The following is a 57,671-nucleotide window of genomic DNA, read 5'->3' as shown; positions in this document are numbered from 1 at the left end:
TGCTGCAGCGAATGCTCGTCCGGGAGCAAGAATGAGTTTACAAAACGCTAAGCGTCCAGATCATATTGTCACTGTTTTTGCAGGAGTTGACAAAGAAGCTGTTGATGCAGCAAGAGCACATATGGTTCCGTTTCCTCCAAGTTCGCCAAGTATGGCTTTATTTAAAGATGGAGAATTGGTACACATGTTAGAACGTCATCATATTGAAGGTCGACCAGCAGAATTAATTGCTGAAAATCTTATGGATGCTTACAACGATCATTGCTAGAAAAAGTAAAATTGCTACAGAATTAAAACCACGATTAAGTCGTGGTTTTTTTGTGTATTATTGACATTGAATTACATTTGCTTCATGAGAAAATTACTGGCTTATCCACTAACGGTTTTGTATTTGATTGTGTTTGGAATGACCTTACTCATTTTTCATCCCATACAATGGATTTGTTTTAATCTATTTGGTTATCAAGCTCATAAAAAGAGTGTTGATTTACTTCAGTTATGCTTAGTACGATGCTTACATATATTAGGCACTCGTTTTACATGGAACAATCTGCATAACATTCCTAAAAACATACCTTTAATTATTGTTTCCAATCATCAAAGCATGTACGATATTTCACCAATTATGTGGTACATGAGGCAACACCATATTAAGTTTGTTAGTAAAAAAGAACTCGGAAAAGGGATTCCAAGTGTGTCCTATAATTTACGTCATGGTGGCTCTGTATTAATCGATCGGAAAAATCCACGTCAAGCCTTACCTGCAATGCTTGAATTTGGAAGCTATATCGAAAAGCATAATCGTGCAGCTGTTATTTTTCCTGAAGGCACTCGCAGTAAAGATGGTCATCCAAAACCGTTTAAAGTTAAAGGATTACAGTTGCTGTTTAAGAACGTACCTTCCGCATTAGTGGTTCCTATAACAGTAAATAATTCATGGAAAATGTTACGCTACGGGAAATTTCCAATGGGAATTGGCAACCACCTGACATTTACGGTTCATAAACCCATAGCATTAAGCTCAGTAGAAGATCATTCAACACTTATAAAAGATATTGAACAGACCATTACTAAGGCTATAATTTTAGATAAATGACGAAAGCGCAACTCAACCATATTCGATTAACTGAAGATTTTGTAAAACAAACTTCAGAATCTGCTGAAGGCGGTCATGACTGGTTTCACATTGAACGGGTTTATAAAAACGCATTACTCATCTCTAAAGATGAACGTGTAGATGATTATATTGTCGCTCTTGGAGCATTGTTACATGATATTGCAGATAGTAAGTTTTACAATGGTGATGATAGCATTGGTCCACGAAAAGCTCGGGAATTTTTATTAAAAATTAATGTGGATTCTGAAGTCATTGAACATGTTGCTAATATTATTGAAAACGTTTCTTTTAAAGGCGGAAATGAAGCTCAAACATTTTCTTCTATGGAGCTGAATGTTGTACAAGATGCAGATCGACTTGATGCACTTGGTGCAATTGGAATTGCTCGAACCTTTAATTATGGTGGCTATAAAAACCGTAAGTTATATGATCCTAAAATACAACCCGAATTACATATGACTAAAGACGTTTATAAAGCTTCTACTGCGCCAACAATTAATCATTTTTACGAAAAATTACTCCTCTTAAAAGATAGAATGAAAACCAAAACAGGACGACAAATAGCATTGAGCAGACATCACTATATGGAAGTATTTTTGAAACAGTTTTATGCTGAATGGAATGGAGAAAAATAAGTTAAACCTCCTATTGAACCATTAATTTTAATTCGCTTCTATATTTTGAAGCACTTTTCCCTGTAAATTCTTTGAATAACTTATTGAAGTGAGAAAAATTGTTAAAACCACACTCAAAACTCACATCAGTAATACTTAACTGACTTTCAGATAATAATTTTGTGGCATGTACAACGCGATATTCGTTTACCAGCTTTGTAAATGTTTTTCCAGTAACTTTTTTAAAATATCTACAAAATGCAGGAACTGTCATACTTACTTTATCTGCAATTTCATCTAAGGTGATGTGCTGTGTGAAATTTTCATTCACATGCTTGAAAATGATATCAATCTTAGCACTGTCCTGTGGTTCTGTTTCAAAAGCAAATCCATCGGCATTTAAAATTGTGTAGTCTTTAGATTTTGCTAAACCATGTAAGATTTCAAGTAGAATCAATATTTTCTTAAAGCCTTCCTTTTCTGAAAGTTTCTCAATTTTCTGTCCCATCTTCTTTTTAGTTTTCACACCAAAGAGGATGCCGCTTTTAGCACGTTCAAATAAATTGCTGATGCCTTCCATCTCTGGAACATCAAAAAAATGTGTTCCAAGAAATTCTGGTCTAAACTGAACAACCGTTTCACTACCATTTATGGTAAGTCGGTCTGTAAATCCATTGTGAGGTAAATTTGCTCCAATAAGCAACAACTGACTGTTATTAAAGTACGACAAATGATTTCCAATATGACGCTTCCCTTTTCCTTTGTTTACATAAACCAATTCAAGCTCTGGATGAAAATGCCAAAACGGTTTCTTCTCTCCCATATAAGCTTCATGCTTAATCACTTTGATAGAACTTCCAAATCCTGGACTTATTTTTTCTAATGTTGGTTTTCTTATAATCATCTCAACTAATTCACTTTTACAAATCTAACTGTAAATAAAAATCCAAATGTATGTATAATTACCAAAAATATATACATAATTAACCTTAAGCTAAGATAAAACAGAAATCAGTGTTAATTTAGAACACATATATGCTAAAATGATTGTTTTCTAAACATTAAAACTGCCATAAATTTGTACTGTAAATCATTAAACCCAATTATGATGAAAACAATAAACAAAATCACACTAGTAGTATTAATGTTAAGTACAACATTAAGTTACGCAGGAAAAAAAGAAAAGGATAATGCAAAGGCATTTGCTAAATCTATTTTAGTTGAATTTGTTAATGCCAAAAAAGGACAAAAACTATTGGTAAAAAATGAGCATGGATTAATTCTTCACTCAGAAACTTTAAAAAATAGTGGAGACTTATCGAAAGCATTCAACTTAAATCAACTTGAAGATGGTAAATACACTATTGAGCTGGAAAAAGATTACGAGATTATCATTAAGCCTGTTGAGATAAAAAATAACATATTGACTTTTCTACAGAATAAAGAAATTAAAATCTTTAAACCATTAGTGAGACATAACAAAAATAAGCTCTTAATTTCTCAGTTATCTCTTTCTTCAGTGCCTGTAAAAGTAGAAATTTTCTATGAAGATGAACTTATTTATTCTGAAACTATTAATGATGAGAAAACAATAAATCGCGTTTATAAACTCCAAAATGAACAATTTGGAAATTATCATGCTATTGTTAAATCTGACAACAGATCATACATAGAATATTTTAAACTTTAAAGGATCATTTAATTCCGACAAAAAAAGGCTGCTAAAATTAGTAGCCTTTTTCATTTAAAACAGCCTAAGTTGTGTGCTCTTACATCCTTCATGCAATGTTGTATTAACCGTTGGCATCGCTTTATCTTTGAAATATTTCATGCGCGCCAATTTCACTAAATCATTAATTTGTTTTGCTATTTCGCCTTCACCACGCATTCGTGTTCCAAATCTGGAATCATTGAGGGTTCCACCATGGCAATTTTCAATTTGATGCAAAACTTTTTCAGCTCGATCTGGTAATGTCTTATAGATCCAGTCAGTGAAAATCTCTCCAATAACACCATTTAATCTCACAATAGTATGAGCGATACTCAATGCACCAGCTTCGGATACTGCTTTTGCTAAAGGCAGAATTTCGTGGCTATTGATGGACGGAATTATTGGTGCCAACATGACATTTACTGGAATACCATTTTCACTCAATACTTTAACCGTTTCCAATCTTTTTTTAATGGTCGCTGTTCTCGGTTCTAGAATACGTCTTGTTGGTTCAGAAAGGGACGTAACAGATATATTTACGCTAATCAAATTATCTTTTGCTAACGCTTTAATAATGTCTAAGTCACGAAGTATTAATGTATTTTTTGTAATGATGCCTACTGGATGTTTGTATTTTAAAAATACCTCTAAGCATTGTCTTGTTATTTCAAATGTTTTTTCAGCTGGCTGATAACAGTCAGTATTTCCCGACATCACTATTGGGAAAGCTTGCCAGCTTTTACGCTTGATAAAAGCTTCCAATAATTTCGGAGCGTCTTTTTTAATAAGAATCCTTCGTTCAAAATCTAATCCAGCACTTAAACCCCAAAACTCATGACTATTCCTAGCATAACAATACACACAACCATGTTCACAACCTTGATACATATTCATAGAATAGGCCATTCCAACATCTGGACTAGCAACTTTATTGACAATGGTCTTTGGAAAAACAGGTAAGTAAAGCGTTTTATTTTTATCGGCTTCTTCGCCTTCTTTAGCACAATATTCTAAAAAATCATCACGCTGTTCATGACTTAGTTCAAAAAAACGATTGTGAATATTTTGTTGAGCTCCACGACCTTTTGTAATTGATTTTTTAAACATATTTTATAATTTTTTGTAAAATTACAAAATTTAATATAGCATTGCATCTATTGCGTTCGGTATTATGAATAAAAAAGCGACTCAGTAAGTCGCTTTTTTTAAACGTTTATATAATTTTTAAAATGTGAGTTTTAAGACTTGTTTGTCTTTTTTCTTATTACCTTCAAATAGAATACTATTACCATCTTCAGACATGACACCATACTTTGTTTTATAGGTCATTTTAGAATCTTTGTCATCAACTATGATATCATAATTAAATGTTCCGTCAGGCTGGATTTCAATCACATAAAGATTTAATTTTTTTACCTTTTTTTGTTTGAATTGAATTCTGTCATCCTTCAATTTCTTAACATCATCGGCTCCATTTAAAAAGATGTACATATTCCCATTTACAACTGTAGAAGAAAAAGATAAATAGCTAGATAAGCCTCCCGATGTTGCTTGTCGTTTATTTATAGTTCTTATCCATTGTAATTCTCCAGAACTATCGAGCTTACATGCATATATATCATCGTAATGTAACACTGTATAAGTTCGCATTGAACCATTAGTTCCCATGGAAGTGTGCGTTGTAATATAAAACTCTTCCGCATTGAAATAAATGTCCCCATTTTGATCAACAATAAAATCTCTGTAGGTTAGAAAAGGCAATTCCTTTTCTTTTTTCTTTTTCCTTTTACCTTTTTTCTCACCATATTTATCAATCATAAATTGCTCAGTAAATTCATTGAACGTCGTATTTTCTATGTTTAAAGTTTCAGAATTTAATTTAAAATAACAAATCCCTTTATAATCATCTGAATCCTTGTCTGAATAAGACCCTAAAGTATAAAGTTTATCACCATCAAGTAAGATACTCATCGATTGTATGTAATGATTTTCAGTATTAAAAACACTACTTGAAGCACCTGATGCACTTACTTTATATACGATATAATTGTAATTAATTTCGCCTTTAACTTTATCTCTAAACGAGTCATTTTTATAGGCTTTTCCTAAATAGTATACCGAGCCATCAATATCACTGACAGAAAATGAGTTATACTGAAAATATTTATCTCTAATATCTTCCTTTATCGTTTCATCAATGACTTTTTCCCAGTTACTATTGTAAACTATGATTTGATGTGTTTCATTTTTGTCGTCTTTAATATCGAAGTTAAAGGCTATAAACTCATTATTAGTTGAGACTTGAACTTCGCCTGTTGGATCATGATCTATTTGACCCATATTAGAAATGGGAATAAAACCTATCCCAACAAAGAATGGTTTCTTGACATCTTTTCGATCTATCGAAAATAATTTTTTATCAGAGAATTGTAGTTTTGATGGATCAGCCGTCAATATATAATAATCGTTGGTCTTATCGTCTTTATTCTTTCTGTACTCGATGATGTTGACCTGATTATCTTTTATAAAAATATTCTTAATGCCACTATCGTCCATTTCCATTTCAGTGTTCGCTAAAAGATTAAGATTTTCATCATAATATTCTAAATAATACCCTTTAGGCATTCTCATAAGGCCACCAAAAAATTGTCTGACGATCAAAACTCCGCCATCATCATTGCTACAACTAAAAACAAGCTCAGAATGTTTCTTTTTATCTTTAGTAATAACACTTTTTTGAATTTTAATTTGGTCTGTTTGTCCAGAGACAAAAAATGATGTACATAGCATACTTGCTATGAATAATTTAAAAATGAATTGCATGTATTTAGTTTTTAGTTATTTCCCTGGGAAGTCTGCTTTTCGTTTTTCCAAAAAGGCTGTTGTACCTTCTTTAAAGTCTTCAGTTCCAAAACATTTTCCGAACTGTTTGATTTCTGTTTTATAACCATCAACACCATCTTTATAATTGGCATTGATTGCTTTGATAGCACCTTTTATAGCAACAGAAGAATTTCGCATGATTTTACCAGCAATTTTTTCGGCTAAAGCAATCAACTCATCTTCACTAGTAACATGATTTACTAAACCATACTCTAAAGCTTGATTAGCATCAATCATTCCAGCAGTCATTACCATTTCCATAGCGCGACCTTTACCGACTAATTGTGGTAAACGTTGTGTGCCTCCATAACCAGGTATCACTCCAAGAGACACTTCAGGCAAACCCATTTTAGCGTTTATGCTTGCTATTCTGAAATGACAAGCCATTGCTAATTCTAAACCTCCTCCTAATGCAAAACCATTAATAGCAGCAATTACAGGCGTCGATAAATGTTCAACAAAATCAAATAATAATTCCTGACCTTTAGCGGCTAATTTGCCACCTTGCTTCACATCAAAATCGGCAAATTCACTAATATCTGCACCTGCAACAAAAGCCTTTTCACCACTACCTGTGATAATAATCACTTTGGTATCACTACTGTTATTAGCGTCATCAAAGGCCTCATGTAATTCTTGAATTGTATCTCTATTTAAAGCGTTGAGTTTGTTAGGTCTGTTAATCGTTATTTTTGTAATACCGTTATTGGTGCTTGATAAAATATTTTGATAATTCATTGTATTTGGTCTTATTATAATTTTGGAAATGTCACTATAAAGGTTGTACCTATTCCCTGTTGAGATGTAAAGGTAATATTTCCTTTATAAGTTTCCACAATATTTTTTACCATGGCGAGACCTAGTCCCATTCCACTGGTTTTAGTTGTAAATTTAGGTTCAAAAATCTTGTTTTTATTGTCTTCGGAAACTCCAATACCATTATCTTCAATAGTTATTTTGACCATATTGTTTTCTGAAGATACTTTAACTTCAATCTTTGGGTTTTCTCTGTCATGAGGAATGGCCTGAATTCCATTTTTAACCAAATTTGTGACCACTCTAATTAACTGTGTTCGATCAAAATTGGCCATAATGCCTTCGTCTTCAGTAGAAAACTGAATATAATCTTCACTAAAAATATCCAGTCCTAATTTGACAATTTTTGAAACATTTAGTGTTTCATTCTTTTGTGCTGGCATTTTTGCAAAATTTGAAAATGCAGAAGCGATAGAACTCATCGTATCAATTTGCTGAATGAGCGTCTTACTGTATTCATCTACTTTTTGGTAGATATTTTCGTCTTCAGGATTGAACTTACGCTGAAAACTTTGTACACTTAATCGCATTGGTGTTAACGGGTTTTTAATTTCATGAGCAACCTGTTTCGCCATTTCCCGCCATGCTTGCTCACGCTCACTTGTTGCTAATTGCACAGCACTTTCTTCGAGTTCGTCAATCATGCTATTGTACGAATTAACAAGGGTTGATATCTCTTCACTTGAAGATTCAATATCAATCTTTTTATTACGCTTCTCCAAGCGCGTTTCATTGATCTTATCTGAAATGGTTTTGAGAGTCCTCGTGATATATTTAGAAAGTAATAATGCCAAAATTACAGCAATTAGCATCATGAATACATAAGCATAACCCAATCGTTCTAAAAACTCGTTTAGTTCTTTATTTAAAAAGTCATCATTTTCTAGATATGGTAAATTCAAAATAGCTAATGGTTTAGATTTTGAATCGTAGATATATGTATAGGAAGACTGAAAGGTTTCTCCGTTTTTACTGTTTTTGACGACATATCTGTGTTCAGCCGTATTAGAAATTGCATTTAAAATATTGACATCAATACATTGTAAAATCGAATCTCTGGTGAAACTTGCTTTAGAAGACTTTAATAAGGTGCCATCTAAATCATATAAATTAATTTTTAAGCCATGAATAGCTGCTATTCGATAAATTTCATCTTTAAAAATGAGTGGTACTTTTTCGGTTTCAACAGGATACGTAGTCTCTTTAATAACATAGTTAATATCACTAATAATAGCGGTTTCTTTTCGCTCCAGCCTTTCTTTATGATAATCAATAGCTTCTTCATTGTATTGGTAAATAGTCACCGCTGCAATTAAAATAGAGGCAATTAACACCAATAGGATCATGGCAAAAAATATACGAACACGTAAAGACAGTTTTTTTAACCTCATTTGAAAATTTGTAGTGAATTTAGGTCATTAATTGATTAAATGTAACAATAATTACACCAAAAGCACTTGAACTAAAACCCAAATTAAAAAATTCAACGTGCAATATCTGAAACAATCTTTTGACAATCAGATGTTCTCACTTTGAAACTGAATAACTTTTATGCATCAGGGTTTTTACTTCTTATATTTTTATAGACTTTAAACCCTAACATCAATACGATTCCTAGGACTAAAATCCCAACAACACCAAACACCCAGTTAATGGCGTTTTTAAGAATTACAAGAAATACAACAGCAAATAAGATAAAAGTGGCACCTTCATTCCAAAGTCGCATGAAATTTGAAGATTTCTTTACCTCATCGCGCTGCAATTGTTTGAAATATTGATGTGTTTTTAAATGATAGATAATTAATAATACTACAAATGTGAGTTTGACATGCATCCAAGGCTGTTTTAACCAAAATGGTTGTAGCATAATTAACCAGATGGCAAATCCCGTTGCTAAAATTGCTGAAGGCCAGGTAATGATTGTCCATAAACGTTTAGCCATTAGCTTCAATTGTTTTCCGAGAATTTCTTTTTCTGGTGACGGCTTATGAAACGCTTCAATTTGATATACAAATAGTCGTGGAATATAAAATAAACCCGCAAACCAAGTGACCACAAAAATGAGATGTAACGCCTTTATATAGTTGTAATATTCCATTTATTAATCTGTAACTATTTAAACCTTATAACTATTCATAGAGATTTTTCGATTGTTATCGAAATGACCTTAAAATTAATCTTCAACAAATAAATAGTTTAATTGTTTTGTGTTAAATGCTTTATTAAAAGCTCTTATTTCTTCATTTATCAAGTTGTTAAATGTATCTAATTGTACTTTAATTTGTGAAGTTAATTCATTTTTAACAGCTACATCCTGATCAGTTGGAGCAAAATCACCCATACTTACTAAGGCATTTAAATGTCCTAATTTGTTAGTTAATCTAATCGGAAAGTTTAGCGGATCCTGACCACTTCTGTTTTTAGTTTGGTATAAGGCTTCTTCAATCTTAGTAAACTCTTCTTTCAAAGTTTTTGCTTTTTCCAATAAATCTTTCAAATCTTCATTACCATTGTACTGTGTTTCAAATGCCGATAATTGTGCTGTGATGTTTCTGATTTTTTTGATTGATTTATGAGCATCATCCATTGTTTTATTAACATCTGTAATGAAATCAAATTGCTTTTGCATGTCAGCCTGAGTGCTTTCTGCCCTTTGATCTGCAATAATTTTAAAAGATTGTGATAATGCATTTCCATTGACATTAAGATTCACTTTGTATGATCCTGGAATGGCTACTGGACCATCCAAACTTGCCCACCATAAAATCATTCCATCTAATTTTTCTGCGCCTTCATAGGTCATATCCCAAATAAATTGATTCATGCCTTTTTTGACTTCGAGTTTATCCTTTGTTTTGTTTTTTGTAGAATAGGTTTTTATAGTGTCGCCTTTCTGATCAAAATAGGTTAAAGACACTTCATCATTTTCTTTGTCGAAATCCTTTAAATTAAAATACGTCATAACACCATTTGGATGATTAGTACCAGATGTTTTGCTTTCTTTAGAATAACCAGCTTGTATTCTATAAGTGTCTTTTGGTTTAAACAATTTATGCTCTTGAGAATTTGCACCTTTCAATTGATGTAAAACCGTTAAATCATCAATTATCCATAAACTACGACCCTGCGTTGCCACAATTAAATTATGGTCTTTAATTGCTAAATCGGTTATTGGAACAATTGGAAGATTCAACTGAAATGGTTGCCAGTTTGTGCCATCATTAAACGATATATACATACCAGTTTCTGTGCCAGCATATAGCAAGCCTTTTTGTTTTGGATCTTCTCTCAATACTCTGGTAAAGTGCTCTGGTTGAATTCCGTTCGTGATTTTCTTCCATGTTTTCCCGTAGTCTGTAGTTTTGTACAAGTAAGGTGCAAAATCTCCTGTTTTGTATTTTGTTCCAGCCACATAACACGTTCCAGCATCAAATGCACTAGGTTCAATGCTATTAATCATCATCCATTCTGGCATTCCGTTAGGCGTAACATTTTCCCAATTTTGACCACCATCTTTCGTGACATGAATTAAGCCGTCATCACTTCCAACCCAAAGCAAACCTTCAGTGATAGGTGATTCTTGAGCTGCAAAAATGGTACAGTAATATTCTACAGATGTATTATCCTGAGTAATTGGTCCGCCTGAAGATTTTAGTTTTTCAGGATCATTTCTTGTTAAATCCGGACTAATAATCTCCCAGGATTGTCCTTCATTTTCGGTTACATGAACATGCTGCGAAAACGTATATAATCGATTTGGATTATGTTTTGAAAAGATTATGGGAAAATTCCATTGAAAGCGATATTTCATGCCTTCTGCTCCATGACCCATTGGATTATCAGGCCAGACATTGATGGCTCTAACGGTTCCCCTCTTATGATTTAACCTTGTTAGAAATCCATCATAACTTCCGCCATAAACAATATCATTATCTTCAGGATCTACAGCAATATGAGCTGATTCGCCTCCTGCTGTCGATTCCCAATCGTCTTCAGTAATTGACCAACCATCTGTTCTATGTGGAATTCTGACCGTGGAATTATCTTGCTGTGCTGCATAAATTCGATATGGAAAATGATTATCAGTTGTTACTCGATAAAATTGTGATGTAGGCTGATTATGATACGTACTCCAGGTTTCACCTCCATCGTACGTGACTTGCGCTCCTCCATCATCGCCAATAATCATGCGGTTAGGATCTTCAGGAGCAATCCATAAATCATGATGATCGCCATGAGGCGCATTATAGGTGTCAAAAGATGTTCCACCATCTGTACTCTTATGATAGCGTACATTCAATACATAGACGACATCAATATCTTTAGTATCTGCGTAAACTCTGGTATAATACCACGCACGCTGACGCAATTTGCGTTCACTGTTGACTTGAGTCCAGGTTTCTCCTCCATCATCACTTCGATATAATCCTCCTTTATCTTTGTTTTCTACAATTGCCCAAACACGTTGGTTGTTAACTGGAGACACTGTAACTCCAATGATTCCAAGAGTGTCATTAGGAAAACCTTCTTTCTTTGAAATTTCAGTCCAAGTTTCACCTTTATCGGTACTTTTCCAAAGTGCTGAACCTTCTCCTCCTGAACTTAAACTATAAGGTGTGCGTTGCACTCTCCAAGTGGAGGCATATAATATTCTAGGATTTGTTGGATCAATTAATAAATCGACAACGCCAGCCTGATCATTAGCATATAAGGTTTTCTTCCATGTTTTTCCACCATCAGTACTTTTATAAACACCACGATCTTGTGTTGGTTTATATATGTTGCCCAAAACACCAGCATAAACCACATTATGATCTGTTGGATCCACAGCAATTCGTGGAACATGACGTGAATTTTTTAATCCAGCAGATTCCCATGTGTTCCCTGCATCAACACTCTTCCAAATCCCATAACCAGAGGATACATTTCCTCGAACCGTTTTTTCTCCTCCTCCAACATATATCACGTTAGGATCGCTTTTTGAAACTGTAATGGCTCCAATACTGCCACCAAAAAATCCGTCAGAAATATTGTCCCAACTTCGTCCTCCATCCAAAGTCTTCCAGATTCCTCCACCTGTTGATCCAAAATAGTATAAATTAGGTTTATTAGGAACTCCCGTAACAGCAGCACTACGACCACCTCTAAAAGGTCCCAGCAATCGATATTCTAAAGCATCATATTGTGATTCATTGAAAGTCTGTGCCTCTAATTGTGCAGTATTTCCAATACACAACAGGCAAAAAATAAGCGTAAATAATCTCATTATTAGCATGGGTTTGTTAGTTGGATAAAAATAAGCATAAAAAAATATTATGCAGTTGTCTTACTCAATTTTAACTTCACTTCTCGATTTAAAAATAAGGCTGTGACAATAGTTGATAATACATCTGAAATAGGAAAAGACATCCACACACCAAGTTCGCCATAGAACTTAGGAAGTATAAAAATTAACGGGATAAAGAAAAAACCTTGACGTGTTAGAGTTAATAATAATGCTGGAATAGCTTTTCCAACAGCCTGAAAATAAGCTGCTCCAATAAGCTGAATGGCAATGATTGGTGTCGCAGCAAAAACCCAACGCATTGCTGAAGGTGTTTCCTTAATAACCTCGGCATCAGTTGTAAAAAGTCTGGTAATTTCTTCAGGAAAAAGCATCAACATAATAAATACTAAAGTGGCTAAAGCTGCCGCATATTTCAGAGCAGTTGCTATGGCCTGCTTTACACGATCATACTGATTGGCGCCATAATTATATCCTGCAATAGGCAAAAATCCTTGCGTAATTCCGAAAACAGGAAATAATGCAAACATCAACATTCGTCCAACAATGGCATAAGCCGTTACAGAGGTTTCTCCTCCTAAATCGTATAAAATATTATTCATAAATAAATACGTGATGCTTACCACAGCTTGTCTTGATAGTGTTACAAATCCCAGAGATCCAATTTCTTTTACAATTGGAAGTTTTAAATGAAACTGACATTTATTGAGTTTCAATTCTGAATTTTTCGACAAGAAATACCAAAGAATAAACAAAAAACAAAGTAAATATGAAGCTGTAGAAGCCCAAGCAGCTCCTGCCATGCCTAGATCCATCATATTGATAAACACATAATCTAAAATTAAGTTCCCAACCGACGGAATCATCATAGCATACATCGCAAATTTCGGTTTTCCTTCAGCTCTAATAACCGTATTACCCATCATACACAGTGCTAAGAATGGAATTCCATAAAGCACAATGGTATAATAGATTTTAGCTGGTTCAAAAATGGCACCTTTACCTCCAAACACTGGAATAATATCATTTACAAATAAAAGTCCAGGAATAATTAATAGTACCGTAAATAGAAGTGTGAGTGTGATTTGATTCCCAAAGGTTTGTAAAGCTTTGGCTGCATTATTCGCGCCTAATGCTCTTGAAATAATTGAAGAACCTCCAACGCCAATACTCATTCCTAAAGCTGCAATAAAAAAAGACACGGGAAGTACGACATTAATGGCGGCAATGGCAGTTGAGCCAATCCATTGACCAACGAAAATAGTATCGACTAGAATGTTCAGTGACATCACTAAGATTCCAATAGACGCAGGAACTGCTTGCTTAATCAATAATTTACCGATCGGCTGCGTTCCTAAATCTTTTGAAGCTATTTTTGCCATTATACTGAAACGGTTTCAGATATAGCCCATTCATTAATCCAGTTTGATAATATGTCGACAAATTCGTTATCATCATTTAAGCAAGGGATAGTCGTAAAATCTTGTCCTCCCATTTCGTGAAAAATCTCTTCACCTTCCATAGCAATTTCTTCAAGTGTTTCTAAACAATCACTCACAAACGCTGGCGTTACAATGGCCATTTTTTTGATGCCCTCTTTTCCTAATCGTTCAATTGTTCTGTCTGTATATGGCTGTAACCATGGATCAAAACCTAAACGTGATTGGAAAGAGGTTGAAAATGTTCCGGCTTTAAGGTTTAAAGCTTCACCAACTAATCGAGTCACTTCTTTACATTGATGCTTGTAACAAAACTCATGTGCTGGCGATGGTGTTTTACAGCAAACACAATCTATTTTATCGCTGGGCTTACAATGTGATTTTGTAATATCACTTTTTCTGATATGACGTTCTGGAACACCATGATAAGAAAACAATAGATGTTCATAATCTTTCCCCTCTAAATGTTTAGCAATAGAATTTGATAAAACTTTTATATAATCCTGATTGTTATAAAATGGTTTTAAATCCTGAATAGAAATATTTGGGAAATGTTCTTTTCTTATCTCTTCAGCTAAGACCAAAATAGTTTCGGTTGTAGCCATGGCATACTGAGGATATAACGGAATTAAAAACACCTCATCAACGCCTTTATCTACCAATTCTTGAAGTCCTTTTTTAATGGTCATACTTCCATAACGCATAGCTAACGCAACAGGAAATTCTACATTTTTTTGAATCTTTTGCTGAAGTCGTTCTGAAAGTACAATTAATGGAGACCCTTCGTCCCACCATATTTTTTGATAAGCTTTAGCTGACGCTTTCGGACGAGTATTTAAAATTATCCCTTTTACAAGTAAATTTCTTGCCCAAAGTGGCACATCAATGACGCGTTCATCCATTAAAAACTCACCTAAATACTTTTTAACATCTTTAGGCTCTGGTGAATCTGGAGACCCTAAATTGACAAGTAAAACTCCTTTCATGGTTTTATATTTCTTTTTTAGCAATTTTTATAATACAAAAATACGACAGTATTTTTTAACTCAGTGACATCAAATATTTCTTTGGTGTTGTTCCGTATTTCTTCTTAAAGGCTGAAATAAAATGACTTGATGTGCTGTAACCAACTTTGAGCCCGACTTCATTTACATTGTGATCACCTGATTCTAACAACTTTCTGGCAACTTCCATTTTATAGTCAAATAAGAAACTGAAAACTGAGTCTCCATAGATTTGTTTAAAACCTTCTTTAAGTTTTTTTAGACTCAAACCAATTTCATCTGAAAGCTCTTGTAATGTTGGAGGTTCTGCCATTCGGGAAATGATAATATCTTTAGCTTTTCTAATTTTAATCACATTGGTTTCATCAACTAAAAAAGGACATTGCTCAATATCGGCATCTTCACTTCTATTGAAATATAAACTCAAGAGCTCTAAAGCTTTTCCTTTGAAATAAATACTTTTAATAATACTGTTTAAATTATAATTAATGATTTGATTCAAAGCGATAGCCATTGATGGAGAAATTTTTCCATCTTTATAATACTTTTTATCTTTATTATCATCACTTAAAAAGCTGATATAATCGGCTTCTTGTGAGAATAACCCATGAAATTTTTTGATTGAGACTAGTACTGACACCAACCAGGAGTTGGGATTAACTTCAAGATGGATTGGTAAATCACGTTGCGGATTGTAAAGCAACAATGAGTTTTCTTCCTCTATTTTTAAACGGTAATTACCATTATTAAAGATAAACTCACTCGATCCTTTAACACAAAAGTGAAACTGAATAAACCGACTATCAATCTCACGTTCAACAATTTGAATCGTATGAGATTCATTTTGATAGGTTAAAACAAAAAAGCCATCATCTAATTTAGTTTCTTTAAAAGAACCTCTAGCGATATTTTTCGAGTCATTAAAATCAGAATTATTTTTATTGTTATTTAGATTCATTCTAAACTAAAGCGTTTTAAAGCGTTGATTTCACTACAAAAATATGACATTTATCATGTTATTTTAAGAAATAACCATAAAAAACCACAAACGATACTAAAAGTTCTTCTAGCGTTGTTTTTATTCTGGTAAGCTTTTTATTTTTGTTCATGTAATTTCCAAATCAGGTATGGAGCACTACAATATGTCGAGAGGCACAACATTTTATGCGATTGGGTTGAGCTATAAAAAAGCAGATGCCGAAGTGCGTGGTCATTTTAGTTTAGATGAATCTTCCAAACGGAATGTTTTAGAACAAGCGCAACAAAATGGCATTGAAAGTCTTATTGTCACTTCAACATGCAACAGAACTGAAATTTACGGTTTTGCAGAACATCCTTTTCAATTGATACAATTGCTGTGTGATAACACCATAGGAACTGTTGAAGAATTTCAAAAAGTAGCTTACGTATATAAAAATAGAGATGCCATTTCTCATATGTTTCGCGTAGGTTCTGGCTTAGATAGCCAGATTCTTGGTGATTTCGAAATCATCAGTCAATTAAAAGTCAGTGCAAGATTATCAAAATCATATGGCTTATTCAATCCGTTTTTCGAACGTTTGGTAAATGCTGTAATACAAGCATCTAAACGTATTAAAACTGAAACTAATATTTCATCTGGAGCTACTTCAGTATCTTTTGCTTCTGTACAGTACATCATGAATGAGATTGAAAACGTATCAGATAAAAATATTTTACTCTTCGGAACTGGTAAAATAGGAAGAAACACTTGTGAAAATTTAGTAAAACATACCAAGAATGAGCACATCACATTAATAAACAGAACCAAAGATAAAGCTGAAGCTGTTGCAGGAAAATTTAATTTACTGGTTAAAGATTACGCCAATCTTCAGGAGGAAATAAATACCTCAGATATTTTAATTGTAGCTACTGGCGCTCAAAACCCGACAGTAGATAAGCATTGCATTCAAACTACAAAACCCTTATTGATTTTAGATTTATCTATTCCAAAAAACGTTAATGATAATGTTACCGATTTGGAGCATGTAACGTTAGTACATTTAGATGATTTATCACAAATCACTGATGAAACTTTAGAACGAAGAAAAGAACACATTCCAGTGGCTGAAGCTATTATTGAAGATATCAAATCTGATTTTAATGCATGGCTAGCTACTCGAAAATTTGCCCCTACAATCAAGGCATTAAAACATAAGCTTACCGATTTTGCTTCGGCAGAACTAGATACGCAACGTAAAAAAATGGCTGACTTTAATGAAGCTCAAGCCGAAGTGATTAGTAATAATATCATTCAAAAAATAACAAATCACTTTGCACATCATTTAAAAGGCGATGATGTATCTACCGACGACAGCCTTGAACTCATAAAAAAAGTGTTTCAATTAGAAGCAACCTCAGACAATGTCTAAACTTATAAGAATTGGAACTCGTGATAGCGAACTTGCGCTATGGCAAGCCAAAACCGTACAAAGTCAACTCGAACATTTAGGTTATAAAACTCAATTAATTCCGGTTAAATCCACTGGAGATTTGATGTTAGACAAACCCATTTACGAATTAGGAATCACAGGAGTATTCACAAAAACGCTCGATATCGCAATGCTTAATGGTGATATTGACATTGCTGTTCATTCTTTAAAAGATGTACCAACACTGCTTCCAAAGGGTATCGTTCAAGCAGCCGTTATCAAACGTGGAAACGTAAGAGATTGTCTGGTGTTTAAAAATAATGAAGAGTTTTTATCTCAGCGAGATGCTGTTATAGCAACTGGAAGTTTAAGACGAAGAGCGCAATGGCTCAACCGCTACCCAACACACACTATCGTTGGGTTGCGTGGTAATGTGAATTCTAGACTACAAAAGCTGGAAGATAATGACTGGAATGGTGCCATTTTTGCAGCTGCTGGTTTAGGGCGACTGAATATGAAGCCTGAAGACAGTTTTAATCTCGAATGGATGATTCCTGCACCTGCTCAAGGTGCTGTTATGATTACAGCTTTAGAAAATGACGAGGAAACACTCGCTATTTGTGCTGAAATTAATCATAAAGACACTGAAATTGCAACATCTGTAGAGCGCAAATTTTTAAATCTTTTAGAAGGTGGATGTTCTGCTCCAATTGGTGCTTTAGCCTTTGTTAAAGATGAAGAAATACACATGCAAGGTGTGCTTTTGAGTCTTGACGGAAGCAAAAAGATTGAAGTACAACGTACAATGCCTCTTGAAAAACATGATGAACTCGCACAATTCTGTGCAGATTATATTATTGAACGTGGTGGAAAGCGTTTAATGGACAATCTAAAAAAGTCATCTCAAGATGTAAATGTTTTTTCAACCAAAACTTTAACCGATGACCAGAAGCAAATGTTTCACGATAAGGTGGTCTCAGAAAGTTCAGATTTTATAAAAATTAGCTTAAACCGAATGACACCAAAGGTATTGCGCCCATTGCCTAAAAACGTTGTCATTACCAGCAAAAATGCAGTTGAAGCTTTACTAATGAATTTTGCACCACAAGAACTTCAGTTCGAAAACATCTATTGTGTTGGACGAAGAACTAAACGTCTCGTAGAACGCAAAATTGGAACAGTAAAACACACCGAAAACAATGCTAAAGCTTTAGCTGAATACTTAGTTGAATATATCGAAGGTACTGAAGTTACTTATTTTTGTAGTGATATTCGTTTGGATGAATTACCAACTATTTTAAATAAAAATAACATTGAAGTCAACGAAATTATAGCTTACGAAACCAAATACGATGCTGTAAAAATTGATGATGCCATAAAAGGTATTATGTTTTACAGTCCGTCGACAGTTCAAAGTTATAAACAAGAAAATGTAGCATCTGAAGGTATGATTGCCTTCTGTATTGGAGAAACTACAGCCAAAGAAGCGCGAAAACATTTTGACGATGTACGCATTGCTAAAATGCCAACTGTTGAAAGTGTGATTGATTTGGTGAATGAACATTTTGAATAAAAAAAGACCTCTCGACTGCACTCGAGGAGACAAAACGCTCTCTGGTCGAGCGCAGTCGAGACCTATTCAAATAAAAGTTAAATGAATAAGATTCCTGCCTTCGCAGGAATAACAAAAACATGATAAAAAACGATTTATTTTTAAGAGCATTAAAAGGAGAAACTGTTGAGCGTCCGCCAGTATGGATGATGCGCCAAGCAGGTCGTTACCTTCCTGAGTTTATGGAAATCAAAGCCAAATATGATTTCTTTACACGTTGTCAAACTCCAGAATTAGCAAGTGAAATTACAGTGCAACCTATTCGTCGTTACGGCATGGATGCTGCCATTTTGTTTAGTGACATTTTAGTAATTCCTCAAGCAATGAACATTGAGGTTCAAATGAAACCCAATTTTGGTCCGTATTTACCTAATCCTATTCGCAGTCAAAAAGATGTCGATAATGTGATTGTTCCAGATGTAAAAGACGCTTTGAATTATGTGTATGAAGCGATTAAAGCGACCAAAGAAAAATTAAATGACGACATCCCTTTAATTGGTTTTGCTGGCTCACCTTGGACCATCTTATGCTATTGTGTACAAGGGCAGGGTTCGAAAAACTTTGATAAAGCGAAAGAGTTTTGTTTTACAAATCCAATTGCCGCACATCAATTATTACAAAAAATTACAGATACTACAATTGCATATTTAAAAGAAAAAGTAAAAGCAGGTTGTAACGCTGTGCAAGTGTTCGATTCTTGGGGAGGCATGTTATCTCCTGTAGATTATCAGGAATTTTCATGGCAATACATTCAGCAAATTATAGATGCACTAAAAGATGATGCTCCTGTAATTGCGTTTGGAAAAGGCTGTTGGTTTGCACTTGGCGAAATGGCTAAATCTGGTGCTTCTGCTTTGGGAGTTGATTGGACGTGTTCTGCAAGAAATGCGCGTTATTTAACTGGTGGAAACATTACTTTACAAGGTAATTTTGATCCAACACGATTATTTTCTCCTCCTTCAGAAATCAAAAAAATGGTACACCAAATGATTAACGAATTTGGGAAAGATAAATATATTGTAAATTTAGGTCATGGAATTCTACCAAATATTCCTTTAGACAACGCCAAAGCATTTATAGATGCTGTAAAAGAATACAAAACTTAATTATTTTGGGCGTTACCACAAGGGTCGCGCTCACGCAAGTCGCTATCAAAGATGAGCTCCAACAATTGCGCCATCGCTAACGCAAAATTGCGACACTTTTATTATTTTAGTTCTATAAATTAAAACTATTACTGAATTAGTTGGAAGTATGTTATGATAAAAAATATATTAAAAGGCATACAAGCATATTCAAGTGCTTTAAAATTAATATCAAGGCTAAGGCTTTGGAATTTTTTTTTCATTCCTATCGTTATTAGTATCGTTACTGCAACACTAATTTTTCTAACGGCTTACGGCTTATCGGATAATATTAGTGAGTTGATTCTGCGCATATTACCTGATTGGGCAGATAATTCTTGGGTAAAAGGAATTTTCTCATTTATTAGTGGAATTGTCATTTTAATTATTGGTTTAATTCTGTATAAGCACATTATTTTGGCATTATCTGCACCTTTTATGAGTCCTGTTTCAGAAAAAATAGAAGACCACTTAACTGGTATTGAAAGACATAATCACAGAAACACAACCTTTAATGAACAACTTTGGCGAGGTGTTAAATTAAATATGAGAAACCTTATCAAAGAACTCCTAATAACAATTCCTATTTTATTACTGAAGTTCATTCCTATTGTAAATATTTTTTCAACAATTTTACTGTTCATAATTCAAGCCTATTATGCTGGTTTTGGTAATATGGATTACACCTTAGAGCGTCATTTAAATTATCGTGAGAGTATTCAATTTCTCAGAAAACATAAAGGTATTGCCATTGGAAACGGAATTGTATTCATCTTATTTTTATTTATTCCCATTTTAGGAGTAATTTTGGTGTTACCATTGAGTGTGACGGCATCTTCCATAAATACAGTTAAACTTCTTAAAGAAGAAAATCGCTTTTTAGATCACAAAATTCTAACACCATGATAGCGCAATTTGAGGGTTACGAAATCAATCCCATTCATGAAGGTGATGCGTGGAAAATTTGTGACTTTGTAATTACAAATACTGATCGTTTAAAACGTTATTTCCCAAAGACCTTAGAGCAAAATTTAAATCCGACACTATCTAAAATCTACGTTGATAATCGCGTAAAATCGTTTCAGAATAAAGAATTGTTCGTATTCACTTTAAAACACTCTGAAACTCGGAAGCTGGTAGGATTAATTATCTTAAAAAATATAGATTGGAATTTTAAACAAGGGGAATTTGCTTATGCCATCGATTACAACTTTAACGGTAAAAAAATCATGTCAAAAGCCATTGAAAAACTATCAACTTATGCTTTTAAAACGTTAGGATTAGAACGATTACAAATCATAGCGCATAGAAACAATCAGCCAAGTATAAACGTCGCAATCAACAACAGTTTCAATTGGCAAAAAACCTTAAAAAATGCATTTACTCCAACTGGTGAACAACCTTTAGACATGGAGTTATACGAATTATATAAAGACTAAAACGTCCTGCAAGGTTTTAAAAACCTTACAGGAGAGCATATAGGATTTGAAAAAACAATATCAAATACTGAAATGAAAGATAAATTCTTCAACTACATACATGAATTACAAGACACCATCACTTCTGGTTTAGAAAAAATTGATGGTAAAGCAACTTTTCAAGAAGACCTCTGGAAACGTCCTGAAGGAGGAGGTGGTAGAACTCGTGTTATTGAAAACGGAAACGTATTTGAAAAAGGAGGCGTCAATATTTCTGGTGTTCACGGAAAATTACCTGAAAGCATGCAAAACTATTTTGGAGTTGAAGATGCCGATTTCTTTGCCTGTGGATTAAGTCTGGTTTTACATCCTAAAAATCCAATGGTTCCAACGGTTCATGCCAATTGGCGTTATTTTGAAATGTATGATAAAGATGGTAATATTGTGGACCAATGGTTTGGAGGCGGACAAGATTTAACGCCTTACTATCTGTTTGAAGACGATGCGAAACATTTTCATCAAACGTGTAAAACAGCTTGCGACAAACACCATCCAGAATTTTATCCAAAGTACAAAGCGCGTTGCGACGAGTATTTTTACAATACGCACAGAAATGAAGGTCGTGGTATTGGTGGTTTGTTTTTTGATTATTGCAAAGCTTCAGACGAGATGAGCATGCAAAACTGGTACGAATTTGTTACCGAAGTTGGCAATAGTTTCCTTGACGCTTATGTGCCTATCGTTGAGAAACGAAAGGATTTAGAGTACACAAAAATACAACGCGACTGGCAGGAAATTCGTCGAGGTCGTTATGTCGAATTTAATTTGGTTCATGATAAAGGCACCTTATTCGGATTAAAAACCAACGGAAGAATTGAAAGTATTTTGATGAGCCTTCCTCCTCATGTGCAATGGGTTTACGATCATCATCCAGATGCAGGAAGCGAAGAAGAAAAATTAATAAACATATTGCAAAATCCTATAGACTGGGTTTAGTAAAATAAATGTCAGGTTGAGCGCAGTCGAAACCTCAATAATCAATAAAAAACATAAATAATATGTTCCCTTTAAGAAGAAACCGAAGATTAAGAACCAACGAAGCGATTAGAAGTTTAGTTCGAGAAACCATAATTTCTCCTAATGATTTCCTTGTCCCTCTTTTTGTAGTGGAAGGAAAAGGTGTTAAGCAGGAGATTCCGTCTATGCCAAATTATTATCGCTTTAGTTTAGATTTGTTAGAACACGAAGTGAAAGAACTCTGGAAACTCGGTTTAAAATCGGTTTTACTTTTTGTTAAAGTGCCCGACAACCTTAAAGACAACAAAGGCACTGAAGCTTTAAACCCTAACGGACTCATGCAACGTGCTATAAAAACCGTTAAGAATGTGTGTCCTGGCATGTTAGTGATGACAGATGTTGCACTCGATCCCTATTCATCTTATGGTCATGATGGGATTATTGCTGATGGAAAAATCATCAATGATGATACTGTTGATGTATTAGCAGAAATGAGTTTGTCTCATGCACAGGCTGGAGCCGATTTTGTTGCACCAAGTGATATGATGGATGGTCGCATTTTAGCCATTCGTGAAGCTCTGGAAGACGATGGTTTTACAGATACCGGAATTATGAGCTACTCTGCAAAATACGCCTCTGCTTTTTATGGACCATTTCGTGATGCTTTAGATTCGGCTCCTGCTGATGTTAAAGACATTCCTAAGGATAAAAAAACCTACCAAATGGATTTTGCTAATCGTTTTGAAGCGCTTAAAGAAACCGAAATGGATATTGATGAAGGTGCAGATATCGTTATGGTAAAACCTGGCTTATGCTATTTAGATATCGTTCGTGAAATTAAAAATGAAGTCGATGTTCCTGTTGCAGTGTATCAGGTTTCTGGAGAATATGCAATGCTTAAAGCAGCTGCCGAAAAAGGATGGTTAGACCATGATGCAGTAATGCTTGAACAAATCACTGCTATCAAGCGTGCTGGAGCAGATATAATTGCAAGTTATTTTGCTAAGGATGTTGTTAAATTATTGGGCTAAACATCTTATAAACAGAATTTAGTATGAAAAGACGTAAATTGAACTAAAGATTCATAAACTACATTTTTTAGTTACCAAAAGGGTTTCCCGCTAAGCTTTTTAATTCTTCATTGGTAATTAAATCACCTTCCATTGGTTCATATATCTCTTCAAACTCTTGATAATCTAACTCAATATCTTGGACAATATAACTGAATTTGTTGTCGTAAAATTCTAAAATCATTCCTGGTAAACCGTTTACTCCTCTAGGACCATGCTTCACAAATATTTCTTTAGTAAACCATGCTACGCGCTTTTCGTTAGAGCTGTCAATTGCTTTTTGACATAAATACCCTTTAATTTCTTTTTTTTCTTCAGTAATCGTCCAATGTATCGTTTTAGATATTAACCGCTTTTTCTCTCCCATTAAATCAAATGTGCTGATATTGTAATCTCGGCTCCAATCTGTATAAAAATAGCGTTCTCCACCAGCTCTTATCCATGTTAAATGAACTACTGTTGGATTAATTGAAATAGCGCCATCAACATGTTCGAATTTAGGCGTGTCTTTATCCTCCACATAATATCCTGAAACGCTATCATTAAAAATCAAATAGCTTTCAACGTTTTGAGCGTTGTGCAGTAATTCTAAAGCATCATTTTGTTCCTGAGTATTTTCAGGATTTTCATAAGGCGCTTCAAACGTGCTTTTTTCTAAAGAAACGAGGTAAGTTATCTTTCCTTTTCCTTGAGACCATAGATTTAAATATCCAAAAAGCAAGACCAATAAAAATAAATTTTTCATAATCTAATTTAAGAAATAAATTTCAATCATGTTTTAAGTATTCATTTTGTAACTTCGCATTAACTAAATAAAAGACATTAATGGGATTACTTATATTCTACGCGCTTATATCTATTTTCTTTTCCTTTTTATGTTCCATTTTAGAAGCTGTTCTTCTAAGTGTTACTCCAACCTTTATTAATTTAAAAAAGAGTGAAGGAAAAACCTATGCTGAAGATTTAGAGACATTAAAGAAAGATGTCGATCGTCCTCTCATTGCCATACTTACTTTAAATACTATTGCACATACAGTTGGCGCAATTTTAGTTGGTGTACAAGCAAAAGTGGCTTATGCTGAACTTTACGGTACTACTTCAAGAACTGTTTTAGGCATTGAGTTTACAGAAGATATCATGGTAGGTGTGGTATCTACTATCATGACGATTCTTATTCTTGTGGCTTCAGAAATTATTCCGAAAACCATAGGAGCAACCTATTGGAAACAGTTGGCTAACTTTACGACCAAAGCTCTCCATGTTCTTATTTTTCCATTAAAATGGACAGGAATTCTCTGGATTTTACAATTGACTACAAAGTTAATTGGTGGCAAAGGCCATGGCAGTGTGTTAAGTCGTGAAGGGTTTTTAGTGATGGCCGACATGGCTCATGAAGAAGGTGTGTTTCAAGAGAATGAAAGCAAAATCATTAAAAATCTTTTAACCTTTAAAGAGGTCTTCGCTAAAGATGTGATGACACCAAGAACGGTTATGAAATCGGTTGATGAAGAAACAACTGTTGAAGATTTTTTCAAGCAAAATATGAATCTCCGATTTTCAAGAATTCCTATTTATTCAAATGATGCTGATAATATAAATGGTCTTGTATTAAAAGATGAAGTTTTTAAGGAAATGGCATTAGATCATGGCTCAAAAAAGCTTTCAGAATTAAAAAGAAACATTATTGTCGTTTCTCGAGACTTACCAATCCCTAAACTCTTTGAAAAATTAGTGGAGAGTAGAAATCATATGGCTTTAGTGGTAGATGAATATGGATCTGTAAGTGGTTTGGTTACAATGGAAGATGTTATTGAAACATTGCTTGGTTTGGAAATCATGGACGAAAGCGATAACGTATCAGATCTTCAGCATCTCGCTAGAAAAAGCTGGGAATCGAGAGCGAAAAAATTGGGCATACTAGAAGATAACACTTCCGAAGAAAACGAATAATATTGGAAAGTTGTATTATCAAATCGCCTTTAGGTTTTACCAAAATTGTTGGTGATAACGATGGTATTTCTGAAGTAACGATACTTAATTCCCAGGACAAAGAAACAGACATTATTCCAGTAGAACTTGAAGACTGCGTCATACAACTCCGAGAATATTTTGAAGGCACTCGAACTGAATTCGACCTCAAAATAAATCCGCAAGGCACAGAATTTCAACAAAAAGTCTGGAAGCAGTTAGAGCAAATTCCTTACGGAGAAACAATATCATATTTAGAACTTTCTAAACAACTTGGCGACATCAAAGCGATTAGAGCAGTCGCAAATGCTAATGGTAAAAATCCGTTGTGGATTATCGTTCCTTGTCATCGTGTCATTGGAAGTGATGGTAGCTTAACAGGTTATGCAGGTGGATTATCCAGAAAACAATGGTTGCTAGAACACGAAAGTCCGTACAAACAACAAAGCCTTTTTTGATGTATAAAATTGCCGACGAATTTTTACAACGCTTTTTTAAACCTTCTACTATTTATAAGTACGGATTTAACTGGTCACCAATGTATCGAAGAACAACGGCCAAAATTATTGAAGTTAGTGATGATTTACACAAAGTTGTCATTACTTTAAACCTCAACTGGAAAAACAGAAACTATGCTGGAAGTATTTTTGGTGGAAGTATGTTAGCAGCAACAGATCCCATTTATATGATCCAACTCATTCAAATTCTTGGCAATGACTATGTTGTTTGGGACAAATCCGTTGAAGCGCGCTACAGAAAACCTGCCAAACAAAGAATTTTTGGGGAGTTTATTTTTACTCCTGAAGAAATTGAACACATCAAAAAACATATTGCCATTTCAAATGAAATGGATCTTACTAAAACCATGAACCTTGTTGATGTGGAACAAAATAAAATTGCTACTTTTAATAAAACCCTTTATATAGCCAATAAAGACTTTTACAAACAAAAACTAAAACAACGCCAAGCATAACACTGATATTCTCAAATGAAATACCTTAAAAAGCTATTAAAATTTATAATCCTGTTTTTGGGATTACTTATTATCGTTTTATACATCACAGATACCGATTACTTAATCAAAGCTGTAAGAACTATTTATTTGAAAGGCCATACAACAGCCTTTTTAGAAGATTACAAAGAATTCGATAATCAAACAATCGAGGCTTCAGCAAATCCAATAGCATGGTCAAACCATAAAGATTATAATTCGGCTCAACCCACAGAAATCTTAAAAAAAGCAAATAAAAATTGGGGTACAATCGCTTATCTTATTATAAAAAATGATAGTATTTGGTTTGAAAATTATTATGATGGTTTTGGTGAAGATTCCAAATCCAATTCGTTTTCAATGGCAAAAAGCTATGTTTCTGGTTTATTAGGAAAAGCAATAATGGATGGTCATATAAAAAGTTTAGACCAACCTGTTTGCGATTTCTTACCAGCATTTTGTGAAGGAAAAGCATTTACAATGACGGTTGGTGATTTATCATCAATGGCTTCAGGCACAAATTGGGATGAAGCTTATTATTCTCCTTTGTCTATTACAACTAGGGCTTATTTTGATGATGATTTGGCTAAAGTGATGAACGGACTTAAAGTCGTTGATGAACCTGGACAACGTTTCAAGTATGCCAGTGGAGATACACAAATGTTAGCTATGGTTATTGAAAAAGCTACTGGAAAAAAACTATACAACTATCTTGAAGAGAGCTTCTGGAAACCTCTTGGAAGCGAAAACAGCACCTTGTGGCAAGTTGATAGTGAAGATCATGATTTGGTAAAAGCCTATTGTTGCATTGCTAGTAATGCCAAGGATTTTGCTCGATTTGGAAAATTGTATAAAGATCATGGAAAATGGAACGGACAACAACTTTTAGATTCTGCATTTGTAGCTAAATCTGTTACGCCACGTTTTCCTGAAAGTCCAGAATATGGTTATGGCTGGTGGCTCATTGAACATTTAGGGAAACCGTTTTTTATGATGCAAGGTCATCTCGGGCAATATGTTATCGTACAACCTGATGACAACATAATTATTGTTAGACTAGGACATTCAAAAGGTCCTGGCAATCCTTTAGAATCATACACTGACGATATTTACATTTACATTGAAGAAGCTTATGAAATGCTAAATAATTAGTAGTTCGAATTACAATATTATATGAATCAAAAAGTATTACATGTATAAAAATGTAGATTATATTCTATATTTTCATATCTTTAATGCTGTATAGTTATACCATTATGAAATACTTGAAGCTCGTTAGTTCTATTTTAGCTACAATAGCCATTTTTTATGTTTTAAATACCAAACTTGGTAGCCTTCCTCCTCTTGGTAAATTTTTAGCGCCAAACGAAGGTATTTGGCAAAATGAAACTGATGATGCCACTACAGGTAGTGTTTCAATTAATGGATTGGAAGATGAAGTCACTGTGCATTATGATGCACAACTCATTCCTCATGTCTTTGCCAAAAATGATTACGATTTATACAAAGCTCAAGGGTATATTACTGCCAAACATCGTTTGTGGCAAATGGAGTTCCAAACCTTTGCGGCTGCTGGGCGAATTTCAGAAATTATTGGTGAAAAAGGTCTGGATTTTGACAGAGCACAGCGTAGAAAAGGAATGCTTTTTGGTGCCGAAAACAGCTTAGAGGTAATAAAAAAAGATCCAGAATCTCTTAAACATCTTCAAGCATACAGTGATGGTGTTAATGCCTATATCAATCAGCTTCAACCAGAAGATTATCCTGTTGAGTATAAATTATTAGATTACCAACCTGAAGCTTGGAATATTGATAAAACCATGCATTTATTAATGTATATGACTGATATGCTCTGCGGAAAAGATTCCGATTTGGAATACACTAATATGCTTCGGAAATTTGGCAAAGCGCGTTTTGATTTACTATTCCCTGATTTTTTTGATGTTAATGATCCTGTCATTCCGAAAGAACAAGACTGGTGCTTTATTGATGTTGAACAAACTGAACTTCCTCTTAGTGAAATGCCTCTCGATTCCATTTCTGAAACGATGGAAAAACCGCATCCAAACAATGGCAGTAACAATTGGGCTGTAAGTCCGCAAAAATCATATTCTGGTAATGCTATTCTGGCTAACGATCCGCATTTAGGTTTAAAATTACCTTCAATCTGGTTTGTAATGCAATTACATTCGCCTAATCAAAATGTGTTTGGAGCCACTCTTCCTGGTGCCTTAGGAATTATTATCGGTTTCAATAATGATATTTCCTGGGGCGTTACCAATGCAACTCGAGATGTCAAAGACTGGTATAAAATTGAATTTCAAGATGAAAGCAGACAAGCATACAAATATGATAATGCCTGGAAAAAAACATCTTTAAGACTTGAAGAAATTAAAGTTAGAGGAAAGGAAACCTTTATTGATTCTGTAATTTATACGCATCATGGTCCTGTGAGTTACGATCATACCTTTAAAAGTGATGATGCTAAAAAGGGCTATGCTATGAAATGGGCAGGTCATAAAGGTCACAACTTTACAGAGTTGTTTTTAAAACTGAATAAGGGTAAAAATTATGATGATTATGTAGCGGCTATTTCCAATCACGTGGCTCCAGCACAAAACTTTGCTTTTGCCTCAACTAAAGGTGACATTGCCTTATGGATTCAGGGTGAATTTCCCAATAAGTGGGAAGGTCAGGGTAAATTTTTGCTTGATGGAAGCAACCCTAAACACGACTGGCAAGGTTATATTCCTACAGCATTTAATGCTCATATTAAAAACCCTGAACGTGGTTATGTAAGTTCTGCCAATCAGCATCCAGTTGATGAATCGTATCCGTTTTATGTGTTTAATGATGGCTATGAAACTTACAGAAACCGAGTGATTAATGAGTATTTCAGACAAAGAGAAACCTTAAGTATTCAAGACTTCAAAAGACTTCAAAATAATAATTTGAATCTTAAAGCTCAAGAACTCGTACCATTTATGCTAGCTAGAATGGAAACGCCTGCACTTACTAAAGATGAACAATTACTTCTAAATCATATAAGACACTGGAATTTTAATACTCATATTGATAATGTAGGGCCAAGTATCTGGTCTGCATGGATCAAACACTTATATCGAATGACTTGGGATGAATTTGATATTGAAGATGAAGCCATGAAGGCGCCTTTTATGTATCAAACTATTTACATGCTGAAAAATCATCCAAATGATACGTTTATGGATATTGTAGACACGCCAAAAAAAGAAACAGCAATTGATTTGTTTACGCTTTCATTTAAAGCTGCTGCTGAAGAATTGAAAGAATGGCAAACTGAGAATGGCGAGTTTAACTGGAAACAATATAAAGGTGCTTATGTTGGTCATTTATTACAGTCATTACCTGCCTTTTCAAGATTTGACATTCCTATTGGAGGTGATCGAAACACAGTCAATGCTTCTGATGTAAATCATGGCCCTTCATGGCGAATGATTGTTGAAATGTCTTCGCCACCAAAAGCTTATGGTATTTATCCTGGAGGTCAATCTGGAAATCCTGGAAGTCGTTACTATGATAATTTTATTGACGATTGGGCAGCAGGAGTCTATTATGATTTATTGTTTATGCAGAATCAAAACACAACCGAAGGAGTCACAGCGACGCAAACCCTAACACCAAACCAATGAAAAAAAACCTGATCAATTTTATAGCCACAATCATTATCGCTTTACTACTCTCTCAGGTTTTACCTTGGTGGTCTGTGATGCTAGCGAGTTTTATAACAGCGATACTTTTCAGTTTGAGAAAGAGTGCTGTATTTTTTGTGCCGTTTTTTGCTATGGTTCTGTTTTGGATGGTGTATGCGTTCTGGTTGAGTAATGCCAACGATTTTACATTATCTAAAAAGATTGCAGTCTTATTGCCACTAGAAGGCAATCCTTACCTGCTTATTTTGGTTACAGGTATTGTTGGCGGACTAGCCGCTGGAATTGCTGGAATTTTCGGAAAGCAATGTGCTATGTTATTAAGAAAGTAAAGACTTTTAAATTAAAGTTAAAATGATATGATCTCAAAACTCAACTTAGAACACATTTTGTTTTTAGATATTGAAACCGTTCCTGAAACTGAACATTTTTCAGATTTAGATGAAACGAAACAACAACTTTGGGAATTAAAATCGCAATACCAGAGACGTGATGAGTTTACTGCTGAAGAATTTTATGATCGTGCAGGTATTTGGGCCGAATTTGGTAAAATTGTTTGTATTTCGGTTGGATATTTTACCTATCAAGGTGATGTGAGAACCTTTAGAGTGACCTCATTTTATGGAGATGAAGTTAAAATATTGAAAGATTTTAAAAATTTATTAATTTCTCATTTTAGTCAGACCAAGCATTTACTTTGTGCACATAATGGAAAAGAATTTGACTTTCCGTATATCGCAAGGCGAATGATTATCCATAATATCGAATTGCCTTATAAATTAAATCTCTTCGGAAAAAAACCATGGGAAGTACCTCATCTTGATACTTTAGAATTATGGAAATTTGGAGATTATAAAACCTATACCTCTTTAAAGTTACTCACGAATGTTTTAGGCATTCCTTCTCCTAAAGATGACATTGATGGTAGTGAAGTATTTGGTGTGTATTATAAAGAAAAAGATATCGATCGCATTGTTAACTATTGTGAAAAAGACACCATTGCTGTAGCTCAAATATTTTTAAGATTGCGAGGCGATGAGCTGCTTCACGACAATGAGATTATTCATATTTAACAAGAATCTGATATCACTTTATAAGTTACACTATTGATTCTCTACTTAATTAAAGGTAATGACTTTTTTATTGGCATTCCGAACGAGAAACGAGGAAGAATCTTATAATTATTTAGATTTATCGTCGCTCATTCTTCAATCTGTCGAATCCTATAAAAATTATCAATGTTAAAGACCCTTCGACTGCGCTCAAGGTGACATAATTAATATTATATAACAGATTCATTTAGTTATTATATCTAAACTAGATTATTTAGTCACGCAAAAAGGATTGAATGGAATGTTTGAAATCCTTTTTTTGTTTTCAAAAAAAGATTGAGTAGTGAAAGCCTGGTTTATAGTTTTATACCATTTTCATTTAAACTTTTATAAAACTATAAATTTGCCCAAATAAAAAAAGCCCAGACATGACATCTGGACCTTTCTCAATTAATAGTTAGTTAATTGTTACTGTTTGATAAAGCGTTTTGTTAAGGTTTCGCCTTCTGTAGTAAATTTAATTTGATACATAGCACCTTCTAATCCGCTTACATCTATCGATTTGCTATCAAGTTTTCCTTTTGAAACCAGTTGTCCTACCATATTGTAAATTTCGTAGGATACGTCTTTATAGCGCGTTGCTACATTTAAGATATGACCTTTTACTGGATTTGGATACAACTTGATATCATTCATACTTAAACTAATTTGATCTTTTGCAGTTTCTCCTTTAGAAGTACCTGTTAAACAGAAATTAGTCGTTTGAGAACTCGTAAATGATCCACCAGACGCTAGTGTTGCTCCAGTATCTGTGTTCGTTAATGTATAAGATCCATTACCATAAGCACAGCAAATTCCGTCACCATACGTATCTGTGATTTGGAAATCGTAGCAACCATCATCTAAACAACCCACAGCGATATTGAGCGTAGAGCCATCTGCCTGAGAACCATAAGTTCCGCCTGAAGCTACAGTTTGACCTGATGAATTTTTAATTGTCCAAGCCGTTTCTTCAGGATAATTATCGAACGTAATCGATAGATTAACATTAGAACATCCTGAGCCACTTCCGCCTCCAGCAGTCAACCCAATATTATCTATGGCAATATCTGCTTGCCATGTATTTCCAGTAACACGATTGAATCGTAATTGAACTGATCCGCCTACATAAGCAGCAAGGTCTAAATCAACAGACTGCCAAGAGTTACCTTGATTAGATCCAGATTCGCTCCAGATACTAGTCCAAGACGATCCGTTATTACTGCTCGCTTCAACAGAGATACTTCCTAAATTATTTGCGCCATACATATGGTAATCAAAGGTAAAATTAGCTTCCGTTTCTCCGCTTAAATCGAAACAAGGTGAATTTAAGATTGCTGTTTTACTTGGATAGTTTGGTGAAGACGCCTCAACAAACACGTACCAGTTTCCGTCAGAACCACTAGATGGCCCTGTATTACTTGAAGGTGTTCCATTGCTATCCCTTGTCCAGTTAAGATCGTCTCCAGAAGTCTGTGACCATGCACCAAAGCCACTTTCAAAACTCTCGCTATATGGAAAAGAAGAAATTCCTCCAGAACACCCTCCTGTAGAAGGCTGTGTCACTATTACAGTTCTTGTACGTTGCGTTGCTGCGTTTCCTGCCGCATCGCTAACATTATAGAATCGCGTATACGTTCCTGCAGCATTGGTATTAACTGTTCCTGTAATTACAATACTTGAAGTCAAGTTGCCATCAACATTATCGGTTGCAGTTGCTCCCAATTCGTTGTAGGTATCTCCAACTTCTAAATTTATGGTTGATGCTCCGTTTAAGGTAATCACTGGTGGCGTTGTATCTGCAGGTTGCGACACGACAACTGTTCTTGTGCGTTGTGTTGCTGCGTTTCCTGCTGCATCACTTACATTATAAAAACGTGTGTACGTTCCAGCAGTGTTGGTATTAACTGTTCCTGTAATTACAATACTTGAAGTCAAGTTGCCATCAATATTATCGGTCGCAGTAGCTCCTAATTCGTTATAGGTGTCTCCAACTTCTAAATTTATGGTTGATGCTCCATTTAAGGTAATCACTGGTGGCGTCGTATCTGGTGTTCCAGCAGCTAGGTTTACCGTATAATCTTCAACTTCACCATAGGTAAATGATTCGCAAGATGTTGGAATCCCATTATATTTCATAGACACACGCATTCTTGTTGCGCCATTAACAGCGCTTGTTGGCACTGTAAAACTGCCACTTACTGGTGTGTTTTGAGTTGCAGATTGCGACCAGACCTGTTCTCCGGAATCTGTAAAATCACCATCTTTATTATAATCAATCCACACGGAATAACCTTCAGAATAGACGGTTCCTGTCCAGGTTGGAGTGACTGTAATAGTATATTGATTTCCTTTGGTCAGGTTTGTTGAAATTGAAGTAAAATTCGAATAAAATTGTGCACCAGACGTATTGTTGATCGTATTTAACTGAACTCTACTGATGTATTCGTCGTTCACATTTGTACTTGCGGAGTTACAATACGTTAATTGCACTTCTGTCGTTGTGAAATTCACTGATGAACTGTAAGCAGAATTACTTCCACCAGAACATTTACTTCTTACTTGTGCTTCATATTGCGTTAATGCTGTTAAACCCGTAAGGTTTGAAGATATTCCAGAGACCGCATTGGTCGTCCATGTCGACGTACCAGTAACTCGATATCTTAAATCATAAGACGCTCCTGAAACGGCATTCCAACTTAAAGTTGCCGTTGAAGAACCAACATTTGATGCTGATAATCCTGTTGGGACAGTAGCTGTACAAGATACAGCTCCAGAAATGGTAAAGTTGGTATTAGAAATATCGAAAAAGATATTGTTTGCTCCTTTGACCATTACTCTGTTTTGTGTGCCTTGATTGTTTGGTACAGTAATGGTTTGAGACCCATCGTTTGCAACACCAGAAGCCAAAGTAATTGGATAAGTGTTTCCGCCATCTGTAGATAAGAAAATATCAACTGTTGTTGCATTTACACCATTTCCAGTTGTTCCTGCAACATTCCAAGTAACTGTTTCAGTTGCACCAGCATTCCAAGTTACATTTGTATTGGGAGAGTTAACCACAAAAGGTCCTGCAGTTCCATTAACAGTAACAACCATATCATCACTATTATTTGTTGCGCCTCCTGCTTTATTATCTCTAACTGTTAGTCTGAAATTTAAACTACGTGCCACATTAGGAACAGCTTCCCATTGCCAAGAAGTTGCACCAGTTTTTATCGTAGATAATCTTGGGAAATAACGTTTTGTATCGGTTGTAGGACTGTAAGATCTGAAAGCTACACCAGAAGTTGCATTGACACTCGGATACGTTGTTGATGCATTGTTTTCGTCATATTGTTCCCAGCAGTACGTTAACACATCTCCTGAATTAGCATCAGTAGCTGAGCCTTCAAGAACAAATGCCGTTCCTTTTGGAATTGTGTAATTAAAGCCAGCATTTACAGATGGCACTGCATTTCCTGTAGCCGTATTTGTCTGGCAACTGGTTGTTTTAATATAGTTGGTAATTTGTTCTATTGATCGTGCATGAAAATAAGGATCACTATTAGATTGTACATCTGTTGCTCCTGTAATTCCTGCATAACCCATTATTGTAGATCCACTACCAGGTTCCATTTGCGCATTAGTTCCCTCATTTCCATTGAACGTCCAGGTATGATTTCCACCAAACTGGTGACCAATTTCATGAGCCACATAATCCACATCGAAAGGGTCTCCTTCAGGATCTGTACGCGATGTAAATCCGCTACCTTTTTGACCATTTACACAAACACAACCAATACATCCTGCGTTTCCATTATTTGATGCACGAGCGAATAAATGTCCGATATCATAATTAGATTCTCCTATTACACTCGTTAATGTTGATTGCAATTGCGAATTGTAAGAACCGGAGGATGTATAAGGATCAGAATTGGCACTTGTATAAATCACATTAGCATTGTTAGCGATAAGCACCATAGTGACGTTAAAGTCATTCTCAAAAATTCCGTTAACGCGCGTCATTGTTGCGTTAATTGCAGCAAGAGCCAATGCTTTTGTTCCACCATGATACGCAGTATATTCTCCAGTTGTTGAAACTGCCAAACGGTAAGTTCTTAAAATACCATCATCTGCGTTTCTAGCTGCAAATCCAGAATCCATAGCATTGTTCATCTTATCTGTAACAGTACATTCAAAGTCATCACTAAAATCTAAACGTTGTGATCTTGTAAATACCGTATATTGAGATAAGTCCTCTGTATAGGCTTCGATAAAAGCTGCTGGCTTATTAGCAGACAAGCGCATACTTTGAAAACCTAAAGGAGAGATACTAAATCTGATTACTGCTGTTGGATCATCTACCCCTTGTCCAGCATAAGATTTGATATCTGGGAATTGCTCAGCCAAATCAGGATGCAATACAGAAGCTTCTACGATTCTGAAGCGCTCAAATTGTCCATTTTCATCAGGAAACGATAAGATAACATTCGATGATTTAGAACCATCATTTCGTTTTGGAACATTTACCAAAGCTTGTTTTAAACCTTCAATACTCAAACCATAGGTTTGTGTTTTGGGCAAGTTTTGTTTACTTGCTTTAATGGTTTGATTAGTTGCTTTGGATTGTCTCTGCCAAAAAGATTTCCCTTGAGACCATGAGAAGTTTACACTCATTAATACAATGAGAAGAAGTAATTTAATTTTCATTCTTTAGAGGGTTAAAAGATTAGTAGTATAGTAAAAATTCGAAAATGAAAATATGGATTTTTCGCAAAAAAAAAGTCACAATGTTAATAAGTTTGCATTAAAAATTGAAAATTTACGGTTTTTCCGTACATATTTTGAAGAAAACTACTACAATTAACAAAATCGATAAAACCCTTTAGTCAATTCTGTAATGAGTAGAGTTTGTTGTAGAACAAAAAAAGCCTGGCTTGCACCAGACTTTTTTAAAATTAAATATTCTGCTCTTATTTTACAACAACTTTTCTGCTGATTGTATTTGACTTGTTAGTAAGCTGAACTAAATAAACTCCGTTTGAGAAATTAGAAGCATCAATAATATTTCTATTTATAGTTGTATCTAAATTGGTTCTGATAATTTCTCTTCCTTGAATATCATAAAGTATTAAGGACGTGTCTTCCAGTAATTGTCCTTTGACTACAATCTGCTTTAAATTGGTGTCACTATAAATTTGGATGGCATCCAGACTAGATTCAGAAACTGTTAATGTTTCTACTTCAAATCTCAAATAAAATCGGCCAGTTCCTTGTAAATCGCTGTTAGCAGTTAAACTATAATCTGATGTATTTAATAATGTGATGGTATTTGTGAGGGTATCTTCAAAATATACATCATAATCTAAATCAGACGTGTTCATACTTATAGTAACTTGTTGACCTTGTAAAAGATTAATCCCAATTGGAATCAAAGTTGTACCATTAACATCATCATATCCTATGGTTTGAATTGCCATGTTTAAATCCTGACCTCCTTCAGTTAGTTCAGAATAAATCGAAAATGATGATGGTTCTTCTGAAAATAATTCAGCATCATAGGCTAAATCTAAACCAAGAGTCGCATTATCTTTAAAGTAAATATCCGTATTATAAGTTTTTTCTGTTGTTGACATTGTTAATACAAAATGAGCGAGAGCTCCTGAATTTCTTCCAGCAATAAAATCATCTGAAGTACCAATAGATCTCATAGATGGATTAAAAACAACATTTGAACCTCCATCTTTAGACGACACGAAGAATCCCTGACCTGGAGCGATTAAACTTCCAGGATTATTATCTGAATATGCCATGTTATAGATGGTCCATTCAGTACCATATGTCAAATCTGCATCATAGCCATAGACTGCAACGGTATTTGGATCTAATTCATTTAAGTTTGCTAATAAGAAATCTTCCAACTTAATATAAGATGTATATGGATTTCCGATTAAATTCCATTTATCATATTCGGTGCCTGTTTTTACAATAGGTACGCTTAAAGATTGATTGGTTACAGCTCCTGAAAATGTGAACGTGCCATCATCGGTAGAGGCCGCACGATACCCTTTAGCCGCTTCTAAATTTACAGCTTCTGCGTTAGAGAAGAGACCGTAGGTGTTTGCAGGCTTTTCAAACGGACCGAAAAGATATAACGTTTGTTCTGTGTTAGCAAACACATTTGAATTATTAGAGATGAAATCAGTAAAAGGCTCTCCACTAACAGGAGGAGCAATTAAATCATTACCTCCAGCATTATCTGTGACATGTCGATTGTATGTCACATCGCCAGTAACTGTTCCATCAACTAGTAAACTTGAAAACACAGTCGAACTTGAGTTTAAAATAAGATTTCCATTGTTTAAAACGTCGATATCACCAGCCACAGTAATATTATTTGTTTGAGGAATATTTAAGGTTGCACCTGTGTTTATTGTGAGGTCATTTATACTGATATCAGTAACTGTATTATAAGTACCATCTAAAATCAATACATTATCAGCAGTTGACGTTTCATCTGGAGCACTAGGATCCCAAGTACCTCCAGAATATAATAATCCGTCAAATTTGACATTCACTGTATAATCTTCAACTTCGCCATCAAAATCTGTTAAGCAAGCAGTAGGATCAGCATTATATTGTGTGGAAACTCTCATTCTTGTGTTACCAAAAATCATACTTTCAGGAATAGCAACAGATAAGGTAGGTAAAGCTCCATCTGCAACATTTTGAATATCACCTAAATCATATTCTTCTCCAGGATCATCGAAATCACCATCAATATTCCAATCTATCCATACAAATGTATGCACAACAAAATTCCCATCTGTATCAACATGAACAGTTAGGTCTACTGATGAGCCTTGCAACACATCAGTGGTTATATTTGTAAAGTCTTCGTATCCAACATCTTTTGGTGAACCATCAACATTATCAATAGAACCAAATATCACACGTGTTACTCCAGTTTCAAATTGCGTATCTCCAAAAGAATCACAATATGTAATAGGAGGCGGACCTCCTATCCCAATATGATCTATGGCTATATCACTGGAAAATCCGTCACCTGTTGTTCCCGTAATACGAATTTTGACGTTTTGGTTTAAATAAGAGGCTAAGTCGATACTTTGACTGTTCCAAATATTACCTAAGTCGCCGGAAGTAGAAAAAATTAATGTCCAATTATTCCCATTGTCACCAGAAATTTCAACATTTATGGTTCCTGCATCAGCACCATACGAATGGTAATAAAAAGTAAAATATGCTTCGGTAAGTCCAGAAAGGTCAAAACAAGGAGATTCTAAAATAGCTGTTGCGTTAGCACCAATTTCTCCCGGAGAACCATTAGATGATGCCTCTAAAAACAAATAATTGCCACCCGTTGTAATATCATCTGAAGGTCCTGTGTTTCCTGACGGTGTTCCGTCAGCGTCCAAAATCCAGTCTCCATCATCACCTGATGCCTGCGTCCAGTCGCCTAGGTCTGTATCAAAGGTTTCCAAGTAAGGAAAGCTTGTGATTTGAGTTCCAGTACAAGGTGGTAATACAGGTGTTGTAAAAGTAATGATTGATGAATAAGCAGATGTAGACGTATCAGGACATCGGCTTCTAATTTGGGCTTCATAGGTCGTTTCCGGAGATAATCCATTTAAAGCAATCGTCGTATTACTCGTGGACGCATCCATCCAAGTCCCAGAACCCACTTCTCTATACTGAATATCAAAGACAACATTATCAATATTATCCCAAGACAGCGTAGCAGATGTCGCACCTACACCAGAAGCAATAAAACTAGTTGGAACAGTTGCTGTACAAGGTAAAGGTGCTGCAATAGTAAAATTAGTATTTGAAATATCAAAGAAAATATTATTAGCACCTCTTACCATAACCCGGTTTTGAGTTCCTTGATTATTTGGCACGACGATATCATGCGAACCATCATTTGGAACTCCGGTTGCTAAAGGAATTGTGTAGGTGTCTCCACCATCTGTTGAAAGAAAAATATCGACATTTGCAGCATTTATTCCGTTACCTGTTGTGCCTGCAACATCCCAAGTGACTGTTGCGAAAGAACCTTCATTCCATGTGATATTTGTATTTGGCGAATTTACAACAAAAGGTCCTGCAGTTCCATTAACTGTAATTTCGACATCATCACTGTTATTTGTACCTCCTCCTGCAACATTATCTCTAACCGTAAATCTGAAATTAAGTGTTCTTGCCACGTTTGGCACGGCTTCCCATTGCCATGAAGTTGAACCAGTTTTAATCGTTTCTAATCTAGGGAAATAGCGGTTCGTTTCAGATGAAGGCTCGTAACATCTAAATGCAACACCTGTTGTAGCTGTTGTACTTGGGTATGTAGAAGTGGCATTGTTTTCATCCATTTGCTCCCAAACATAAGACAGTTGATTAGAAGGTGTATCTGCATCTGTCGCTGAGCCATCTAACACGAAAGGAGTCCCTCTTGGAATTGTATAATCAGAACCTGCATTAACTACAGGAACAGCATTCATAGTATTTGTATTCGTTTGGCAACTTGTACTTTTAACATAATCGGTTACTTGTTCAATTGAAACTGCATGAAAATTTGGCGTTACATTTGGTTCAACATCTGTAGCACCAGTAATTCCAGCATAACTCATAATTGTTGTACCACTTCCTGGTTCTACTTGTACATTAGTCCCTTCGTTTCCATTAAAAGTCCATGTATGATTTGCACCAAATTGGTGTCCCATTTCATGAGCTACGTAATCGACATCAAAAAATTCCCCTTCAGGAACTGTGGCTGATGTCCATCCGCTTCCTTTTTGATTATTGACACAAACGCATCCTATACAACCAGCATTTCCATTGTTTTGCAGATTGGCAAATAAATGTCCGATATCATAATTTGCTTCACCAATAACACTAGTTAATGTTGATTGTAACTGACTGTTATAATTTGCTGTTGTATTTCCATAAGGGTCAGTTGCTGTATTTGTATAAATGACATCATCAGTATTTCCAATTAAAGTCATTTTTACATTAAAGTCAATTTCAAAAATTCCATTAACACGAGTCATAGTTTGAACAATTGCAGCTAATGCTAAAGGCTTTGTTCCTCCATGATAGTTGGTATATTCTCCGGTAGCCGAGACTGCTAATCGATAGGTTCTCAAAATACCATCATCAGCATTTCTCATGGACATAGTATTGTCTGAATTCATTGATCTATTCATACTCTCTGTTACTGAGCATTCAAAATCATCATTCATATTTAATGTGTTTGCTCTTGTGAATACTGAATACATAGTAGCATCATCAGTAATTGCTTCAATAAATGAAGCTGGCTTATTAGCCGACAATCTTATACTTTGAAAACCTAAAGGTGTTACACTAAATCTTATTATGGCTGTTGGATCATCTATCCCTTGTCCTGCATAAGACTTAATGTCTGGATATCTTTCAGCTAATTCAGGCTCCATAACTGAAGCTTCAAAAACTCTGAAACGTTCGAATTGTCCATCAGCGTTTGGAAATGATAAGACCAAATTAGTTGACTTACCAGACTGAGATGATTCATTCAAAGTCTGTCTTAAAGCTTCAGTATTTAGAGTAAAAACTTGAGTTTTTGGAAGATATTGTTTCCCTGCTTTTACTCTTAAATTATTAGTTGTAGTTTGTTTTTGCCAAAGTGATTTACTTTGTGCCATCACAACGCAAGTGCTCATTAAAAAAATAAGTAGGAGTAGTTTAATTTTCATTATTTTAGATATCTAAAGGATTTATTGTCGGTAAATATATCATATTTAAGTGATTTTTTTTCTGTAAAACGCCTTAAAAATCGATGAAATACATCTATTGAAAATAGACACAAATGTAAATTACTGATCGCCAGTTTTTTAATAAAATGAATGAATTAAAGCTTTTCACCAAAAAAAGCCCAAATTTTCATCTGAGCTTTACAATTATATAGATTTAAGGTTATCTGATAATTAGCTTTTTACTAATGGTATTTGATTTGTTTATAAGTTGAACTAGATAAACACCTTTAGAGTAATCTGAAGCATTAACTATGTTTACACTGCTATTACTATCTAAATCTCTTCTAATAATTTCCCTTCCCTGAATATCGTACAAAACGAATGTGGTATCTTCAGCAAATTGACCTTTAATAGTGATCTCTTTCAATTCTGAATTGTTAAAAATTTGAACATTGTCAAGATTTGATTCTATAATAGACAAGGTATCGTCCTCGAATCTCAAATAAAATCTCCCTGTACCAACTAAATCAGTTTCAGCCGTTAAATTATAGTCAGATGTATTTAAAAGTGTAGTCGTATTGGTTACGACATCTTCCAAATATACATTATACTCTAAGTTAGACGTATCCATGCTTATAACGACCTGTCTTCCTTGCAACAAATTAACGCCTAGAGGAATTAATGTTGTACCATTAACATCATCAAAACCTATAGATTGAATAGCCATGTTTAAATCTTGACCTTCTTCGGTTAATTCTGAATAAATAGAATACGGCGACGGTGTTTCACCAAACAGTTCTGCATCATAACCAATATCTAATCCCAATGACGCATTATCTTTAAAGTAGAGATGAGTGTTAGAAACTTTATCTGTTGATGTCATACTAAGTACAAAATGAGCATAGTTTGAATTTCTTCCTTGAATAAAATCATCTGATGAACCTGTGGTACGCATTGAAGGTGTAAAGGATACGTTTGAGCCTCCATCTTTTGAAGACACAAAAAACCCTTGTCCTGGAGCGATTAAAGAATTAGGGTTCGCATCTGAGTACGCCATATTCCAAATGGTCCAAACGCTTCCATCAGAGTCATTAGCATCATAGCCATATATTGCAACACTTTGAGCGTCAAGTGTAGTTAAATTTTCAGTTAAGAAGTCTTCTAATTTTATATATGAAGTATAAGGATTACCTATTAAGTTCCATTTAGCAAAATCAGCACCTGTTTTTATAATTGGAACAGTTAATGATTCTGTGGTTACTGCACCCGAAAATGTAAATGTTCCATTATCAGTTGAAGCAGCTCGATATCCTTTAGCTGCATCTAGCGTTGCAGATTCAACATTGGAATACAATTGATAATCATTTGTTGGTTTTTCGAAAGGACCAAACAGATATAATGTTTGTCCTGAATTCGATAATATATTAGAATTATTAGAAATAAAACTTGTAAAAGATTCTCCGCTTACTGGTGGCGCAATGATATCATTACCACCTGCATTTGAAGTGACATGACGATTGTATTTCACATGCCCTGTCACTGATCCATCTACGATTAAACTCGAGAACTCATTAGAATCAGAATTTAAAGTAAGTTCTCCATTGTTTATAATATTACCTGCAACTGTTAGATTAGAAGTTTTATCAACATCAATTGTTGCTCCAGTTTTAACCGTTAAGTTGTTCATAGCAATATCAGTACTATTTATTGTATAAGTACCATTTTCAATAAGTACATCTTCTGAAGACGTAGAACTGGTTGGTGCACTAGGTGTCCAAGTGTTGGCATTATAAACCAAACCGTTGAAAAGATAGATATTATAGTCTTCAACTTCACCATAAGCAAAACCTTCACAGGCTGTTGGAACTCCATTGTATTTCATAGAAACTCTCATTTTAGTGTTTCCTGTACTAATATTTGCTGGCACACTAAAATTCCAGTTTACTGTATTTCCTCCAGTCACAGGATTTAGTGAAAACACCTGTTCTCCGCTATCGGTAAAAACTCCATTCTGATTAAAGTCAATCCAGACAGCATAGCCAACTGGATTACTAGTGTTAACATTATTATACTGTGGTGTAATAGATATGCTATAGGCTGTGTTTTTAGATAAGGTGGTAGAAATGGATGTGAAATCAGAATATACCGCAATAGCAGATGTATTATCTAAATCGTTTAATTGTACGCGTTGAATTCCTAATTGATTAGAGTCTGTTTTAGCCTCAGAAATGCAATATGCTTTGCTACCAACTCCAATGTGGTCAATAGCCATATCACTTCTAAAACCATTACCTGTTATGCCTGTAAATCTAAACTTTACAGTTTCGCCGTAATACCCACTTAAATCTATGTTTTGTAAATTCCATACATTAGTTAAGTTACCAGAAGCGTTAAAAATGTTCGTCCAATTATCGCCATCATCTGATGATATTTCGAGATTCAACGTTCCCATAGTGTTTCCAAACATATGGTAATAAAAAGAAAAGTAAGCATCTGGATAATTTGTGAGATTATAACAAGGACTTGTTAAACTCACTGTAGCGTTAGAACCTAAACCACTAGTAGATGATTCAGTATATAAATAATTTCCACCTTCTGAAATATCGTCTGAAGGCCCAGTATTACCAGTTGGAGTTCCACCTGCATCTAAAGACCAATTTCCATCATCACCAGAATCCTGAGTCCAATCACCTAATCCAGAATCAAAGGTTTCTAAATATGGAAAAGACGAAATAAGTGTGCCTGAACATGCCACGACATCTGTAGTTGTAAATACTACTGAATTGCTATAGGCAGAGTTAAAACTGCCACAATTACTTCGTATTTGAACTTCGTATTGCGTTAATGACGTTAAACCTGTTAATTGGAAAGTTCCTCCTGTAACCGAAGTTGTAGTCCAAGAAGGTGCACCAACTTCTCTATAACGTAAATCATAGGTCATTCCAGAGATTTCATCCCAGCTTAAGGTTGCAACAGTTGTACTAACATTAGAAGCTGCCAATCCTGTTGGAACAGTTGACAAAGGTGTCATTTGAACATCAGCTAAAACTACTGTCGTGCCATCTGCTATTGTTTGACCTGTAACTGTCACAGACTGATAGCAAGGCGCTTCGAATAGTAAATCATATGTTCCTGCTTTGATTGGTCTGTAATAATCGCCTTGTGTATCTGTGTAAACTTCTGATCCATAAGCATCATGACCTACAATGGTTACCTTTACGCCTTCAATAGCTAAGGAATTATTTGTAGCATCTACAACATCTCCTCTAAAGCCATAAGTTCCTTGTGTTAAATAATCTAACAAGGCATCTCTATTATAATACCAATAATCATCTAAAAGACTTTCCTGTAAAATCTTTTGATCTGACAATTCTATTGTTATCTCTCTACACTGTTGGTAAAAATTCATATAGTCTTGTCGTCCACCATATACACGATACCATTCAGCGCCATGCGTCACACCTGGACTAGGAAACACATTACTATCATCATCATCTGTCATATAAGATGCCTTATTGGTATAAGTAGGTGACGATGTATTACCTGAGTTGGCATCAGTTTGGCAATGTGTTGCATATTCTACACCTACATACTCAAACCAATCACCATCAGCATGCTCATACTGGCTTACATAGGCATTGTCAAAAGGATAATTCACCAGTTCAGTACCTCCATGGAAGTTTGCTGATAGCACAAAATTATGAGCATCTGCAAAATTCATAAATGCAATCGTTTCTGTTTGATAAGCATTCCCATCATCATGAGGACCAGCAACATTATCAGGATAATTTCTGTTTAAATCAATATTATTACCATTTCCTCGTCTTGCATTTACAACCGACGTATTATTGGCACTATTGTGATATGTGCCATCTGGGTTAGCACTCGGATTAATCCAAAGCTCTGTATTTTCAACTAAGTTTTTTACTCTTAAATGATCTGAATGACCAGGATTGCTATACACTGTTAATATGTAGTCTATTAAAGTAAGCATCATTGGGTAACCTGCAATTTCATCACCATGCATTGAAGATGTAAACATCAATTTAGGTTCTTTTTCATCTACTGATACATTATCTGAAATTTTAACGAATAATAATTCCTTATCACCTTGACCTGTAGTTCCAATACTTATTTTCTCAACTAAAGCTGGATAATCATCTTCAAAATCCTGCATTTGTTGTGCATACTCAGCATAAGTAGGATAAGAGCTTAAAGGAAAAGTAAGTGTTGACGCTGCAGATCGAGCAGAAAGTGGTCTTACATCATAAATAAAAGACTCATCAGCTTCATTTTCACTTTTTGGAACATTATAAGGAATGTTGGTAGTTTCAAAACTTCTAAACTGTTCTTCATTTGCCCAAGCTTTCACTGTTTTTGTAGTAGAATCATAATGAATTAGAGACATATCACGAGTTAATAACTCTACATCACTATCACTTTCTACTTGAAACGTAAACGTAAGTTCTCCTTGAGTTGAAAGATATTGTTCAGCTTTTTCTTTTTCTACTGATTTACTTTCTGAATTTTGCGCATTTACATGAAGTAAAAGCAAAAACATAGCGGTTAAGGTAATCGTAATTCTTTTCATTTTAATTTGGGGTTTCAATGAATTATATTTTGGCTAATATATAACTTCTAATTGATTTTTATCTATGAAATGCATAAAAAATCGATGAAATGCATAATATAAAACATGTAAAAATGCCACATCACTCATTATCAGTGTTTTATGTTTTTTTGAGAATTTTACTAATTTTTGTTATTTCAAGAAAATATCACCATTATTTCTGTTTACGGACTTTTTAAATTGTCTATTTTTACATATGTCAAATACGTTATTGCTTGATGTAAATAGCCTTTCGATCTCATTTTTTAATAAAAAAAATGAGACTAAAATCATTCATAATATTTCCTATCAGTTAAACACTAATGAAATTCTTGGAATTGTAGGTGAATCGGGTTCAGGAAAATCGGTTTCATCATTAGCGATACTGGGATTACTTCCGAAGAACATATCAAAAATTACATCAGGAACGATTCATTTTAATGGGCAAGATTTATCATCACTATCTCAAAAAGAATTTCAACATATCAGAGGAAATGATATTGCCATGATTTTTCAAGAACCTATGAGTTCTTTAAATCCGTCAATGACCTGCGGAAAACAGGTTTCCGAAATTCTATTACAACATACTAATTTATCTAAAGCTAAAGCAAAAGCCGAAACATTATCTCTTTTCGAAAAGGTAAAACTGCCACTACCAGACCGAATTTATAAAGCGTATCCTCACGAAATATCTGGTGGACAAAAACAGCGTGTCATGATTGCAATGGCGATTGCTTGTAAACCCAAACTTTTAATTGCAGACGAGCCTACAACAGCTTTAGACGTAACGGTTCAAAAGGAAATTATTGAACTTCTAAAACAATTACAAGTTGAAGAACAAATGAGTATTATATTCATTTCTCATGATTTAGCACTTGTTTCTGAAATCGCAGATCGTATTTTGGTCATGTATAAAGGAGCAATCGTTGAACAAGGAAACGTAACGGACATTTTCCATAGACCTCAACATACCTACACTAAAGCTTTATTGAGCTCAAAACCTTCATTAGACGTTCGTTTAAAACGTTTGCCAACTATTAAAGATTTTATGGAAGGTAATTCGCTAACTGAAACCATTGATACAAATCAACGTGAGGAAGCTCACAAGATATTATACAGTAAGCCACCTTTATTAGAAGTTATAAATCTTGAGAAAGAGTATTTATCTAAATCAGGCTGGTTTGGAAAGCAAGATTCATTTAAAGCTGTAAACCAAGTGAGTTTTAAACTTTATAAAGGAGAAACATTGGGTTTAGTAGGAGAATCTGGATGTGGAAAATCAACTTTAGCAAATGCTATCCTTCTATTAGATAAAGCTACTGCAGGACATATTCTTTATAATGGTATTGATATAACTAAACTCAATACTTCTAAAGTACGTCAATTAAGAAAAGATATTCAAATTATATTTCAGGATCCTTATGCTTCTTTGAATCCAAGAATCCCTGTCGGAAAAGCAATTATGGAACCTATGAAAGTGCATCGCATAGGAACTTCTGATACTGAAAGAAAAGAAAAAGTATTGCATTTGCTATTGAAAGTAGGTCTAGATGAAAGTTATTTTAATCGTTATCCTCACGAATTTTCTGGAGGTCAACGTCAAAGAATAGGAATTGCAAGAGCTATTGCTTTAGAACCAAAGTTAATTATTTGTGACGAATCTGTATCTGCTTTAGATATTTCAGTACAGGCGCAAGTATTAAATCTGTTAAATGATTTGAAAGATAATTTCGGATTCACGTATATTTTTATCTCACATGATCTTGCAGTAGTTAAATATATGTCAGATCAGCTTTTAGTCATGAATAAGGGAAAAGTTGAAGAAATTGATGATGCAGACATCATCTATAAACATCCTAAAAATGAATACACTAAAAAACTTATTCATGCCATTCCAAAAGGATTATAGCATGAATATTTTTTTAGTTAGGGTTAAGATATTTTTAAATAATCTTAGTGTGTTTCTGAAATTAAATTTGAGTTTATTTTCAGAATCTGTAGGTTTAAGTAGATTTGGGGCAAAAAGATTCATAAGTTAAAGTTTATGATAGATTTGGGGAAAATCACAAAGTTAAGTTTATGGTAAATTTGGTTAATTGTTTGTTTCGATTTGGTTTTGCTAATATGTAACATGTTTTGAAATAATCAGACAAAATACACAATAAATCGATGAAATACATTAAATTTTAACATTTAGCATGTATTTTGAGTATTTTTCCTACAAATAAATAGATTTAACTTTTCTGAGGTTTTGTTCTAAAACACAAAAAAACCACTTTTAAAGTGGTTTAATATATCGTTCTAAATGCAAAAATAGAATCAAATCTGCATCTCAGGAATATCGCCCTCAATAATTAAAGTGCCTTCCGTAGCATTTTTAATCTCCTCCACCGAAACACCAGGTGCTCGTTCTAAAAGTTTAAATCCTTGATTTGTAATTTCCATGACGGCCAGATTAGTCACCACTTTTTTAACACAACCTACTCCAGTGAGAGGTAATGAACATTTTTTTAGAAGTTTAGATTCGCCTGCTCTATTGGTGTGCATCATAGCGACGATAATATTTTCGGCACTAGCAACGAGATCCATTGCGCCTCCCATACCTTTAACCATTTTTCCAGGAATTTTCCAGTTAGCGATATCTCCATTTTCTGCAACTTCCATAGCACCCAAAATTGTTAAATCGACGTGCTGACCACGAATCATTGAAAAACTCATTGCCGAATCAAAGAAACTTGCTCCAGGTAATGTCGTTATGGTTTGTTTACCAGCATTAATAATATCTGCATCTTCTTCGCCTTCAAAAGGAAAAGGTCCCATTCCTAAAACGCCATTTTCACTTTGAAACTCCACTTCAATATCATCTCTTACATAATTTGCTACCAAAGTTGGTATGCCTATTCCCAGGTTAACATAGTAACCATCTTGAACTTCCTTTGCTATACGCTTAGCAATTCCATTTTTATCTAACATATTAATCTCTTTGTCTTACTGTTCGTTGTTCAATTCGTTTTTCATAGCGTTCTCCTTTAAAAATACGCTGTACAAAAATACCTGGTATATGAATTTGGTTCGGGTCTAATTCTCCAACAGGCACTAATTCTTCAACCTCAGCAACAGTTATTTTAGCTGCACCACACATATTCGGATTAAAATTTCGAGCTGTTCCTTTAAAGATAAGATTTCCTGCCGCATCACCTTTCCATGCTTTTACAAATGCAAAGTCTGCTTTAAAGGCATATTCCAATACATACATTTTTCCGTCAAATTCTCTGGTTTCCTTACCTTCAGCAACTTCTGTCCCATAACCTGCTGGTGTGTAAATTGCAGGAAATCCAGCTTGTGCTGCTCTACAGCGTTCTGCTAAAGTTCCTTGCGGAATTAATTCAACTTCTAACTCGCCAGATAACATTTGCCGTTCAAATTCGTCATTCTCGCCAACATAAGACGAGGTCATTTTATCGATCTGCTTTCCTTGCAATAATAAGCCCAATCCAAAATCATCAACGCCTGCGTTATTAGAAATACATTTAAGACCTTTTACGCCCTTTTTAACTAATTCTGCAATCGCATTTTCTGGTATTCCTGAGAGACCGAAACCACCAAACATAAAGGTCATATTGTCCTTTACGCCTTGTAAAGCTTCGGAAACATTAGCCACTTTTTTATTAATCATTAGTATAATATTTTGATACCGAAAAATACGAAATAATAAAGCCATTCTAAAATGAATGGCTTTGGATTTTTACTAGAATCTGAATCTCAAAAAATTTAAAAATCTAAAACATCTTTTAAATCATCGGCAGGATCTTTTCCATCGGAATCATCATTACTTAGTTTACTACAATCGACTTCAATAGAAAGATTTTGTGGTCTTTCAAAATTACCTTTAGACACGTTTAATTCCGGATCTTCATAACATGCTTTCATGTATAATGCCCAAATTGGCAATGCCATAGATGCACCTTGTCCATAGGTTATAGATTGAAAATGTGCTGCCCTGTCTTCTGCTCCTACCCAAACACCTGTAACTAAGTTTGGAACCATTCCCATAAACCAACCATCACTTTGATTTTGAGTGGTTCCTGTTTTTCCAGCTATGGGATTTGTAAGTTCATAAGGGTAACCCGTTATTATCTCTTTGTAAACTGGTACTTTAGTTGCCCAGTTATGTCTTAATCGTTGACCAGAACCACTTTGAGTAACACCTTCCATTAAATTCACAGTTGTATAGGCAACCTCATCACTAAGTACATCACGACTCTCAGGAGTAAATTGGTATAACACAGTTCCATTCTTGTCTTCTATTCGAGTGACCATTACAGGCTTATTATAAACGCCTTTATTAGCAAAGGTGGCATACGCAGCAACCATCTCATAGACACTTAAATCTGGTGTTCCCAGAGAAATTGCTGGAACAGGTGGAATTTCTGATTCGACACCTAAATTTCTAGCCATATCTATTACAGGTTGTGGACCAACCTTATCCATTAATCTTGCAGTAATTGTGTTGACTGAATTTGCCAAAGCATCTTTAAGCGTGAGAAAGCCGTCATAACGACCATCAGAGTTTTTAGTTGTCCAAGGATCAGGATTTCCATACTTACCAGCTTCAATCGTAATTTGTTGTCTTGGTAAAGTATCGCAAGGTGATAAATGCAATTGATCTATTGCAGTTGCATACACAAATGGTTTAAATGTAGAACCTACCTGACGTTTTCCTTGCTTGACATGATCGTATTGAAAGTGTCTGTAATTCATTCCGCCAACCCAAGCTTTTACATGGCCCGTTTGCGGATCCATAGACATCATACCTGGTTGTAAAAATGATTTGTAATAGCGCATAGAATCAATAGGCTTCATGATGGTATCAATCTCTGATGCATTACCATCTTTCCAGGTAAAAACAGTCATTTGGACTGGTTTCTCAAAAGAGGCTTCAATTTCCTTTTCAGTTTTCCCTTGGCTTTTTAAAACTCTCCAGCGTTCAGAACGTCGCATTGAAGTTTTTAAAAGCGATTTGATTTCGCTCTCATCAAGCTCTAAAAAAGGCGCTGTTTTATTTCGGTCAGGTGTATTTTGATGATCAAATTCAGCCTGAAGTCTTGGCATGTGTCTTTGTACTGCATCTTCAGCATGTTGCTGCATTCTAGAATCTATCGTTGTGTAAATTTTGAGTCCGTCATTATACAAATTATAATTTCCGCCATCTGGTTTAGGATTATTTTTAATCCAGTCTTTCATAAAACCATCAAGGTACGCTCTAAAATAGGTTGCTATGCCTTCGCGATGCGATTCTGGTGAATAATTTAAATCTAACTCTGTTTTTTGAAGTGAATCTTTTTGAGCTTCAGTAATGAACTCATACTTTTCCATTTGGCTGAACACTACATTTCTTCTGTTTTTTGTGCCTTCAGGATTACGATGTGGTCTTGGGTTATACAAGGAAGAGTTTTTAAACATGCCAACCAGCATTGCAGATTCTTTAAGATCTAACTCTTTCGGTTCTTTTCCAAAATAAATTCGGGCTGCACTTCTAATGCCATCAGCATTATTTCCAAAATCATAGATATTGAAATACATAGCAATGATTTCTTCCTTGGTGTATTGACGTTCCAATCGGATAGCAATAATCCATTCTCTTACCTTTTGAAATACGCGTTGTATTTTATTTGATGAGACTTGTTTTGTGAATAATTGTTTAGCCAGTTGCTGTGAAATTGTGCTCGCTCCTCCACCTTTACCAAATTTTGCTATTGCTCTTAAAGTTCCTCTGGCATCAATACCAGAGTGATCATAATATCTAATGTCTTCAGTGGCTACTAATGCATCAACTAAATGCTTTGGCAGTTCACTGTAATCAACAGGCGTTCGATTATCATTAAGATAAAACTTGCCTAAGGTTTTATCATCTGAAGAAATCACTTCAGTTGCCAAATGGGTTTTAGGGTTTTCTAAAATTGTATGATCTGGCATTTCACCTAAAAATCCCCAAGATGCTAGCAAAAATGTTAATATGAATAATAATACGCCTCCTGTAAAGGTCATCCAAAACCAACGTATATATTTAGAAAAATCAACGGTTGTAGTCGATGTCGATTTCTTTTTTGTTATTTTTTTTGCCATAACTAATTATTAATATCTCTCTCAATTCTAAAACCTACATCTGTAATACCTTCAAGACTTAACACCCCTTTTACTTCGCCATTTTTACGCATAGCATGTTGAACTTTAATTAGGTATTCTCCCGCTTCATTAAATACAAAAGGTTCTTCATAACCCTTATACCATAGTTTATTTTCTTTTATATCTGTAAATCCTGAACCCAGAAATGTTCCATCTGGAGCAGCCATTCGATACTCTAAGGTATCTTTTACGGTTTTTCCATTAGGATAGTTTAATTCAACAACCAAAAATAAATTACTGTATTTGTAATCACTGGTGTTTCTCAAATTGACAAACAAATTATAATTACTAATAGTGTCTGGTGGTGAAACTTTAAAAGTCACAATTGAATCTTTATGCCATTGATCTGGAATGGACTTATACTGGTCAAAAACACGATTAGAATCGCATGAGACAGCAATTAAGGCCATTAAAAAAACAATGCGATACTTACTTTTTAGCATTATTCTGAGGCTTTTGACGACGTCTTTGTTTACCTTTATTATTTTTACGTTTGTTGTTGCGTTTTGGACTATCGAAACGGGTTAAACTATCTTGACCAACAACGTTTTCAAACTCGGTTTTAGTATCTTGAATTAGCTCAGCAGCATATTCCTCTAAGCTAGCAACTTTTTGTTTTGCTTTATTTTTATCAATAATTTCTCTAACCTGATCTGTTGTAAGCACGTGCCAATTCATCCATTCACCTTCATAAGCATACCAAAGATGTCCTTTAAAAATATCCGTTTTCTGGCAAACTGCTGTTCCTTTTTCAGTATATAATTTGGTGTCATTTTTAGGGAATGCTTTTAGAGCATCTAAATAGGCATCTAACTCATAATTTAAACAACACTTAAGTTTCCCACATTGACCAGCCAACTTTAATGGGTTCAATGATAATTGTTGGTATCGAGCAGCAGATGTACTCACTGATCTGAAATCGGTTAGCCAGGTAGAGCAGCATAACTCTCTACCGCAAGAACCAATTCCTCCTAGACGAGCAGCTTCTTGTCGGAAACCAACTTGCTTCATCTCAATACGTGTTCTAAATTCACGAGCAAACAATTTAATTAATTCTCTAAAATCAACGCGTTCTTCAGCAGTATAATAAAATGTGGCTTTACTGGCATCACCTTGATATTCGATATCAGAAATTTTCATTTTGAGTTTTAAATCAATAGCAAATTGACGTGCTTTAACCTTCATTGGTTCCTCTTTATCTCTGGCATCAGACCAAACGTCAATATCTTTTTGAGATGCTTTTCTATAGATTTTTAAGACGTTTTCTTCATCATTAATATCTATTTTTTTGCGTTTCATTTGAACTCTTACCAATTCACCAGTAAGTGTTACCATGCCAATATCATGGCCAGATTGTGCTTGTGTAGCAACAATATCTCCAATACTTAAAGACAAATTTTCGGTGTTTTTATAGTATTGTTTTCTTCCGTTTTTAAAACGCACCTCAACACCAATAAAAGGTTCTTCACCTTGAGGTAACGACATATTAGCCAACCAATCAAAAACAGTTAATTTGTTACAGCTATCTGTGCCACAAGTTCCATTGTTTTTGCATCCTTTTGGTTGTCCATCTTTTCCAGTTGAGCAACTGTTACAACTCATAAGTTTTATATATATAGATTCTGAAAAATAGTAATTTCAGAAGACGATTCATAGTTCTTTTGAAATGTAAAGATAAGATTATTTATTAAGTATAATCCATGAATAAGATGAACCAGATTTCTTTTTCTTTAATCTGTGTGGCATACATTTTTTTTAACAAAAAATAATGAGTTTAAGATGCTCACAATTTAATTCTCTTTCGATGATATCATATAAACGTAAAACTTACAATTATGAAATTTAAAACTACACTTTCCTTTTTAGCTCTTTTTTTTGTTTTATTCAGCTATGCTCAATCTCCTAACTCTGAAGTCGGTGGAGGTGAATTCGTTTTCAATCCTGAAAAAAAATCTTGTATAACCCCAGAACAACGACGTGATATGATTCAAGAAATTCAAGCTAACATTGAAGAATTACGACAAGAGCATAAATTATCATTTTCAGAAGACAGAAGAGGTAATCACCCACTTTTTGAATGGCCTTTACAAAAAGCTAATGGTGTAAGCTACAACGAAATTTACGGTATTAGTGGATATGTAGATCATGATACTGGATTCCCAAATCAGTTAAACGATTATAACTGTGGAACGAGAACTTATGACACAAGTGCTGGATACAATCATCAAGGTACTGATATGTTTACGTGGCCATTTGGATGGAAAATGATGGACGACGACGATGTTGAAATTATAGCTGCCGCTCCTGGTCAAATTATTGTGAAACATGATGGAGAATTCGACAGAAGTTGTTCTTTTAATAATCCAAATCCTTGGAATATAATAATCGTACAACACGGCGATGGTAGTGTTGCTGCTTACGGACACATGAAAAATGGTTCTACCACTTCAAAAAATGTTGGTGATATGGTTTCTGTTGGCGAATACCTAGGCATTGTAGGAAGTTCAGGCATTTCAACTGGACCACATTTACATTTTGAAGTTCTTACTGATGAGACTTTTACAACAATAGTTGATCCTTATGTTGGGACTTGTAATTCAACAACTTCAGATTCGTGGTGGGCAAGCCAGAGACCATATAACGATCCTGGCATTAATGCGGTACTAACGCATACTGCAGATCCTGTTTTTCCAACATGCCCAACATCAGAAACCACCAATGAAAGTAACCAATTTGAAATCAATCAGGAGGTGTTTTTTACCATATTTTTAAAAGATCAAGTTTCAGGAACTAGCGCTAACTTAAGAATAATAAAACCTGATAACACTGATTATTTTAACTGGGCTCATGATTTAACAGACAACTTTTATGCCTCTTGGTGGAGGTGGACTGCTTATCCTGATGTCGCTGGAGAATGGAAATGGGAAGCTACTTATGCTGGAGAAACTGTCACACATACTTTTAATGTTATAGATCCTTTAAGTATTGATGAGAACAATTTTAATCAAACTTCCGTATATCCTAATCCGTTTAATGATGTCATTAATATTTCTTCTAAAACAAAAGTAGTGAAGGCTCATATTGTAGATATTTTAGGAAAAACAGTTCTAAATATTGAAGATACCTCAAATGGAATAAGTCAAATAAATGTATCTGATTTTTCAAACGGAATGTACTTTGTTAGGCTGGAAAGTGAAGCTAATGAAATGAAAACAATTAAACTAATTAAGGAATAAACCTAAAAGAAGTAGTTTAAAATCAAATCTGTCATTTTGAGTGCAGTCGAGAAATCTATATGATTGATTTCTAAGACATTTCGACTGCGCTCAATGTGACAATTATACTTTTTTATTGACTTAATAGACAGTTTACTTTATTTCTTTAATACTTCAAAAATGTTTCTTAAGTCTTTTTTATAAGGTAGGTGATCTGCTCTTCCCTTTTTAAAAATATCATTACTATTACCTTGTCCTTTTCGCAGTTCCTTTTGTTCTTCGTAAGGCAATCTGTTTATTTCCATGCAATTTGAAGAACAACAATTTTCCATTTGTTCTTTACAGTCATCACACTGAATAAATAATAAATGACAAGCTTCATTTGCACAATTGGTATGTAAATCTGCAGGTTGACCACATTGATGACAATTGGCAATGATATCTTCAGAAATTCGCTCAGAACGACGCTCATCAAACACAAAGTTTTTTCCAATAAATTTATTTTCTAAATCATTAGCTTCAACCTGTCTTACATAATTGATGATACCTCCTTCAAGCTGAAACACCTTTTTAAACCCTTTGTGCTTGTAGTAAGCACTCGCTTTTTCACAACGAATTCCGCCAGTGCAATACATCACCAGATTTTTATCTTCTTTGTGTTCCTTGAGGTCTTCTTCAATTAAATCTAACGATTCTCTAAACGTATCAACATCTGGAGTCACTGCATTTTTAAAATGCCCAATCTCACTTTCATAGTGATTTCGCATGTCTACCAAAACGGTATTTGGATCTTCAATTAAATAGTTAAAAGTCTCAGCATTAACATGAATTCCTTTATTAGTTACATCAAAAGTATCATCATTTAATCCATCAGCAACAATTTTGTGACGCACTTTAACTTTTAACTTTAAAAAAGCAAAATTATCATGCTCAATAGCGATGTTTAATCTTACGTTTTCTAAAAAAGAAATAGTATCCAGGTGATTTTTAAAATTTTGGAAATTTTCAGCTGGAACTGATAGTTGGGCATTGATGCCTTCTTTAGCTACATAAATTCTTCCAAGAACATCTAAATCGTTCCAGGCTAAAAACATATGGTTTCTAAAAATTTCGGTATTACCAATTTTGGCGTACTTGTAGAAAGAGATTGTTAAGCGGTCTTTTCCCGCTTTCTCGATAAGTTCTGCTCTTTCTTTAGCACTTAAGTTATTGTACAGTTGCATGCTATACTAATTTTAGGTGTTAAAAAATATGAATTGCAAAGATAGAAAAAGCATTGAGTATCAAAATATAAAACAACAAAAAAGCACTTATGGGTTATCCAAAGTGCTTTTTTTACAGACTAACTCGTTATTAATATTTTTAATTTGATCTTAAAAATATTTTACGAGTTAGCCACCATCGGCTTTACAGTTACTGTTTATATGTACGGTAACTGTAATACCTAATGCGTTGTTAAAAATAATTTTTCTAAAAAATCTCATTCTAATTATTAGAATTTAATTTAAGTGGATACGTCATGTAACTGACCTTTTTCATAGCAAGATTTCCCAATCTCAATTGGTAGATGCAAAATGTTTAAAAAGGTTGCGTCAGAAGATTGAAAAAAATTAAAACTTATTGTAATTTAGCAGACCTATCAAATAAAAACAGATTGTAATGAGTAGTGAAAAAGAAGCCAAATTAAAAGCCTTAAAATTAACCTTAGATAAGCTTGATAAAGCCTATGGAAAAGGAACCGTTATGAAAATGAGCGACCAGGCAGTCGTTGATGTTGACGCCATTTCTTCTGGTTCTTTAGGGCTAGATATTGCATTAGGTGTTGGAGGTTATCCAAGAGGAAGAGTGATTGAAATTTACGGACCAGAATCTTCTGGTAAAACCACATTAACACTTCATGCCATTGCTGAAGCACAGAAAGCTGGAGGTATAGCTGCTTTTATAGACGCTGAACATGCTTTTGATAGAACATATGCAGAAAAATTAGGAGTTGATATTGATAATCTTATCATTTCTCAACCAGACAATGGTGAACAAGCGCTTGAAATTGCCGATAATTTAATTCGCTCTGGAGCTATAGATATTGTGGTGATAGATTCTGTTGCGGCATTGACACCAAAAAGTGAAATTGAAGGTGAAATGGGAGATTCTAAAATGGGACTTCACGCTCGTTTAATGTCTCAGGCATTGAGAAAATTAACGGGTTCTATTAGCAAGACCAATTGCACAGTAATCTTTATTAATCAGCTTAGAGAAAAAATTGGTGTGATGTTTGGAAATCCCGAAACTACTACTGGTGGAAATGCCTTAAAATTTTATGCCTCTGTAAGACTAGATATTAGACGATCTACTCAAATTAAAGAAACTGATGGCAATGTAGCAGGTAATAAAACAAGAGTTAAAGTAGTAAAAAACAAAGTTGCGCCACCTTTTAAAATGTGTGAGTTTGACATCATGTATGGTGAAGGAATTTCAAAAGTAGGTGAAGTATTAGATTTAGCAGTTGAACACGAAATTATTAAAAAAAGTGGTTCTTGGTTTAGTTATGGTGAAACCAAACTCGGTCAAGGGAGAGATGCCGTTAAAGCATTAATTAAAGATAATCCTGAATTAATGGATGAACTTGAAGACAAAGTAAGGGCACTCATTAAGGGTGACGCTTAAAACTTAAATACTTAAAAAAAATCCCTAATTA

Annotated in this window: 41 protein-coding genes (1 of these 41 running past the window's edge); 21 read left to right on the top strand and 20 right to left on the bottom strand. The window is 34.6% G+C overall.

Annotated features, from left to right (window positions below; genetic code table 11):
- The 3 genes from TD18_RS15550 to TD18_RS15540 all read left to right on the top strand — a co-directional run.
- A protein-coding gene (locus tag TD18_RS15550) for a BrxA/BrxB family bacilliredoxin (RefSeq protein ID WP_040254470.1) crosses the window boundary here: on the top strand, positions 1–268 show its 3' portion. It extends 143 nt beyond the left edge of the window; only the last 268 of its 411 coding nucleotides appear in the window; its start codon lies off the left edge, out of view; it ends in the stop codon at positions 266–268.
- An 84-nt stretch (positions 269–352) separates the two neighbouring features.
- Entirely contained in the window at positions 353–1,096 is a 744-nt protein-coding gene (locus TD18_RS15545) for a lysophospholipid acyltransferase family protein (protein ID WP_040254468.1), read from the top strand.
- Positions 1,093–1,752, top strand: coding sequence for an HD domain-containing protein (locus TD18_RS15540; RefSeq protein WP_040254466.1), 660 nt, complete (start codon positions 1,093–1,095; stop codon positions 1,750–1,752). The genes TD18_RS15545 and TD18_RS15540 overlap by 4 nt, the downstream gene beginning before the upstream one ends.
- Before the next feature lie 10 nt (positions 1,753–1,762).
- Here the strand turns inward: TD18_RS15540 and TD18_RS15535 are convergent, their stop codons facing one another.
- Positions 1,763–2,635, bottom strand: coding sequence for an AraC family transcriptional regulator (locus TD18_RS15535; RefSeq protein WP_040254464.1), 873 nt, complete (start codon positions 2,633–2,635; stop codon positions 1,763–1,765).
- Between the two features lie 201 nt (positions 2,636–2,836).
- Between TD18_RS15535 and TD18_RS15530 the strand changes: the two genes are divergently transcribed.
- Positions 2,837–3,421 (top strand): hypothetical protein, encoded by a 585-nt coding sequence (locus TD18_RS15530; protein ID WP_152611399.1) that lies wholly within the window; start codon positions 2,837–2,839, stop codon positions 3,419–3,421.
- A 54-nt stretch (positions 3,422–3,475) separates the two neighbouring features.
- Here TD18_RS15530 and TD18_RS15525 read toward each other — a convergent pair whose 3' ends face one another.
- The 9 genes from TD18_RS15525 to TD18_RS15485 form a co-directional block, all read right to left on the bottom strand.
- The gene (locus TD18_RS15525; protein WP_040254460.1) at positions 3,476–4,549 is read right to left on the bottom strand and encodes a PA0069 family radical SAM protein; all 1,074 of its coding nucleotides are present in this window, start codon (positions 4,547–4,549) and stop codon (positions 3,476–3,478) included.
- Positions 4,550–4,666: 117 nt separating this feature from the next.
- Positions 4,667–6,265 (bottom strand): hypothetical protein, encoded by a 1,599-nt coding sequence (locus TD18_RS15520; RefSeq protein WP_152611398.1) that lies wholly within the window; start codon positions 6,263–6,265, stop codon positions 4,667–4,669.
- A 15-nt stretch (positions 6,266–6,280) separates the two neighbouring features.
- Positions 6,281–7,063, bottom strand: coding sequence for an enoyl-CoA hydratase/isomerase family protein (locus TD18_RS15515; RefSeq protein ID WP_040254456.1), 783 nt, complete (start codon positions 7,061–7,063; stop codon positions 6,281–6,283).
- Between the two features lie 14 nt (positions 7,064–7,077).
- A complete protein-coding gene (locus tag TD18_RS15510) occupies positions 7,078–8,532 on the bottom strand; it encodes a sensor histidine kinase (RefSeq protein WP_084205946.1) in 1,455 nt (484 codons plus the stop codon).
- A gap of 158 nt (positions 8,533–8,690) precedes the next feature.
- Entirely contained in the window at positions 8,691–9,239 is a 549-nt protein-coding gene (locus tag TD18_RS15505) for a CopD family protein (RefSeq protein WP_040254452.1), read from the bottom strand.
- A 75-nt stretch (positions 9,240–9,314) separates the two neighbouring features.
- Positions 9,315–12,407 (bottom strand): WD40/YVTN/BNR-like repeat-containing protein, encoded by a 3,093-nt coding sequence (locus tag TD18_RS15500; RefSeq protein ID WP_040254450.1) that lies wholly within the window; start codon positions 12,405–12,407, stop codon positions 9,315–9,317.
- Positions 12,408–12,454: 47 nt separating this feature from the next.
- A complete protein-coding gene (locus tag TD18_RS15495; protein WP_040254449.1) occupies positions 12,455–13,807 on the bottom strand; it encodes an MATE family efflux transporter in 1,353 nt (450 codons plus the stop codon).
- Positions 13,807–14,850 carry a ferrochelatase gene (hemH, locus tag TD18_RS15490; RefSeq protein ID WP_040254447.1) on the bottom strand — a complete coding sequence of 348 codons (1,044 nt, stop codon included), beginning with the start codon at positions 14,848–14,850 and terminating at the stop codon, positions 13,807–13,809. The genes TD18_RS15495 and hemH overlap by 1 nt, the downstream gene beginning before the upstream one ends.
- A 55-nt stretch (positions 14,851–14,905) precedes the next feature.
- Positions 14,906–15,826: a helix-turn-helix transcriptional regulator gene (locus TD18_RS15485; RefSeq protein WP_052461219.1), complete on the bottom strand. Its 921-nt coding sequence runs from the start codon at positions 15,824–15,826 to the stop codon at positions 14,906–14,908.
- A gap of 169 nt (positions 15,827–15,995) precedes the next feature.
- Between TD18_RS15485 and hemA the strand changes: the two genes are divergently transcribed.
- From hemA to hemB, 7 genes are all read left to right on the top strand, one after another.
- Complete coding sequence (gene hemA, locus TD18_RS15480) at positions 15,996–17,258, top strand: glutamyl-tRNA reductase (RefSeq protein WP_040254445.1); 1,263 nt, start codon at positions 15,996–15,998, stop codon at positions 17,256–17,258.
- Positions 17,251–18,831, top strand: coding sequence for a hydroxymethylbilane synthase (gene hemC / locus TD18_RS15475; RefSeq protein ID WP_040254442.1), 1,581 nt, complete (start codon positions 17,251–17,253; stop codon positions 18,829–18,831). Before hemA ends, hemC begins: the two co-directional genes overlap by 8 nt.
- 119 nt (positions 18,832–18,950) lie before the next feature.
- Positions 18,951–19,976, top strand: coding sequence for a uroporphyrinogen decarboxylase (hemE, locus tag TD18_RS15470; protein ID WP_040254441.1), 1,026 nt, complete (start codon positions 18,951–18,953; stop codon positions 19,974–19,976).
- A 153-nt stretch (positions 19,977–20,129) separates the two neighbouring features.
- On the top strand, positions 20,130–20,900 hold the full coding sequence (locus tag TD18_RS15465) for an EI24 domain-containing protein (protein ID WP_040254439.1): 771 nt from the start codon (positions 20,130–20,132) through the stop codon (positions 20,898–20,900).
- Positions 20,897–21,433 (top strand): GNAT family N-acetyltransferase, encoded by a 537-nt coding sequence (locus TD18_RS15460; RefSeq protein WP_040254436.1) that lies wholly within the window; start codon positions 20,897–20,899, stop codon positions 21,431–21,433. Before TD18_RS15465 ends, TD18_RS15460 begins: the two co-directional genes overlap by 4 nt.
- A gap of 72 nt (positions 21,434–21,505) precedes the next feature.
- Positions 21,506–22,408 (top strand): oxygen-dependent coproporphyrinogen oxidase, encoded by a 903-nt coding sequence (hemF, locus tag TD18_RS15455; RefSeq protein ID WP_040254434.1) that lies wholly within the window; start codon positions 21,506–21,508, stop codon positions 22,406–22,408.
- A gap of 62 nt (positions 22,409–22,470) precedes the next feature.
- A complete protein-coding gene (gene hemB / locus TD18_RS15450) occupies positions 22,471–23,460 on the top strand; it encodes a porphobilinogen synthase (RefSeq protein WP_040254432.1) in 990 nt (329 codons plus the stop codon).
- Positions 23,461–23,527: 67 nt separating this feature from the next.
- Here hemB and TD18_RS16865 read toward each other — a convergent pair whose 3' ends face one another.
- Entirely contained in the window at positions 23,528–24,244 is a 717-nt protein-coding gene (locus TD18_RS16865) for a GLPGLI family protein (RefSeq protein WP_052461218.1), read from the bottom strand.
- A gap of 80 nt (positions 24,245–24,324) precedes the next feature.
- Here TD18_RS16865 and TD18_RS15440 point away from each other — a divergent pair, with 80 nt between their 5' ends.
- The 7 genes from TD18_RS15440 (at position 24,325) to TD18_RS15410 (ending at position 31,220) form a co-directional block, all read left to right on the top strand.
- Positions 24,325–25,449, top strand: a complete 1,125-nt coding sequence (locus tag TD18_RS15440) for a CNNM domain-containing protein (protein ID WP_040254431.1) — start codon at positions 24,325–24,327, stop codon at positions 25,447–25,449.
- 2 nt (positions 25,450–25,451) lie between these two features.
- Positions 25,452–25,925, top strand: coding sequence for a methylated-DNA--[protein]-cysteine S-methyltransferase (locus tag TD18_RS15435; RefSeq protein WP_040254429.1), 474 nt, complete (start codon positions 25,452–25,454; stop codon positions 25,923–25,925).
- Positions 25,925–26,440, top strand: coding sequence for a PaaI family thioesterase (locus TD18_RS15430; protein WP_040254427.1), 516 nt, complete (start codon positions 25,925–25,927; stop codon positions 26,438–26,440). Before TD18_RS15435 ends, TD18_RS15430 begins: the two co-directional genes overlap by 1 nt.
- Before the next feature lie 15 nt (positions 26,441–26,455).
- Entirely contained in the window at positions 26,456–27,610 is a 1,155-nt protein-coding gene (locus TD18_RS15425; RefSeq protein WP_040254425.1) for a serine hydrolase domain-containing protein, read from the top strand.
- 104 nt (positions 27,611–27,714) lie between these two features.
- Entirely contained in the window at positions 27,715–30,129 is a 2,415-nt protein-coding gene (locus TD18_RS15420) for a penicillin acylase family protein (protein WP_040254423.1), read from the top strand.
- The gene (locus tag TD18_RS15415; protein WP_040254420.1) at positions 30,126–30,479 is read left to right on the top strand and encodes a hypothetical protein; all 354 of its coding nucleotides are present in this window, start codon (positions 30,126–30,128) and stop codon (positions 30,477–30,479) included. The genes TD18_RS15420 and TD18_RS15415 overlap by 4 nt, the downstream gene beginning before the upstream one ends.
- A gap of 27 nt (positions 30,480–30,506) precedes the next feature.
- Positions 30,507–31,220 carry a 3'-5' exonuclease gene (locus tag TD18_RS15410; RefSeq protein ID WP_040254418.1) on the top strand — a complete coding sequence of 238 codons (714 nt, stop codon included), beginning with the start codon at positions 30,507–30,509 and terminating at the stop codon, positions 31,218–31,220.
- A 447-nt stretch (positions 31,221–31,667) separates the two neighbouring features.
- Here TD18_RS15410 and TD18_RS16860 read toward each other — a convergent pair whose 3' ends face one another.
- The 3 genes from TD18_RS16860 to TD18_RS16855 form a co-directional block, all read right to left on the bottom strand.
- Complete coding sequence (locus TD18_RS16860) at positions 31,668–35,930, bottom strand: reprolysin-like metallopeptidase (protein WP_052461217.1); 4,263 nt, start codon at positions 35,928–35,930, stop codon at positions 31,668–31,670.
- A 263-nt stretch (positions 35,931–36,193) separates the two neighbouring features.
- Positions 36,194–40,966 carry a reprolysin-like metallopeptidase gene (locus tag TD18_RS15400; protein ID WP_084205945.1) on the bottom strand — a complete coding sequence of 1,591 codons (4,773 nt, stop codon included), beginning with the start codon at positions 40,964–40,966 and terminating at the stop codon, positions 36,194–36,196.
- Positions 40,967–41,186: 220 nt separating this feature from the next.
- Positions 41,187–45,557 (bottom strand): M14 family zinc carboxypeptidase, encoded by a 4,371-nt coding sequence (locus tag TD18_RS16855; RefSeq protein WP_052461215.1) that lies wholly within the window; start codon positions 45,555–45,557, stop codon positions 41,187–41,189.
- Between the two features lie 235 nt (positions 45,558–45,792).
- Between TD18_RS16855 and TD18_RS15390 the strand changes: the two genes are divergently transcribed.
- Complete coding sequence (locus TD18_RS15390; RefSeq protein WP_040254414.1) at positions 45,793–47,484, top strand: ABC transporter ATP-binding protein; 1,692 nt, start codon at positions 45,793–45,795, stop codon at positions 47,482–47,484.
- Between the two features lie 410 nt (positions 47,485–47,894).
- Here TD18_RS15390 and TD18_RS15385 read toward each other — a convergent pair whose 3' ends face one another.
- The 5 genes from TD18_RS15385 to TD18_RS15365 all read right to left on the bottom strand — a co-directional run bounded on the left by TD18_RS15385 (position 47,895) and on the right by TD18_RS15365 (position 53,363).
- The gene (locus TD18_RS15385; RefSeq protein WP_040254412.1) at positions 47,895–48,548 is read right to left on the bottom strand and encodes a CoA transferase subunit B; all 654 of its coding nucleotides are present in this window, start codon (positions 48,546–48,548) and stop codon (positions 47,895–47,897) included.
- 1 nt (position 48,549) lies between these two features.
- Positions 48,550–49,251 (bottom strand): CoA transferase subunit A, encoded by a 702-nt coding sequence (locus TD18_RS15380; RefSeq protein WP_040254411.1) that lies wholly within the window; start codon positions 49,249–49,251, stop codon positions 48,550–48,552.
- Between the two features lie 95 nt (positions 49,252–49,346).
- Complete coding sequence (locus TD18_RS15375; protein ID WP_040254409.1) at positions 49,347–51,701, bottom strand: penicillin-binding protein 1A; 2,355 nt, start codon at positions 51,699–51,701, stop codon at positions 49,347–49,349.
- Positions 51,702–51,703: 2 nt separating this feature from the next.
- Complete coding sequence (locus TD18_RS15370) at positions 51,704–52,204, bottom strand: gliding motility lipoprotein GldH (RefSeq protein WP_040254407.1); 501 nt, start codon at positions 52,202–52,204, stop codon at positions 51,704–51,706.
- On the bottom strand, positions 52,191–53,363 hold the full coding sequence (locus TD18_RS15365; protein WP_040254405.1) for a PSP1 domain-containing protein: 1,173 nt from the start codon (positions 53,361–53,363) through the stop codon (positions 52,191–52,193). Before TD18_RS15365 ends, TD18_RS15370 begins: the two co-directional genes overlap by 14 nt.
- 233 nt (positions 53,364–53,596) lie before the next feature.
- Here TD18_RS15365 and TD18_RS15360 point away from each other — a divergent pair, with 233 nt between their 5' ends.
- Positions 53,597–54,997: a T9SS type A sorting domain-containing protein gene (locus tag TD18_RS15360; RefSeq protein ID WP_040254403.1), complete on the top strand. Its 1,401-nt coding sequence runs from the start codon at positions 53,597–53,599 to the stop codon at positions 54,995–54,997.
- A gap of 137 nt (positions 54,998–55,134) precedes the next feature.
- Here the strand turns inward: TD18_RS15360 and trhO are convergent, their stop codons facing one another.
- Entirely contained in the window at positions 55,135–56,199 is a 1,065-nt protein-coding gene (gene trhO / locus TD18_RS15355; protein WP_040254401.1) for an oxygen-dependent tRNA uridine(34) hydroxylase TrhO, read from the bottom strand.
- Positions 56,200–56,635: 436 nt separating this feature from the next.
- Here trhO and recA point away from each other — a divergent pair, with 436 nt between their 5' ends.
- On the top strand, positions 56,636–57,640 hold the full coding sequence (recA, locus tag TD18_RS15350) for a recombinase RecA (RefSeq protein ID WP_040254399.1): 1,005 nt from the start codon (positions 56,636–56,638) through the stop codon (positions 57,638–57,640).
- The last annotated feature ends 31 nt before the right edge of the window (positions 57,641–57,671 follow it).

This window comes from Psychroserpens mesophilus, from assembly GCF_000826645.1.
GTDB classification, from domain to species: domain Bacteria; phylum Bacteroidota; class Bacteroidia; order Flavobacteriales; family Flavobacteriaceae; genus Psychroserpens; species Psychroserpens mesophilus.
Note: the sequence above shows the minus strand (reverse complement) of the source record. Positions and strands in the feature narration are given on the sequence as shown.

What these genes read in the sequence shown, in the direction of transcription:
- TD18_RS15380 (WP_040254411.1), bottom strand. Translation starts at nt 49,251, where the DNA reads ATGATTAATAAAAAAGTGGCTAATGTTTCCGAAGCTTTACAAGGCGTA.
- TD18_RS15485 (WP_052461219.1), bottom strand. Translation starts at nt 15,826, where the DNA reads ATGAATCTAAATAACAATAAAAATAATTCTGATTTTAATGACTCGAAA.
- TD18_RS15515 (WP_040254456.1), bottom strand. Translation starts at nt 7,063, where the DNA reads ATGAATTATCAAAATATTTTATCAAGCACCAATAACGGTATTACAAAA.
- hemA (WP_040254445.1), top strand. Translation starts at nt 15,996, where the DNA reads ATGGAGCACTACAATATGTCGAGAGGCACAACATTTTATGCGATTGGG.
- trhO (WP_040254401.1), bottom strand. Translation starts at nt 56,199, where the DNA reads ATGCAACTGTACAATAACTTAAGTGCTAAAGAAAGAGCAGAACTTATC.
- TD18_RS15430 (WP_040254427.1), top strand. Translation starts at nt 25,925, where the DNA reads ATGTATAAAATTGCCGACGAATTTTTACAACGCTTTTTTAAACCTTCT.
- TD18_RS15415 (WP_040254420.1), top strand. Translation starts at nt 30,126, where the DNA reads ATGAAAAAAAACCTGATCAATTTTATAGCCACAATCATTATCGCTTTA.
- TD18_RS15520 (WP_152611398.1), bottom strand. Translation starts at nt 6,265, where the DNA reads ATGCAATTCATTTTTAAATTATTCATAGCAAGTATGCTATGTACATCA.
- TD18_RS15365 (WP_040254405.1), bottom strand. Translation starts at nt 53,363, where the DNA reads ATGAGTTGTAACAGTTGCTCAACTGGAAAAGATGGACAACCAAAAGGA.
- TD18_RS15410 (WP_040254418.1), top strand. Translation starts at nt 30,507, where the DNA reads ATGATCTCAAAACTCAACTTAGAACACATTTTGTTTTTAGATATTGAA.
- TD18_RS15375 (WP_040254409.1), bottom strand. Translation starts at nt 51,701, where the DNA reads ATGGCAAAAAAAATAACAAAAAAGAAATCGACATCGACTACAACCGTT.
- TD18_RS15440 (WP_040254431.1), top strand. Translation starts at nt 24,325, where the DNA reads ATGGGATTACTTATATTCTACGCGCTTATATCTATTTTCTTTTCCTTT.
- TD18_RS16860 (WP_052461217.1), bottom strand. Translation starts at nt 35,930, where the DNA reads ATGAAAATTAAATTACTTCTTCTCATTGTATTAATGAGTGTAAACTTC.
- TD18_RS15525 (WP_040254460.1), bottom strand. Translation starts at nt 4,549, where the DNA reads ATGTTTAAAAAATCAATTACAAAAGGTCGTGGAGCTCAACAAAATATT.
- hemB (WP_040254432.1), top strand. Translation starts at nt 22,471, where the DNA reads ATGTTCCCTTTAAGAAGAAACCGAAGATTAAGAACCAACGAAGCGATT.
- TD18_RS15420 (WP_040254423.1), top strand. Translation starts at nt 27,715, where the DNA reads ATGAAATACTTGAAGCTCGTTAGTTCTATTTTAGCTACAATAGCCATT.
- hemF (WP_040254434.1), top strand. Translation starts at nt 21,506, where the DNA reads ATGAAAGATAAATTCTTCAACTACATACATGAATTACAAGACACCATC.
- TD18_RS15400 (WP_084205945.1), bottom strand. Translation starts at nt 40,966, where the DNA reads ATGAAAATTAAACTACTCCTACTTATTTTTTTAATGAGCACTTGCGTT.
- TD18_RS15510 (WP_084205946.1), bottom strand. Translation starts at nt 8,532, where the DNA reads ATGAGGTTAAAAAAACTGTCTTTACGTGTTCGTATATTTTTTGCCATG.
- TD18_RS15465 (WP_040254439.1), top strand. Translation starts at nt 20,130, where the DNA reads ATGATAAAAAATATATTAAAAGGCATACAAGCATATTCAAGTGCTTTA.
- TD18_RS15505 (WP_040254452.1), bottom strand. Translation starts at nt 9,239, where the DNA reads ATGGAATATTACAACTATATAAAGGCGTTACATCTCATTTTTGTGGTC.
- TD18_RS15425 (WP_040254425.1), top strand. Translation starts at nt 26,456, where the DNA reads ATGAAATACCTTAAAAAGCTATTAAAATTTATAATCCTGTTTTTGGGA.
- TD18_RS15495 (WP_040254449.1), bottom strand. Translation starts at nt 13,807, where the DNA reads ATGGCAAAAATAGCTTCAAAAGATTTAGGAACGCAGCCGATCGGTAAA.
- TD18_RS15390 (WP_040254414.1), top strand. Translation starts at nt 45,793, where the DNA reads ATGTCAAATACGTTATTGCTTGATGTAAATAGCCTTTCGATCTCATTT.
- hemE (WP_040254441.1), top strand. Translation starts at nt 18,951, where the DNA reads ATGATAAAAAACGATTTATTTTTAAGAGCATTAAAAGGAGAAACTGTT.
- TD18_RS15545 (WP_040254468.1), top strand. Translation starts at nt 353, where the DNA reads ATGAGAAAATTACTGGCTTATCCACTAACGGTTTTGTATTTGATTGTG.
- TD18_RS15500 (WP_040254450.1), bottom strand. Translation starts at nt 12,407, where the DNA reads ATGAGATTATTTACGCTTATTTTTTGCCTGTTGTGTATTGGAAATACT.
- hemC (WP_040254442.1), top strand. Translation starts at nt 17,251, where the DNA reads ATGTCTAAACTTATAAGAATTGGAACTCGTGATAGCGAACTTGCGCTA.
- recA (WP_040254399.1), top strand. Translation starts at nt 56,636, where the DNA reads ATGAGTAGTGAAAAAGAAGCCAAATTAAAAGCCTTAAAATTAACCTTA.
- TD18_RS16855 (WP_052461215.1), bottom strand. Translation starts at nt 45,557, where the DNA reads ATGAAAAGAATTACGATTACCTTAACCGCTATGTTTTTGCTTTTACTT.
- TD18_RS15540 (WP_040254466.1), top strand. Translation starts at nt 1,093, where the DNA reads ATGACGAAAGCGCAACTCAACCATATTCGATTAACTGAAGATTTTGTA.
- TD18_RS15385 (WP_040254412.1), bottom strand. Translation starts at nt 48,548, where the DNA reads ATGTTAGATAAAAATGGAATTGCTAAGCGTATAGCAAAGGAAGTTCAA.
- TD18_RS15530 (WP_152611399.1), top strand. Translation starts at nt 2,837, where the DNA reads ATGATGAAAACAATAAACAAAATCACACTAGTAGTATTAATGTTAAGT.
- TD18_RS16865 (WP_052461218.1), bottom strand. Translation starts at nt 24,244, where the DNA reads ATGAAAAATTTATTTTTATTGGTCTTGCTTTTTGGATATTTAAATCTA.
- hemH (WP_040254447.1), bottom strand. Translation starts at nt 14,850, where the DNA reads ATGAAAGGAGTTTTACTTGTCAATTTAGGGTCTCCAGATTCACCAGAG.
- TD18_RS15360 (WP_040254403.1), top strand. Translation starts at nt 53,597, where the DNA reads ATGAAATTTAAAACTACACTTTCCTTTTTAGCTCTTTTTTTTGTTTTA.
- TD18_RS15535 (WP_040254464.1), bottom strand. Translation starts at nt 2,635, where the DNA reads ATGATTATAAGAAAACCAACATTAGAAAAAATAAGTCCAGGATTTGGA.
- TD18_RS15460 (WP_040254436.1), top strand. Translation starts at nt 20,897, where the DNA reads ATGATAGCGCAATTTGAGGGTTACGAAATCAATCCCATTCATGAAGGT.
- TD18_RS15370 (WP_040254407.1), bottom strand. Translation starts at nt 52,204, where the DNA reads ATGCTAAAAAGTAAGTATCGCATTGTTTTTTTAATGGCCTTAATTGCT.